The organism is Allohoeflea poritis (genome assembly GCF_027889715.1).
GTDB classification, from domain to species: Bacteria; Pseudomonadota; Alphaproteobacteria; order Rhizobiales; family Rhizobiaceae; genus Hoeflea_A; species Hoeflea_A poritis.
In genome coordinates this window covers 1-56327 of the sequence record NZ_JAPJZH010000005.1, presented here as the reverse complement: position 1 = coordinate 56327, position 56327 = coordinate 1, and the positions used below count along the sequence as shown (strand labels likewise).

The 56327-nt window shown below is 62.1% G+C and carries 54 protein-coding genes (1 of these 54 running past the window's edge); 13 read left to right on the top strand and 41 right to left on the bottom strand.

Features of this window, described 5'->3' with window-relative positions:
* The 6 genes from OOZ53_RS09590 to OOZ53_RS09565 all read right to left on the bottom strand — a co-directional run.
* Positions 1 to 1799: the 5' portion of a BCCT family transporter gene (locus OOZ53_RS09590; protein WP_271089260.1), read on the bottom strand. It extends 40 nt beyond the left edge of the window; only the first 1799 of its 1839 coding nucleotides appear in the window; its start codon is at positions 1797 to 1799; its stop codon lies beyond the left edge, outside the window.
* Between the two features lie 112 nt (positions 1800 to 1911).
* Positions 1912 to 2922 carry an Ldh family oxidoreductase gene (locus OOZ53_RS09585; RefSeq protein WP_271089259.1) on the bottom strand — a complete coding sequence of 337 codons (1011 nt, stop codon included), beginning with the start codon at positions 2920 to 2922 and terminating at the stop codon, positions 1912 to 1914.
* 12 nt (positions 2923 to 2934) lie between these two features.
* Complete coding sequence (locus OOZ53_RS09580) at positions 2935 to 3567, bottom strand: DUF3726 domain-containing protein (RefSeq protein ID WP_271089258.1); 633 nt, start codon at positions 3565 to 3567, stop codon at positions 2935 to 2937.
* Positions 3564 to 5240 (bottom strand): hypothetical protein, encoded by a 1677-nt coding sequence (locus OOZ53_RS09575; protein ID WP_271089257.1) that lies wholly within the window; start codon positions 5238 to 5240, stop codon positions 3564 to 3566. The genes OOZ53_RS09580 and OOZ53_RS09575 overlap by 4 nt, the downstream gene beginning before the upstream one ends.
* Positions 5240 to 6217, bottom strand: a complete 978-nt coding sequence (locus OOZ53_RS09570; protein ID WP_271089256.1) for a membrane dipeptidase — start codon at positions 6215 to 6217, stop codon at positions 5240 to 5242. The genes OOZ53_RS09575 and OOZ53_RS09570 overlap by 1 nt, the downstream gene beginning before the upstream one ends.
* Positions 6217 to 7668, bottom strand: a complete 1452-nt coding sequence (locus tag OOZ53_RS09565; RefSeq protein WP_271089255.1) for an aldehyde dehydrogenase family protein — start codon at positions 7666 to 7668, stop codon at positions 6217 to 6219. Before OOZ53_RS09565 ends, OOZ53_RS09570 begins: the two co-directional genes overlap by 1 nt.
* Before the next feature lie 95 nt (positions 7669 to 7763).
* Between OOZ53_RS09565 and OOZ53_RS09560 the strand changes: the two genes are divergently transcribed.
* Positions 7764 to 8669, top strand: a complete 906-nt coding sequence (locus OOZ53_RS09560; protein WP_271089254.1) for a LysR family transcriptional regulator — start codon at positions 7764 to 7766, stop codon at positions 8667 to 8669.
* A 9-nt stretch (positions 8670 to 8678) separates the two neighbouring features.
* Here OOZ53_RS09560 and OOZ53_RS09555 read toward each other — a convergent pair whose 3' ends face one another.
* The 5 genes from OOZ53_RS09555 to OOZ53_RS09535 all read right to left on the bottom strand — a co-directional run bounded on the left by OOZ53_RS09555 (position 8679) and on the right by OOZ53_RS09535 (position 13729).
* The gene (locus OOZ53_RS09555) at positions 8679 to 9086 is read right to left on the bottom strand and encodes a universal stress protein (RefSeq protein WP_271089253.1); all 408 of its coding nucleotides are present in this window, start codon (positions 9084 to 9086) and stop codon (positions 8679 to 8681) included.
* An 80-nt stretch (positions 9087 to 9166) separates the two neighbouring features.
* Positions 9167 to 10303, bottom strand: coding sequence for an AAA family ATPase (locus OOZ53_RS09550; RefSeq protein ID WP_271089252.1), 1137 nt, complete (start codon positions 10301 to 10303; stop codon positions 9167 to 9169).
* A 53-nt stretch (positions 10304 to 10356) separates the two neighbouring features.
* On the bottom strand, positions 10357 to 12009 hold the full coding sequence (locus OOZ53_RS09545) for a methyl-accepting chemotaxis protein (protein ID WP_271089251.1): 1653 nt from the start codon (positions 12007 to 12009) through the stop codon (positions 10357 to 10359).
* The gene (locus OOZ53_RS09540) at positions 12006 to 12320 is read right to left on the bottom strand and encodes a hypothetical protein (RefSeq protein ID WP_271089250.1); all 315 of its coding nucleotides are present in this window, start codon (positions 12318 to 12320) and stop codon (positions 12006 to 12008) included. The genes OOZ53_RS09545 and OOZ53_RS09540 overlap by 4 nt, the downstream gene beginning before the upstream one ends.
* Positions 12321 to 12820: 500 nt before the next feature.
* Positions 12821 to 13729 carry a GNAT family N-acetyltransferase gene (locus tag OOZ53_RS09535; protein WP_271089249.1) on the bottom strand — a complete coding sequence of 303 codons (909 nt, stop codon included), beginning with the start codon at positions 13727 to 13729 and terminating at the stop codon, positions 12821 to 12823.
* Positions 13730 to 13968: 239 nt separating this feature from the next.
* Here OOZ53_RS09535 and OOZ53_RS09530 point away from each other — a divergent pair, with 239 nt between their 5' ends.
* From OOZ53_RS09530 to OOZ53_RS09520, 3 genes are all read left to right on the top strand, one after another.
* A complete protein-coding gene (locus OOZ53_RS09530) occupies positions 13969 to 14910 on the top strand; it encodes a tyrosine recombinase XerC (protein ID WP_271089247.1) in 942 nt (313 codons plus the stop codon).
* A gap of 111 nt (positions 14911 to 15021) precedes the next feature.
* Positions 15022 to 15819, top strand: coding sequence for a nitroreductase family protein (locus OOZ53_RS09525; RefSeq protein ID WP_271089246.1), 798 nt, complete (start codon positions 15022 to 15024; stop codon positions 15817 to 15819).
* A 172-nt stretch (positions 15820 to 15991) separates the two neighbouring features.
* Positions 15992 to 17074: a TraB/GumN family protein gene (locus tag OOZ53_RS09520; protein WP_271089245.1), complete on the top strand. Its 1083-nt coding sequence runs from the start codon at positions 15992 to 15994 to the stop codon at positions 17072 to 17074.
* Between the two features lie 25 nt (positions 17075 to 17099).
* Here the strand turns inward: OOZ53_RS09520 and lpdA are convergent, their stop codons facing one another.
* The 9 genes from lpdA to OOZ53_RS09475 form a co-directional block, all read right to left on the bottom strand.
* Complete coding sequence (gene lpdA, locus OOZ53_RS09515) at positions 17100 to 18512, bottom strand: dihydrolipoyl dehydrogenase (protein ID WP_271089244.1); 1413 nt, start codon at positions 18510 to 18512, stop codon at positions 17100 to 17102.
* 31 nt (positions 18513 to 18543) lie between these two features.
* Positions 18544 to 19047, bottom strand: a complete 504-nt coding sequence (locus OOZ53_RS09510; protein WP_271089243.1) for a hypothetical protein — start codon at positions 19045 to 19047, stop codon at positions 18544 to 18546.
* 6 nt (positions 19048 to 19053) lie between these two features.
* Entirely contained in the window at positions 19054 to 20283 is a 1230-nt protein-coding gene (odhB, locus tag OOZ53_RS09505; RefSeq protein ID WP_271089242.1) for a 2-oxoglutarate dehydrogenase complex dihydrolipoyllysine-residue succinyltransferase, read from the bottom strand.
* Between the two features lie 50 nt (positions 20284 to 20333).
* A complete protein-coding gene (locus OOZ53_RS09500) occupies positions 20334 to 23315 on the bottom strand; it encodes a 2-oxoglutarate dehydrogenase E1 component (protein ID WP_271089241.1) in 2982 nt (993 codons plus the stop codon).
* Between the two features lie 273 nt (positions 23316 to 23588).
* Complete coding sequence (gene sucD / locus OOZ53_RS09495) at positions 23589 to 24500, bottom strand: succinate--CoA ligase subunit alpha (protein WP_271089240.1); 912 nt, start codon at positions 24498 to 24500, stop codon at positions 23589 to 23591.
* 3 nt (positions 24501 to 24503) lie between these two features.
* Positions 24504 to 25700: an ADP-forming succinate--CoA ligase subunit beta gene (gene sucC, locus OOZ53_RS09490; RefSeq protein WP_271089239.1), complete on the bottom strand. Its 1197-nt coding sequence runs from the start codon at positions 25698 to 25700 to the stop codon at positions 24504 to 24506.
* 23 nt (positions 25701 to 25723) lie between these two features.
* Positions 25724 to 26686, bottom strand: a complete 963-nt coding sequence (mdh, locus tag OOZ53_RS09485; protein ID WP_271089237.1) for a malate dehydrogenase — start codon at positions 26684 to 26686, stop codon at positions 25724 to 25726.
* Positions 26687 to 26882: 196 nt separating this feature from the next.
* Positions 26883 to 28046: a cell division protein ZapE gene (gene zapE, locus OOZ53_RS09480; protein ID WP_271089236.1), complete on the bottom strand. Its 1164-nt coding sequence runs from the start codon at positions 28044 to 28046 to the stop codon at positions 26883 to 26885.
* 37 nt (positions 28047 to 28083) lie between these two features.
* On the bottom strand, positions 28084 to 28593 hold the full coding sequence (locus OOZ53_RS09475; protein WP_271089235.1) for a protease inhibitor Inh/omp19 family protein: 510 nt from the start codon (positions 28591 to 28593) through the stop codon (positions 28084 to 28086).
* A gap of 373 nt (positions 28594 to 28966) precedes the next feature.
* Here OOZ53_RS09475 and OOZ53_RS09470 point away from each other — a divergent pair, with 373 nt between their 5' ends.
* Positions 28967 to 30088 (top strand): YHYH protein, encoded by a 1122-nt coding sequence (locus OOZ53_RS09470; RefSeq protein WP_271089234.1) that lies wholly within the window; start codon positions 28967 to 28969, stop codon positions 30086 to 30088.
* Positions 30089 to 30094: 6 nt separating this feature from the next.
* Here the strand turns inward: OOZ53_RS09470 and msrA are convergent, their stop codons facing one another.
* On the bottom strand, positions 30095 to 30742 hold the full coding sequence (msrA, locus tag OOZ53_RS09465; RefSeq protein ID WP_271089232.1) for a peptide-methionine (S)-S-oxide reductase MsrA: 648 nt from the start codon (positions 30740 to 30742) through the stop codon (positions 30095 to 30097).
* A gap of 199 nt (positions 30743 to 30941) precedes the next feature.
* Here msrA and OOZ53_RS09460 point away from each other — a divergent pair, with 199 nt between their 5' ends.
* Positions 30942 to 32549 carry an APC family permease gene (locus tag OOZ53_RS09460; protein WP_271089231.1) on the top strand — a complete coding sequence of 536 codons (1608 nt, stop codon included), beginning with the start codon at positions 30942 to 30944 and terminating at the stop codon, positions 32547 to 32549.
* 101 nt (positions 32550 to 32650) lie between these two features.
* Positions 32651 to 33331 (top strand): zinc metallopeptidase, encoded by a 681-nt coding sequence (locus tag OOZ53_RS09455; RefSeq protein WP_271089230.1) that lies wholly within the window; start codon positions 32651 to 32653, stop codon positions 33329 to 33331.
* Here OOZ53_RS09455 and OOZ53_RS09450 read toward each other — a convergent pair.
* The 6 genes from OOZ53_RS09450 to OOZ53_RS09425 all read right to left on the bottom strand — a co-directional run bounded on the left by OOZ53_RS09450 (position 33328) and on the right by OOZ53_RS09425 (position 38304).
* Positions 33328 to 34107: a succinate dehydrogenase iron-sulfur subunit gene (locus OOZ53_RS09450; protein ID WP_271089229.1), complete on the bottom strand. Its 780-nt coding sequence runs from the start codon at positions 34105 to 34107 to the stop codon at positions 33328 to 33330. The genes OOZ53_RS09455 and OOZ53_RS09450 overlap by 4 nt on opposite strands.
* A 15-nt stretch (positions 34108 to 34122) precedes the next feature.
* On the bottom strand, positions 34123 to 35943 hold the full coding sequence (gene sdhA, locus OOZ53_RS09445; protein WP_271089228.1) for a succinate dehydrogenase flavoprotein subunit: 1821 nt from the start codon (positions 35941 to 35943) through the stop codon (positions 34123 to 34125).
* Between the two features lie 7 nt (positions 35944 to 35950).
* Positions 35951 to 36331: a succinate dehydrogenase, hydrophobic membrane anchor protein gene (sdhD, locus tag OOZ53_RS09440; protein ID WP_271089227.1), complete on the bottom strand. Its 381-nt coding sequence runs from the start codon at positions 36329 to 36331 to the stop codon at positions 35951 to 35953.
* Positions 36332 to 36344: 13 nt separating this feature from the next.
* Positions 36345 to 36737: a succinate dehydrogenase, cytochrome b556 subunit gene (sdhC, locus tag OOZ53_RS09435; protein WP_271089225.1), complete on the bottom strand. Its 393-nt coding sequence runs from the start codon at positions 36735 to 36737 to the stop codon at positions 36345 to 36347.
* A 241-nt stretch (positions 36738 to 36978) separates the two neighbouring features.
* The gene (locus tag OOZ53_RS09430; protein WP_271089224.1) at positions 36979 to 37437 is read right to left on the bottom strand and encodes a GNAT family N-acetyltransferase; all 459 of its coding nucleotides are present in this window, start codon (positions 37435 to 37437) and stop codon (positions 36979 to 36981) included.
* Positions 37438 to 37644: 207 nt separating this feature from the next.
* Positions 37645 to 38304, bottom strand: coding sequence for a hypothetical protein (locus OOZ53_RS09425; RefSeq protein ID WP_271089223.1), 660 nt, complete (start codon positions 38302 to 38304; stop codon positions 37645 to 37647).
* 517 nt (positions 38305 to 38821) lie between these two features.
* Here OOZ53_RS09425 and OOZ53_RS09420 point away from each other — a divergent pair.
* The gene (locus OOZ53_RS09420) at positions 38822 to 39136 is read left to right on the top strand and encodes a hypothetical protein (RefSeq protein ID WP_271089222.1); all 315 of its coding nucleotides are present in this window, start codon (positions 38822 to 38824) and stop codon (positions 39134 to 39136) included.
* A 27-nt stretch (positions 39137 to 39163) separates the two neighbouring features.
* On the opposite strand, the gene OOZ53_RS09415 is transcribed toward OOZ53_RS09420, so the two are convergent.
* The 5 genes from OOZ53_RS09415 to OOZ53_RS09395 form a co-directional block, all read right to left on the bottom strand.
* Positions 39164 to 40318 (bottom strand): GGDEF domain-containing protein, encoded by a 1155-nt coding sequence (locus tag OOZ53_RS09415; protein ID WP_271089221.1) that lies wholly within the window; start codon positions 40316 to 40318, stop codon positions 39164 to 39166.
* 158 nt (positions 40319 to 40476) lie between these two features.
* Complete coding sequence (leuC, locus tag OOZ53_RS09410; RefSeq protein WP_271089220.1) at positions 40477 to 41883, bottom strand: 3-isopropylmalate dehydratase large subunit; 1407 nt, start codon at positions 41881 to 41883, stop codon at positions 40477 to 40479.
* 52 nt (positions 41884 to 41935) lie between these two features.
* Positions 41936 to 42082: a hypothetical protein gene (locus tag OOZ53_RS09405; protein WP_271089219.1), complete on the bottom strand. Its 147-nt coding sequence runs from the start codon at positions 42080 to 42082 to the stop codon at positions 41936 to 41938.
* A gap of 37 nt (positions 42083 to 42119) precedes the next feature.
* Positions 42120 to 42944, bottom strand: coding sequence for an amino acid ABC transporter permease (locus tag OOZ53_RS09400; RefSeq protein WP_271089217.1), 825 nt, complete (start codon positions 42942 to 42944; stop codon positions 42120 to 42122).
* A gap of 62 nt (positions 42945 to 43006) precedes the next feature.
* Complete coding sequence (locus OOZ53_RS09395) at positions 43007 to 43804, bottom strand: transporter substrate-binding domain-containing protein (RefSeq protein ID WP_271089216.1); 798 nt, start codon at positions 43802 to 43804, stop codon at positions 43007 to 43009.
* Between the two features lie 159 nt (positions 43805 to 43963).
* Here OOZ53_RS09395 and OOZ53_RS09390 point away from each other — a divergent pair, with 159 nt between their 5' ends.
* Positions 43964 to 44938: a magnesium transporter CorA family protein gene (locus OOZ53_RS09390; RefSeq protein ID WP_271089215.1), complete on the top strand. Its 975-nt coding sequence runs from the start codon at positions 43964 to 43966 to the stop codon at positions 44936 to 44938.
* Between the two features lie 6 nt (positions 44939 to 44944).
* On the opposite strand, the gene OOZ53_RS09385 is transcribed toward OOZ53_RS09390, so the two are convergent.
* The 7 genes from OOZ53_RS09385 to ffh all read right to left on the bottom strand — a co-directional run bounded on the left by OOZ53_RS09385 (position 44945) and on the right by ffh (position 50163).
* Complete coding sequence (locus OOZ53_RS09385; protein ID WP_271089214.1) at positions 44945 to 45595, bottom strand: glutathione S-transferase family protein; 651 nt, start codon at positions 45593 to 45595, stop codon at positions 44945 to 44947.
* A gap of 129 nt (positions 45596 to 45724) precedes the next feature.
* Positions 45725 to 46270, bottom strand: coding sequence for a 50S ribosomal protein L19 (gene rplS / locus OOZ53_RS09380; RefSeq protein WP_271089213.1), 546 nt, complete (start codon positions 46268 to 46270; stop codon positions 45725 to 45727).
* Between the two features lie 162 nt (positions 46271 to 46432).
* Positions 46433 to 47137 (bottom strand): tRNA (guanosine(37)-N1)-methyltransferase TrmD, encoded by a 705-nt coding sequence (trmD, locus tag OOZ53_RS09375; RefSeq protein WP_271089211.1) that lies wholly within the window; start codon positions 47135 to 47137, stop codon positions 46433 to 46435.
* Positions 47134 to 47733: a ribosome maturation factor RimM gene (gene rimM / locus OOZ53_RS09370; protein WP_271089210.1), complete on the bottom strand. Its 600-nt coding sequence runs from the start codon at positions 47731 to 47733 to the stop codon at positions 47134 to 47136. Before rimM ends, trmD begins: the two co-directional genes overlap by 4 nt.
* Positions 47734 to 47797: 64 nt before the next feature.
* A complete protein-coding gene (rpsP, locus tag OOZ53_RS09365; protein ID WP_271089209.1) occupies positions 47798 to 48274 on the bottom strand; it encodes a 30S ribosomal protein S16 in 477 nt (158 codons plus the stop codon).
* Between the two features lie 54 nt (positions 48275 to 48328).
* Positions 48329 to 48631 carry a chorismate mutase gene (locus tag OOZ53_RS09360; RefSeq protein WP_271089208.1) on the bottom strand — a complete coding sequence of 101 codons (303 nt, stop codon included), beginning with the start codon at positions 48629 to 48631 and terminating at the stop codon, positions 48329 to 48331.
* A gap of 5 nt (positions 48632 to 48636) precedes the next feature.
* Positions 48637 to 50163: a signal recognition particle protein gene (gene ffh / locus OOZ53_RS09355; protein WP_271089207.1), complete on the bottom strand. Its 1527-nt coding sequence runs from the start codon at positions 50161 to 50163 to the stop codon at positions 48637 to 48639.
* Positions 50164 to 50494: 331 nt separating this feature from the next.
* Here ffh and OOZ53_RS09350 point away from each other — a divergent pair, with 331 nt between their 5' ends.
* Positions 50495 to 52045: an MFS transporter gene (locus OOZ53_RS09350; protein WP_271089206.1), complete on the top strand. Its 1551-nt coding sequence runs from the start codon at positions 50495 to 50497 to the stop codon at positions 52043 to 52045.
* 129 nt (positions 52046 to 52174) lie between these two features.
* Positions 52175 to 53011 carry a class I SAM-dependent methyltransferase gene (locus tag OOZ53_RS09345; protein ID WP_271089205.1) on the top strand — a complete coding sequence of 279 codons (837 nt, stop codon included), beginning with the start codon at positions 52175 to 52177 and terminating at the stop codon, positions 53009 to 53011.
* A gap of 45 nt (positions 53012 to 53056) precedes the next feature.
* On the opposite strand, the gene OOZ53_RS09340 is transcribed toward OOZ53_RS09345, so the two are convergent.
* Entirely contained in the window at positions 53057 to 53758 is a 702-nt protein-coding gene (locus tag OOZ53_RS09340; RefSeq protein WP_271089204.1) for a carboxymuconolactone decarboxylase family protein, read from the bottom strand.
* Positions 53759 to 53910: 152 nt separating this feature from the next.
* Complete coding sequence (locus tag OOZ53_RS09335) at positions 53911 to 54471, bottom strand: TetR/AcrR family transcriptional regulator (protein WP_271089203.1); 561 nt, start codon at positions 54469 to 54471, stop codon at positions 53911 to 53913.
* Between the two features lie 87 nt (positions 54472 to 54558).
* On the opposite strand from OOZ53_RS09335, the gene OOZ53_RS09330 reads away from it, so the two are divergent.
* Together OOZ53_RS09330 and OOZ53_RS09325 are read left to right on the top strand one after the other, a co-directional pair.
* Positions 54559 to 55422 (top strand): ABC transporter six-transmembrane domain-containing protein, encoded by an 864-nt coding sequence (locus OOZ53_RS09330; RefSeq protein WP_271089200.1) that lies wholly within the window; start codon positions 54559 to 54561, stop codon positions 55420 to 55422.
* 93 nt (positions 55423 to 55515) lie between these two features.
* Entirely contained in the window at positions 55516 to 56253 is a 738-nt protein-coding gene (locus OOZ53_RS09325) for an MBL fold metallo-hydrolase (RefSeq protein WP_271089198.1), read from the top strand.
* Positions 56254 to 56327 lie beyond the last annotated feature (74 nt).

The window sequence follows — 56327 nt, the reverse complement described above, 5'->3', positions numbered from 1 at the left end:
TCCCGCATTCCGTCGCGATAGAGCGCCTTGCCGAGCGCAATGCACATCAGGCCCATCACCACCGTGAACGGCAATGCACCGATGATCATCGCACTTCGCAGCGCCTCCATCGGATCGGCGCCGCCATTGGTCTTGCCGGCGATCAGGAGCGTGCCGATCACAGCCGTCAGGATGACGCCCCAGACGACCTTGTGCTTGTTGCCGATATTCTGGTCGCCACCGGACATGATGGTGTTCATCACCAGGATGCCGGAGTCGGCCGAGGTGACCAGGAAGGTCAGGATCAGAACCACGCACATGATGGTGATCAGCGACAGGAACGTACCGGAAAGCATCTCGGCTAGGGTGACGAACAGCTTAGCGGTGTTCGAAGCGCCGATGATCGCGCCTTCGGCGGCGCCGCTCAGCTCCAGGTCGATGGCGGTGCCGCCCAGGATGGTCATCCAGGCAAAGCACACCAGCGCCGGCGCAAAGACGCATCCGATGATGAACTCACGCACCGAACGGCCACGGGAAATGCGCGCAAGGAACAGCCCCACGAACGGCGAGAACGCGATCCACCAGGCCCAGTAGAATGTGGTCCATCCGGCCTGCCAGCCGAACTGACGACCCGGCTCACCCGCTGCATAGGCTGCCTGCAGCACCTGGTCAGACAGGTTGGCTGCTTCCCCCTCGAGGCCGCTCTTGAAGGCATCGAAGGAACCCCATGGGCTGGTCGCGCCCGAACGAAGCGCGTCGGCGAAGGGCGCCGCATCCGGCGGCAGGGCCGCTGCGAATTCGGCCGCCGTCTGCGGACCGTAGGCCCCGAAGCTCAGCGACAGGAAGTGCAGGATGTAGTCGACCATCGCAGAACCGTATGTCGTCATGGCGAAGACGAAGGACCCGAACACCACGAAGGTGAGCAGCAGGATGAGCGAGAGCACCAGGTTCAGGTTGGAGAGATATTTGACGCCGCGTCCGACGCCCGATACCGCCGAGACAATCGACAGGCCCATAATGACCAGCAGACCGGCGATCAGGCCGACCGAGCCCGGCGCGGGCGCTTCACCGCCCAGATCCATCATCCAGCCCATGCCGGTAATCGCATACAGGCCGTCGATGAACTGCGAGACGCCATAGCCGATGGTGACGGAAACGCCGAGGATGGTCGCAACCACGCCGAGGACATCGACGATATGGCCCAGAATGCCGTTCATCAGCTTGCCGAAGAGCGGCGTCAGCGCCGAACGGATGGTCAGCGGCATGTCGCGCGTATAGGCATAATAGGCCAGCGAAAGGCCGGTGACGACGTAGATCGCCCAGGCGTGAAAGCCGTAATGCGCAAAGGTCCAGCGATAGGCCGACTGCAGGGCCTCAGGCGTGTTGCCCTCGACCGCGCCGGAGATAACGACCGGATTCGAACCCCAGAGCCCCAGCGGCTCGGCGGTGGCGAAGACCATCAGCCCGACGCCGAGGCCGGCGCCGAACATCATGGAAAACCAGGAAAAATTGGAAAACTCCGTTCCTTCGCCCGGACGGCCCATGATGCGTTTTCCGGTTTGTGGAAGCGCCGCGATAATGACCAGGAAGAAGATGAACAGCCCCACGATGATGATGTAGAACGCGTTGAAATCTTCGAGCAGTTTCCAGTTCAGGCTGCCGAGCACACCATTGGCGTTTGCCGGCCAGACCAGCGCCCAGATCACCAGCGCGACCATGATGGCCTTGCTGAGCAGGGCAATTTCAAGACTATGCCCTTCATAGAAGCCGCTGGCGGCCTTTCGGACCTCCAGCGCGGTGAAAGGTGGTTTTATAGACATGCGTTTCCTCCCTTGCGCATTCCAACTGTCAATTTTGATCCATTCGCAGACCGTTCGTTTGTGCGGTGTCGCCGCTTTGTGAACGATTTGCGACTAATCCACAGCTCTCCGGCTACCCGGTAAATGCCTCAATACGAGCCAGTGTCGCCGTGCTGACGCGCACGCCGTTCTTTTCGGCATCCGCCCGTTTTGTCCGCCTCCCGTCACCCGGAAGATGAGCGTTTTCCTGATCTCGAATGGCCGCCGCCAGATCGGCGATCCGTTGCGCAAAGCCTTCGCCCGCGCTTGCTTCAGGGTCGATTGCGATAAAGAACTGGCCGGTTTTCGGCGGGCCGCCCGACGTGCCGGAAAAAGGCGAAGCGTGAATTCCAAGCGTCGCACCGGAGAGGGCGGCGGCCATGATTTCCACAAGCAGCGCCACACCGACGCCCTTGTAACCGCCCGACGGCGCCATCGAACCTTTCAGACCGACCGCCGGGTCGGTGGTCGGGTTTCCGTCGGCATCCAGCGCCCAGCCGACCGGGATCGGCTTTTCCTCGCGGGCATGTTTCATGACTTCGCTGCGGGCAATCGCACTGGCGCTCTGGTCGATGTGGATGACAGGCTCGCCGTTTTCGCCGGGTGCGGCAATGGAAAACGGATTGGTGCCGACGACCGGCCTTGAGCCGCCTGACGGTGCGATCGAGGCCGGGGCATTGGTGAAGCCGATGCCGACGAGGCCGGCCTGCGCCAGCCGGCCGGTGTGATAGCCGAGGACACCGCAATTGTAGCTGTTGCGAACGGCGAGGGCCGCGATGCCCTGCGCGCGTGCCATAGGCATCAGGCTCTCGAAGCCGGGATCGATGGCCGGATGCGCGAAACCGGTTGCAGCATCCGCGACTACAAGGGAGGGACGCGGTTGCGTGATCGCGGGAACCGCTGTGCCATCGACCTTGCCGCACTGCACATGCTCGCAATAGATGGGGATATAGGCCAGCCCGTGGCTTGCCACGCCATCGGCTTCGGTCGCTGCGGTTGCGACGGCAAGCGGCCGTGCATTGTCTTCGGTCGTTCCGGCTGCAACGAGCGCGCGAAATGCCAGATCCTCAATCTCGGCAAGGCTCATCGTCTTTGTTTCGATCATCCGGAATTCCTCTCAATCATTGTCCGATAGACCGGCGCCGGCGCCCGAAAGCCGTGACTGTTCCGTCGCGGGCGCAAAGGTCCGGCGCGCAAAACGGTCAAGGATCTGCAACATGTCGGAGCCGGGCGCGGCGCGGCTGCGCCGGGCCGCAGGCGCCGCGATCTCTCCGCCCATATGGATTTCCATGTTTTCGGCGCGTTCCGGAAACACGCCGTCGATAGCGAGCGCGTCGCCGTCGGTCACCGCCCGTGCATTGGGCAACCCAACGGAAACAATCCCCTGCGATTGCGCCGCACAGGATGCGGCAAAGGGCAGAAGCAGGACCGGCGCTAAAGTCGCGCCAAACACGAGAGCACCCACTTGCAAATCACGCGCATGGTCCGAAAGGGCCGCTCCGGCAAGCAATGGGCAAAGATTGCCGCCCGGCGCCTGCCAATGCGAACCTTCGGCAAGCGGCGACCAATCGGCTTCCCGCGCACAATCAAACGCCTGCAGCAGAACCGCCAGGGCCGCACACCCGTCGACATCCCGTTCGCAAAGCCAGCGTGTCGCCTTGCCGGCTTCTTCGGCCAGCCCCCAGGAATAGCCTGCGCCGCGCGCCGCTCTTTTGGCCGTCGCCTCTACCTCGTTCATCGAAAGGGTCATGATCCGGCCTCCGGATAGACCCAGAGATCCGAATTCTTCTCGTTCAACTCCTCGGGAAAAGGCGCGCCGGCATACATGCAGATCCGCACCCAGCGATCCGACCTTGGATCGAAATGGGTCGCACCGAAAAAGGACAGCTTGGCCCTCAGCATGTCGATCGGCAGAACCTGTGCGCCGATCGTGTTGTCACGGATCTCTCCATAGGGCGCGAACCGGCTCATCTGTGCCCGACGCACGGTGTGACGGTGTTCGGGATGTTTCAAAAGGAATCGGGCTACCGGTATATTTTCGTCCCATTGCGCCAGCGCCTCATAAGCCAGGGCGGCATCGCGCGCGGGTGCCAGCGGCTGTTCATAGGCGGCAAGCGGCTCCTCGTGACGCTCGCCAAGGCGGGGCTCCAGCTTTTCCTCCGAAACGTACCACACGCGGGCACAATTCTGTCTTTCCTGCCAGTTTGCATCGAGCGCCCAGCCGAAACTGGATGCGATCAGATCGCGCACCTTTGCGACCGGCATCGAACCGTCGATGCGGAACGTGTCGGTTCTGGTGTCGGCCATGCAATCCGCCAGGCCGTCGACAAGATCGCCATAGGGCTCCAGGATCAGGGACGTTAGCAATTCCTGGCCTTCTTCGTTCAGGGCTTTGCCGGCCCAGTCGATCAGCCGACGCCAGGGATGATCGCCATGCAGGCCGGATACCATGCGGTCCCGGATGGCGTCGAGATCTGCGCGCAGCAGCGCCAGTTTTTCGATCTGGATCGGATGCTCCGATCGCCAGCGCTCGACCGATATTTCGGCTCGCCTCAGGACGTCCCGAAACAGTTCGACCTCCCCATCGTTCGCTTCCGCGAGCGAGCACACCCGGGCAATCGCCTCCTCGCGCGCCATGATCCAGTTGCCGAAGAGGACCGGGTGATTGACGATATAAGGCGCCATGCCGAGGCCGGTGGAATTGCCGATGCCGAGCCGCCTGGCGATCGATGGATCAAGTGCGACGGCATTGCCGCCGCCTCTGGCCCGCGCCATGTGTTCGACAAGGTCCCGCACAAAGGTCCGGATCAGGTAGACGCTCAGCATCTCGACCTGAAACGGCCCGTGCATCTCGGGCCGGTCGGCGATTGTCTCACGGTCGGCCGCACCGAATTTCCCGGAACCGTATACGGCCGTTGTGCGCATCAGGTAGCCCACGGCGTCGATCTGGTCGGAATCGGGCTGGCGCCCCTCAGCAAGCGCCTCGACTACGTGCTTCCACAGCCGCACGGACCGGTTGGCGCGCGACAGCGTCAGTTCGCGTTCGCTGACGCGCCCGGCTTCCTGCAGCGGCACATTCTGCGAAAGGCGTTTGATGTCAGCTTCGTCCGGCACGCCGTCATAAAGGGCGAAGGTCGCGTCCCACGCTTCCGCGATAACCCGGTCCGAGCGCAACGCGTCCGGCAGGTCATGGGCAAAGGCGACGAGCGAATAACTGCGCTCCGGACCATGCGCCGTATAGACCGCCGTGCCGACACCGGCATTGTCAATATCGAACTGCCGTCGCTCGAACCGCCAGCGGTCCCGCGCCATGCGGCGTGTGAGGACACGCATGAAGCTCAGCCGGCACTGGTGCAGCGAACCCAGGCGGGAGAGCCGCATGACGATGGCCGGATCGCGGCGGGCTGTCTTGGCGCCGGACACTAGCGCGTCTCCGCCGTGAAGTTCTCGGCAAAGAAGCGATACCAGTTTTGGCCCATGATCCCGGCGACTTCGTCGGCGTTCATCCCGACCGCGCGCAGACCGTCCGCGATATTGCCGAAATCGCGATTGTCTTGAAACCAGTCCGGCATATCCGGAAATCCGGGGTTGTCGGCCGAACCCTCGCCATAGTCGATTTCCTTCGTCCAGCGCCCGACACGCATCCATTCGACAACGCTGTCCGGCTGGTCCTGGCAAAGATCCGACCCGATCCCGAAATTGCGGACACCGAACGTCTCCGCGGTCCGGGCAATCATCGTGCAAAAACTCTCCAGCGTGCAGACCGATTTGTCTTTCAGATGGTGCGGGTAGACCGAAAACCCGAACATGCCCCCATTCGAGACCACGGCCCGAATGACATCGTCCTTCTTGTTGCGCAGCGCGGGCGCCCATCTGTGCGGATTGGCATGCGTGATGGCGATCGGGCGGGTTGAAATCTCCGCTGCCTCGATTGTCGATCGGTCGGCCGAATGGCTCATGTCGACAACCAGTCCGACGCGGTTCATCTCGCGGATGACCTGGCGTCCCATGCGGGTAATGCCGGTGTCCTGCGCCTCGTAGCATCCCGTCGCCAGCAGCGACTGGTTGTTGTAGGTGAGCTGCATGAACCGGGCGCCCAGCGTATGAACGATTTCCACCAAGCCTATATCGTCCTCGATCGGGCTGGGATTCTGGAACCCGAAGAATATGGCCGTCCGTCCGGTTTCGCGCGCCGTGTCGATGTCGCTCGCCCGGCGGCCCTTCATGATCAGATCGGGATATTGCTCGAACCAGCGGTTCCAGCGTTCGAAATTGGCCACCGTTTCCCGGAAGTTCTCATGGTAGGCGATTGTCACATGCACGGCATCGACGCCGCCTTCGTGCATCTGCCGGAAGATCTTTGGCGACCAGTTGGCATATTGCAGGCCGTCGATCCGCATCAGACGGGCTCCCCGGCACTGATATAGGCGGTCTTGACCGTCGTGTAGAATTCGGCGGCCGCTCGTCCCTGTTCGCGCGGCCCGTAGGAGCTGTCGCCGCGCCCGCCGAACGGTACGTGATAATCGGTCCCGGCTGTCGGCAGGTTGACGGTCACCACGCCGGTGCGGACATTGCGCCGGAAGTGCGTCGCGCGGGCGAGGTCGCGCGTCACGATGCCTGACGTGAGGCCGAAATTGGTGTCGTTGACGGTGGCCAGGGCCTCCTCATATCCGCCGACCCTGATGACCGAGGTGAGCGGCGCGAACATTTCCTCGCGATTGATCCGCATATCGTTGGTCGTGTTTACGAACACGCCGGGCGACATGTAGAAGCCGTCATGCGGCCTGTCGAGCCGGACACCGCCGCAGGCAAGCTCGGCGCGTTCGAACAGGCCGAGATCCACATAGGCGAGGTTTTCGCCGAGCTGTTCTTCGCTGACCACCGGGCCCATCTGCGTTCCCTCCGCAAGCGCGTGCCCGACTTTGAGTTCCTTTGCGGCGGCCACCAGCCGGTCGACGAAGGCATCATGCACCTTTTCGTGCACGATCAGGCGCGAGGATGCGGTGCATTTTTGCCCGGTTCCGCCAAAGGCGCCGCCAAGTGCGACGGCGACGGCAATGTCCAGATCGGCGTCATCCATGACGGCCAGGGCGTTTTTCGAGCCCATCTCCATCTGGACCTTGGTGAGATTGGCGATCGCTGCCGTGGCGATCCCCTTGCCGACGGGCACCGAGCCGGTGAAGGAAATCGCGTTGACGAGAGGGCTTTCGACCAGTCGCTGCCCGATGCTGCGACCCGATCCCATGACCAGTGAAAAGAGCCCCTTGGGGATATCCTGCCTGGCGATGATTTCAGCGAGCGCGACGGCCGAGGCGGGCGTGACATTGGCCGGCTTCCAGACCACGGCATTGCCGTAGCAGAGCGCCGGTGCGATCTTCCATGAGGCGGTGGCGGTGGGAAAGTTCCACGGAGATATGACGGCCACCACCCCCACCGGTTCGCGGCGGACATCGATTTCGATGCCGGGGCGAACGCTATCGGCGTTTTCGCCGATCTGGCGCAGGCATTCGGCGGCATAATAGGTGAAGAACTGACCGGCGCGCGCGATCTCGCCCTGGCCCTCTGCCAGCGGCTTGCCCTCCTCACGGCTCAAAAGCGTGCCGAGTTCCTTCGCCCGCGCGATCAGCTCGTTGCCGATCGCCATCAGCACGGCCTGCTTGCGTTCCAGGCCGTAAGCCGCCCATTCGGCCTGTGCCGCGCGCGCCCGATCCAGCGTCGTCGAAAGCTGATCGCCGCTGGCCTGGGCGAACATGCCCACAAGGTCGGACACATCCGACGGGTTGCGGTTCTCCACCGCGCCCTCACCGGCCATCCATTCCCCGGCAATAAGATTAAGTCCCAGCTCAGACATGCCGCTGCCCCACATTCGCCATTCCGCATCGTGGACAATTTGGGCGATATCAGTCAAACTAAAATAAATTAAACAAACTTCAGAATTCCTGAAATATGGCAATCAAAATAGAGATGTTACGCTGCTTCAGCACCGTTGCGCAGACGGGCAACCTGGCGGATGCGGCCATTCGGCTCGGCCGCACGCAATCGGCGCTGTCCATGACCCTCAAGCAGCTCGAGGAGCATCTCGGCCAGCGCCTGTTCGAAGGCGAACGAAAGAGCCAATTGACGCCGATGGGCGAGGAGATATTCCAACTCGCCCGTCAGCAGTTGCGGCGCTTCGATGAAACGGTCGACGCCATCGAGACCACCGCCGCAGCACCGCTCGGCCTGCTGCGCATCGCATCGGTGCCATCGGTGGCCTGCCTGGTCTTTCCCTCTGCGATCGAGGAGCTGGTCCGGCTCCACCCGGGTGTAAAGGTCGAGCTGCGGGACGCCGATACCGAACGTGTCATCGACGCACTGCTCAGAGGGCAGGTCGATCTTGGCGTGGCCTCCGGGCATCACGCGCTGAGCGGCATCCGTCAGGAAGTGCTGTTTGACGATACATTCGGCCTGCTTTGCGCACCCGACCATCCGCTGGCGCTGACCGGGGACCCGCCGACCGTCGCGGACGTCGTCGCATCCGGTTTCGTCAACAACAATCTGTGCAACCTGATCCAATCGCAGGAAGTCCGCGCCGAGCTCTCGGCGGCCAACGTAACGGTGCACAACACCCTCTCGCTGATCAGCATGGTGCGCAGCGGCAAATGGGTCACCATCCTGCCGGAGGCCGTGGTTCGGATCATGACCGATCAGCTGGCCTTTCGAGGCATCAGGGAACTGACGGCACGCCGGTCCGTGACACTTTTGGCGCGGGAACGTTCAAGGCAGCGGCACCTGATCGACGACCTGCGCGGCATCGTCCGGCGCTTCGAATTCGACAAGGTGATCACGGTCCCGGGCGCGATGCCCGATTGATCAGCCGCTTTAGCGGATGACGTGCACCGCGCACTGGGCGTGACGGACCACCCGCGCCGCGGTCGAGCCGAGGAAATAATCCTCGATGCCGGGCCTGTGCGAGGCGATGATGATGCAGTCGACACGGTTTTCCCCGGCATAGTCGACAATGAAACGTCCGGCATGGCCGACCGCCAGGTGTGTCGAGGCGCCTTCGAGGGCAGCCGCGGACTGTTTCAGGGCCTTCTCGGCCTGGTCGTGCGAGTTGTCCAGAGCATCCTTGGGCAATTGCGTTGCAACGAAGCTCGGAATGGCTTCCATCACGTGCAGCACGGTGAATTTGGCATCCGCATCAGCCAGCGTGCGCGCGGCAAGATAGGATGCCTGCGTATCGTGCTCGTCATCGAGAAGAATGGGCACAAGAATGTTTTTGTACATGGCACTGTCTCCAACAGGCGGGCAATGCGCACCCGCCGGATTGTTCTGCCACAAAAGGCCCCGCGCCGCATTGACCTGGCTCAATCCTCCTCGTCGTCCATCCGCCCGGTCAGCGACATGCCTTCGATCCACGTGGCGCCGTCGCGGCGGATCACGGTTTTCGGCCGCACGCCGCAGCGCTCCGAGATCGCATCCGCCAATATCTGCGAGTGTGTCACGACCCAGACCTGGCTGTCTGCCGAAGCACTGGCGATCATGCCGGCGAGCGCCGGCAGCATGTCCGGATGCAGGCTCGCCTCCGGCTCATTGAGCGCGATGAAGGGCGGGCGCCGGTAGGACATCAGCGCCGCCGCCAGCGCCAGGAAACGGATCTGCCCGTCGGACAGTTCGCGCGGCTGGAAAATACGTTCCGGAAAATCCGGGAACACGAGACCGAAACTGGCATATTCCTCCGGCACCGGAACCGACAGCGCCGCGCCGGAAAAAGCGTCGTAGACCGACCGGTCGAGATCGATCGTGTCCTGGCGCGTATGCGCGATGGTCGCGAAGACGGCGGCGATGTTGGCGCCGTCCTCTTCCAGCATCGGCGCGGTGATGGCCAGACATGGCTGGCGCAGGGGCGAGCCGGCATCGGAGCGGAAGCCGTGATAGAACCGCCACTGGCCGATAATGTGCCGCAAGGTACTGATCTCGGGATAGCGGCCCGCATCGCCGAGCATGAACAGCGCCGTCTCCGAGGTCAGGGCCTGCTCCGGATAGTCTTCCATCCGGCCGCTTTCGCCGCGCGCCGAGACATGGGCGCCCTCGCGCCGCATGGTAACGACCGGCCGGCGGCCCGTATCGACCGTCAGTTCCTCGGCCTTGATCTGTGCCTCGTGGAAAAAACCCGCCGACGGCTCCGCCTGTTTGAAGCCCGTTTCGATACTGTATCGGTAGACGATGCCGGTCGCTTCATCGACAATCTCCGCCGAAAGCTTGATGCGTGCCTTCTCGTGCTTGCGTGTACCGCCGCTCCAGAAGGCTGAGTAGATACCGCCCTCTTCGGCGATCAGGTGCGACAGACGCCCCTCGGCAGCCGCCTTGATAAGCTGCAGGGCCCGGTAAAGATTGGATTTGCCGACGCCATTGGCGCCGACAAAGAGATTCACCGATCCCAGATCCATGCGGATCGAACGCAGGGACCGGTAGTTCTCGGCGGACATGGAGCGCAAATACATGCGCCGAAACTAGACCGCTTTTAACTCGGACTGAACCACCCGATTATGGAAAATCAGGCAGCGGTCTCCTGCCGATAGGCCTGATCCTCGTCGAGCGCGTCCACCTGTTCGGCCCCATCCTGCTCGTCCTCACCGCACAAGACGGCGCTGCCCAGTTCGAAGCGGGCAATCTGGCCGGAAAGACCCTCGAGTTCGGCGGCAAGGCTGTGCGTCGAGGCGGTGGTCTCTTCAACCATAGCCGCGTTCTGCTGGGTAAACTGGTCCATCTGGCTCACGGCAACATTGATTTGCTGCAAACCTGCGGACTGCTCGCGCGAGGAACTCGCGATGGCATCGATGTGGCGGTCGATATCCACGACCTTGCCCGCGATCGAATTGAGCACCGTTCCCGTCCTGTTGACGAGTTCGACGCTCGACGTGACATGGCCGTCGCTGGCTTCGATCAGCGTGGTGATCTCCTTGGCCGCATTGGAGGCGCGCTGCGCGAGTTCCCGCACCTCCTGGGCGACGACGGCAAATCCCTTGCCGGCTTCGCCCGCCCGCGCCGCCTCGACGCCGGCGTTGAGCGCCAGCAGGTTGGTCTGGAACGCGATGTCCTCGATCACTCCGATGATCTGGCCGATCTTTTTGGAGGATTCCTCCATCTCGTCCATCGCCTTGATCACCTTCTCGACGACTTCTCCCGATTCATCGGCATCGACCTTCGCTTCGGATACCATCTTGCGCGCCTCGTCCGCGCGCTCGACTGCGCTCTGCACGGTCGTGGTGATCTCGCCGAGCGCGGCGGCCGTTTCCTCCAGCGAGGCGGCCTGCTGCTCCGTGCGGCGCGACAGATCGTCGGTCGCATTGCGGATTTCCGCCGAACCGGCATTGATATTTCCGGCGCTGACATTGATGTCGCGCAGCGCAGACTGAAGCTGCCCGACGGCACGGTTGAAATCCGTCCGCACCTGATCGAGATCGCCGGAAAACGCCGTATCGATGCCGGTGGAGAAGTCGCGATTCGCGAGCCGGCCGAGCCCCGCGGCGATATGCTCGATGGCGGTATGCAGTTCCTGCTCGGCCTGTTCCTTTTCCGCATCGCGCTGTGCGCGCTCCTCGTCCGATTGCTGGTGCAGCTCTTCCGCCTTGGCGGATTCGGCCGCCAGCGCTTCCTGCGCGGACTGCGCTTCGTTCGTTGCCGACTCGGCCGCGATCAACGACCGCTCGACCGACCAGGACATGATGAGAAGGACACCGGCCTGCAGGACGAGGACGACGGCATGCAGCGCCACCCGCGCAAGTTCGGATTCACCGGGGAACACGGCCAGCGGAAGCGCGAAGAAAAGGATGAGATGGTGCAAGGCTGTCGCGCCCGCGAAGGCGATGATGGCGCGCCAGTCGATCCATGCCGCGCAGACTGCCAGCGAGGCGAAGAAATACATGTGCATGTCGATCTGCAGGGGCGAGCCGGTAAAGCCGTAGACAAGCAGCGAGACGAGCGCGAACTGGGCGATCGAAGTGACAATGCGCGTCACGGGTCCGGTACGGTCGAAATACCAGGTCACCGTCGCCGCAGCCGTAATGGCGAAGCCGCCGCCAAGCAGCACCGGCAACGAGGCTTCGGTCCCGAACGCGGCCCGCGCCGCGAGCAGAGCGAGATTGATCCACAACAGGGCCATGACCCCGATGGAGACCCTGGAACGGAGCGCTTCGAGTGCATTCATTGAGTAGTCCTCCTGAGGCATCCGGCCGCCAGCGCGTGGTCCATGACCAAAAGCGCACCGCGCTTCATGAGCCGGGATGCAAATTCCGATTGTTCCGAGTGGGCGATGGCGATCCAGTCGTAACGGCCGTTTTCGACAATCGTTCCGCCGGCGTCGGCGATGATGTGCAGGGCCGGGCGGTCAGCATGCCATGGAGGAGCGACCACGATCAGATAGGGGCTGCGCGGCACGGCAAATGCCAGCAGCAGGACCACGGCCACGAGCGACGCATTGGCCGCAATGACGATCCAGCCTTTTCTTGTGACGGACAATCCCACACCACCGCATGAGGCCTCGCAGATTGCGACGGACCTTGGCTACACGCATCGCTCCGGATGAGCCAGTTTGGCGGCGGCTTCATGCCTCAAGAAACGCGAAGAGGCGGTCTTTCAAATACGTTGCCGCTCTGCGCCGCTAGCGCCGGGCACCACTTTAGCGCGCAATGCTTTCGGCATGGTAAACAGCCCATTGCCATGAATTGCAGTTGAAAAGAATTAGGCTGTGGTGACCCTTTAACCTATGCGCCGGCGTGGCACATTTCGTTCCTGGCAAGGCGCGAAATGCGCCGCAGTGTGCGCCACTTCAAGCATTGCGCAACGACGTCCAGGGGCGAAATGTGCCTCGTCCCGTAGGGATTTTCCCGGATTTGCCCACGATCGGCCCATTCGTCGTCGAATATGCAACAGCATGTCCTTCCTCCTCATAAACCGATCCTGAACAAATCTGGACAAACCGGCACAAAGGTTAAAGGGTCACCACAGCCTAGCGGTTATCAGCCGTTATTGACGAATTCGCGGTCCGGATCGTCGGCAAGCTCGCAAACGCAATGATGTTCGAGCGACCGGGTGATGGCGGCAACATCGCCCTCAAGGCGCTCCGGCTGGATCAGGTGCCCGATATTGAACTCGAACGTCTTGCGCTTCTTGTTGAGCACCTCGTGGAAAACGGTCATGTCGCGCAGTTCCGTCGAATATTTCGACAGCCAGTAGAACAGGCCCGAGTTGCGGGCCGACATGTGAACCGGCAGGACCGGCAAATTGTAGCGCCGCGCCAGGCCGACCGCCGACTGCTTCCACGGGCGTTCATTGAGCTTTCCGTTGGCCCAGTAGGCGATGCGCCCGGACGGGAAGAGCACTGTCGCCTTGCCCTCTTCGACGGCTCTGTTGGTCAGCCGCAATGTCTCGCGCGCCTTCAGATTGCTCTTGTGTTCCTCGCGCCATTCGACCGGGATGATGACTTCCGCGTAGCGCGGATTGACACGCAGCGCATCCCTGTTGGCGAAGATCATCATGTCCGGCCGCCGGCCTTTGAGCAGGTCGAACACGGCGACACCGTCGGCTATGCCGGTCGGGTGATTGCAGACAAGCACGAAACCGCCGCTTTCGGGGATACGATTCCCGTTGCGCACCTTGAGCTCGAGATTCAGCAGATTGCTGGCATATTCCATGGCATCGTAGCCTGGAAGATTGGCAATCGCGTCGGCAAAGGCGATCGCCTGGCGGTAATGCAGCACCGAGTGCAGCAGCGGACGCATGACGGGCCAAAGCGGATTCTTGACGATTTTCTGCCCACGCTCGGCGATCAGCTCATCGACGACATGCCCGGGCTGCCCGTAGGAAACGAGCGCAATCCGATCAGCCAGATCATCGAGATTCATCAGCTGGAAGCGCTTTTGGGCCATAAACAATCCCCGCGACGGTGTAGTGCCTCTATTGCAGTCAAATGTGTACTCACAATGACACGGGCCGCCCCACCTCCATTGCTCAGTCGAGTTAACAGTAGCATAACCGAGGTGCGCGACAATGCTACCGCAATCAACTGCTGGTCACGTAATGCTTTTGGCCGGTTCCTTCAAGCGGCGATTTGGCGTCGGCGGCTACGCAAAGCCGCAAACGCCCGGAAAACGGTTCACGGCTGATTATGGCGGAAGAGGGATTTTTGATCGCAGCGCGGCCGGATCTGGCCAACCAGCTGCAAGCCTGGGCGGGAAATCTCAGGCAGGAGCGGCGCCTGTCGCCGCACACGCTTGACGCCTATCTGCGCGATGTCCGCCAGTTCCTGACCTTCCTGACCGGTCATCTGGCCGGCGCGCCCGGCCTGTCGGACATCGACAATCTGCGGCCTGCGGATCTGCGCGCCTTCCTTGCCCACCGCCGCCGCGACGGCGCCGGTGCGCGCACGCTTGGGCGCAGCCTGGCCGGAATCCGCTCCCTTTTGCGTTTCCTGGAGAAACGCGGGCTCGCGAACGCCGCCGGAATCCACGCCATGCGGGCGCCTAAACAACCGAAATCATTGCCGAAACCGCTGACGGACAGGCAAGCGGTCGCCGTCACGCGCAGTGGCGAGCAACTGGCCGAAGAACCCTGGGTCGCAGCAAGAAACGCCGCCGTCTTGTCCCTGCTTTATGGCTGTGGCCTGCGTATCTCCGAAGCGCTGGCGCTTTGTCCACAGGATTTCGCCGGAAATCCGGCAGCGCTGCACATCGCCGGCAAGGGCGGCAAGATGCGCATGGTGCCGCTCATCCCCGTGGCTTCGGCGGCCGTCCACCACTATCGCGATCTGTGTCCCTGGCACCTTGAAGCAGGTGAGCCGCTGTTTCGGGGCGTGCGCGGCGGCACGTTGCAGCCCGCGATAATCCAGAAGGAAATGCGCCGGCTGCGGTCTGCGCTCGGCCTTCCGGACACGGCGACACCGCACGCGCTGCGCCATTCCTTCGCAACCCATCTGCTGGCCGGTGGCGGCGATTTGCGCTCGATCCAGGAGTTGCTCGGCCACGCCAGCCTCTCGACCACGCAGATCTATACCGGTGTGGACACGGCACGCCTCCTGGAAGCCTACCAGAAGGCCCATCCGCGGGTGTGAGCGGCTTTCTCACTCCCGGCCAAGGCCATATACTGACCGCTCCTTCAGGAAACCCCTGGCGGGATCACGCTTCCGGATTCGCGCCGCGGCAGCGCCAATGGAGAAAGAGCCATGTCAGAAAATACCGCCCCCGCAGTCGATCTTGAGCAAGCCGAGGCGGAGGTCGACCTGCCGCAGATCGGCGCGCGCGATCGTTACGACGCATTGATGCAGGTGGTGCGCAACCGCGTGACCGTGCGCAAATTCGATGCTGAATTCGCCGTTCCCGACGAGCATTACGATCTGATCCTCGAGGCCGCCCGCCACGGACCGTCCGGCGCCAACGCGCAACCATGGCATTTCGTCATCGTGCGCGATCAGGCCGTCAAGAACGCGATCACCGACTATTTCGTGACCGAGCAGCGCTTTCGGGCCAAGGCGAAAATGAAGTTTCCGACACCGGACTATCGCGGCCTCGCGACGGCACCGGGTTTCGTCGTGGTCTGCTCCGATATGCGCTGGGTCAACGCTTTTCCGGTTCTCAATGACGGCAGCGATCTCGACCGCATGTACAAGGAGAACGCCGAACGCATCCTGCTGCAGTCCGTCGCGGCGGCGACCATGTCGGCCCATCTGGCGGCGGCGGCGCTTGGCTACAATGTCTGGTGGGTAACGGCAATCGGCCAGGAAAATGCCCAGAAGGCGATGAAGCCGCTGCTCGGCATACCCGACGAGCTGTCGGTGCTCGACATCTTCCTGTTCGGCCCGCCGGCGCAGAAACCCTACAAGCGCTGGCGCAAGCCGCTGGAGGAGATCACCAATCGCGACCGTTTCGAGGCCGGCCATTTCATGACCGACGAGGAACTGGACGACTGGATCCGCAACCGCCGGCACCGGGTCATGTACAAGGACGCGTCAAAGATCGATTAGACCGGTCGTCTAGCGCATATCCCTTTGCCTGCGCCGTCGGCGGAAACGCACTGGACAACAAGGTTTCGTTAACCAGCGCGGTCGATCGGCTTTGGCGCAAGGCGCCGTTAACCGTTTGGCACGCACTGCGCGGCTATTCTAAGCGCGAACTTTTCGTCACACGGAAACAGTCATGACATTCATTTCGCCGCCACTTGAGCGCATTCAGGCGGTCCGCATCAACTGGGGTCTTGCCGCGGCGGTCGTGCTGCATCTGATCTTCCTATTGTCCTTTGTCGCCGCGCTGCTGCTGGCCACACAGCGCGCAAACGCGCAGGACGTCGCATGCCGCGGCGAGAACCTCGTGGAAATCATGGCGCGCGACAACCCTGATCGGTTGGCTGAAATCCGTCAAAAGGCGGCGGCGACGCCCAATGGCGACAGCCTGCTTTGGCGCATCGAGCACGCCGGAGCCGAGCCGTCCTGGCTTTACGGAACCATGCATGCCACCGACCCGCGTGTGCTGGAGATGTCCGACGCCGCCCGGTCCGCCTTCGACGGCGCGCAGACCATTGTTGTGGAATCGTCCGAGATCACGAATCTCGAGGGTGCCATGGCCTCGCTGATGACGGATCCGAGCCTGACCATGCTAGGTGCGGGCGAAACGCTTCAGAGCCTTCTGGAGGAGGCCGATCTGGCCGAGGTGGAGACCGTGCTCAAACAGCGCGGCGTTCCGATCACCTTCGTTTCCAGAATGCAGCCATGGATGGTCTTTAGCCTGATTTCGGTTCCCGAATGCGAACTGGTGCGGCGCGGCAAGGGCATCTCCTTCCTCGACAAGAAGCTGGCGGATGATGCGCTGGAGCAGGGAAAAAGCCTCAAGGGCCTCGAAACGCTGAAGGAGCAGCTATCCGTGCTGTCCGGGTTGCCGCTCGACGTTCAGGCCCGGCTTCTGGTCGACACGGCGACGCTGGGCGATCTGCTGGAGGACGTGACGGCAACGATGACGGAGCTTTATCTCGACGGCCAGGTCGGCATGATCATGCCGCTTGTCGAAGCAACGACGATCGAGACAGACACCGCCGACACCGGCGCCTATGCCGAGTTCGAGAAGAACCTCGTCCTGAAACGCAACCACACCATGGCCGAGCGCGTGCTGCCGATCCTTGATGAAGGCAACGCCTTCGTCGCCGTCGGCGCACTGCACCTGCCAGGCGAGGAAGGCCTCGTCGCGCTGTTGCGTGACCGCGGCTACACCGTCACGGCTGTGCGGTAAACCGGGCTGCCCCTACATGTTGCCCCTACATGTGGATGGGCTTGTCATAGGCGGCAAGCGCCGCCTCCTTGACCGCCTCGGACATGGTCGGATGCGCATGGCACGTGCGGCCGAGATCCTCGGCGCTGCCGCCGAATTCCATCAGGACCGCCGCCTCGTGGATCATCTCGCCGGCACCGAAGCCGACGATATGCACGCCGAGTACCCGGTCATTCGCCTTGTCTGACAGCACCTTGACGAAGCCGTCCGACTGCAGCATGGCGCGGGCGCGGCCATTGGCCGAGAAGGGGAACTTGCCGACCTTGTAGTCGGCGCCTTCCGCCTTCAGTTCGTCTTCCGTCTTGCCGACCGAGGCGACCTCGGGCTGCGTGTAGACAACGCCCGGAATGACGCCGTAATTCACGTGACCCGCCTGCCCCGCGATGATCTCGGCAACGGCAACGCCTTCATCCTCGGCCTTGTGGGCCAGCATCGGCCCGACGACAACGTCGCCGATTGCGTAGATACCGGAAATGTTCGTGCGGAAATGATCGTCGATGTGAACGCGGCCGGCGTCGTCGACGATCACGCCTGCCTTTTCAAGGCCAAGGCCTTCCGTATAGGGCTTGCGGCCTGTTGCCACCAGCACGACATCGGCGCTGAGGGTCTCGGCGTCTCCGCCCTTCACCGGCTCGAACGTCACCTTGGCGGACCGGCTGGTCGCAGCAACATCGGTCACCTTGCAGCCAAGCTTGAAGGTCAGCCCCTGCTTGCCGAGCATGCGCTGGAACTGCTTGGAAACCTCGCCATCCATCGGACCGAGGATCTTGTCGAGGAATTCGACCACCGTGACCTCGGCGCCGAGCCGCGCCCAGACCGAACCGAGCTCGAGCCCGATAACACCGCCGCCGACGACGACCATGTGTTTCGGCACTTTCGGAAGCTCAAGGGCGCCCGTGGAGGATACGACGACCTTCTCGTCGAACTTCACATTCACGCCGGGAATGCCGGCAACATCGGAACCGGTGGCGATGACGATGTTCCTGGTGTCGAGTTCGACGCTGTCGCCCTTGCCGTCGGTCACGGAGACCTTGCCCTTGCCGACAATCGTGCCGGTCCCGGTATGGACGTCAATCTTGTTCTTCTTCATCAGGAAGGCGATGCCGTCGACATTCGACTTCACCGTCGCATCCTTGTGCGCCATCATCTTTTCCAGGTTCAGCTTCGGCTTTCCGGTATCGATGCCGAGATCCGGAAAGGCGTGCTCGGCCTCCGAGAACATCTCCGAGGCATGAAGCAGCGCCTTGGACGGGATGCAGCCGATATTCAGGCAGGTTCCGCCCAGCGTCTCGCGCTTTTCGACCACGGCGGTCTTCAATCCGAGCTGCGCCGCCTTGATCGCGCACACATAGCCGCCCGGTCCGGTCCCGATCACGATGACGTCGTAGGGTTCAGCCATCAGAATTTCCTTTTCATCCTCGTTCGGCCGCCTATTCGAGGCAGGCCAGCAGCGTTAGTCTATCGATTTCCTTGGCCGGCAGCCCGTCCGTCAGGTCGGGCGCCCGTTCATCAAGCGCAGCGGCAAGGCCTTCAAGTTGCAAATAACCCGCAGCCGTCCCATTGGACGCCGGCAGGTTGCCGGCATTGCCATTTGCATCGACCGTTCGGACCGGGCCCTGCCAGACCGTGCATGCTTCGAGTTCCGCACCCGTGACATCGCCGTCGGGACAGTCGTCCAGAATGACGCCGGCCATGCCGCCTTCCTCCTCGGAAGGAAAAACGAACCCGTCAAAACGTCCGTCCCTGCCCTCGAGAATTACGCTGAAGCTCAGATCCGCAGATCCGGCGAACTCGAGCAGAACGCGCCGGTCCGTCGTCCCGTATCCGGCGAGCGCCTGCGGGCAGTTGCGTCCGCTTGTCCCTTCCGTCCAGCCCGGCGCCGCGGCCATAACGGCCGCCGCAAGGACCATCGGATGGAGGAACGGAACGTTCATGCTTCCTTATAGATCCAGGACAAGCCGTTCCGGATCTTCCAGGCTTTCCTTGACCCGCACGAGGAACGTCACCGCCTCCTTGCCGTCGACGATGCGGTGGTCGTAGGAGAGCGCCAGATACATCATCGGCCGGATAACCACCTGACCGCCGAGCGCCACCGGCCGTTCCTGGATCTTGTGCATACCCAGAATACCCGATTGCGGGGCGTTGAGGATCGGCGACGACATCAGCGAGCCGTAGACCCCGCCATTGGAGATGGTGAAGGTGCCGCCCTGCATGTCGGCCATGTTGAGCTCGCCATTGCGGGCGGCAAGCCCGAGCCGGCCGATTTCCTGTTCGATGCCGGCGATGGAACGCCGGTCGGCATCGCGGACGACCGGAACCACAAGCCCCTTGTCCGTGCCGACCGCAACGCCGACATGGCAGAAATTCTTGTAGATGATGTCGGTGCCGTCGATTTCCGCATTGACCGCCGGGATCTCCTTCAGCGCATGGCAGACGGCCTTGGTGAAGAAGCCCATGAAACCGAGCTTGACACCGTGTTTCTTCTCGAACAGCTCCTTGTACTTCTTGCGCAGCTCCATCACCGCGGTCATGTCGACCTCGTTATAGGTGGTCAGCATGGCCGCCGTGTTCTGCGCATCTTTCAGACGGCGGGCGATCGTCTGACGCAGCCGGGTCATCTTGACCCGCTCCTCGCGCGCCTCATCCTCGCTGCTCGACGGCGCCCGGGCGGCTGCCGGCGCTGCCGGGGCGGGCTCTGCGATGCCCTTGGCAAGAGCGTCGATCACATCGCCTTTCAGCACCTGGCCGCGCTTGCCGCTGCCGGCAACCTGGTCGGCTGAAACATTGTTCTCCGCCATCATCTTTGCGGCCGATGGCGCCGGTGGCATGTCGGAACCGGGCTGCGCGGCGGCAGGCGCGGCGGTATCGGCGTTCGCTTCGGCGGGTTTGCTTTCAACCGGCGCCTCCGTGGCCGCTGGCGCGGCGGCGGCCGCGCCCTCGGCGATCTGGCCGAGCAGCGCGTCGACCTCGACCGTATCGCCCTCATTGGCGACGATCTCGGAAAGCGTTCCGGCAGCGGGGGCCGGCACTTCGATCGTCACCTTGTCGGTTTCCAGTTCGACCAGCGGCTCATCGGTGGCGATCGCGTCGCCCACTTTCTTGAACCAGGTTCCGATGGTCGCCTCGGTTACGGATTCTCCGAGAGTGGGAACGCGTATTTCTGTGGCCATTTTATTCAGTTTCCGTTTGTCAGTTCAGGACAGATTAGCAAAAGCGGTCGTCAGCCGAGCGCATCTTCGAGGAAGGCCTCCAACTGCGCCTTGTGCTTTGACAGGAGACCCGTCGCCGGCGAGGCGGCGGCCGGCCGGCCCGTGTAACGCACACGCTGGTACTTGGCGTCGATATGTGCGAGCACCCACTCCAGATACGGGTCGATAAAGGCCCAGGCGCCCATGTTCTTCGGCTCCTCCTGGCACCAGACCATCTCCGCATCGCGGAAGCGCGACAATTCGTGGATCAGCGCCTTGGCCGGGAACGGATAAAGCTGCTCGAGACGCAGCAGGTAGACATCGTCGATGCCGCGCTGCTCACGCTCTTCGTAAAGATCGTAGTAGACCTTGCCGCTGCACATGACGACGCGGCGGATCTTGTTGTCCTTCTGCAGCTTGATGGCCTGATCCTTGCGCACTTCGGCATCATCCCACAACAGACGGTGGAAGGAGCTGTCACCGGCCATTTCCGACAGCTGCGAAATCGCGCGTTTGTGGCGCAGCAGCGATTTCGGCGTCATCAGGATCAGCGGCTTCCTGAAGTTGCGCTTCATTTGCCGGCGCAGGACATGGAAATAGTTTGCCGGTGTCGTGCAGTTCGCCACCTGCATATTGTCTTCCGCGCACAGTTGCAGAAAGCGCTCCAGGCGGGCCGAGGAGTGCTCCGGTCCCTGGCCCTCATAGCCGTGGGGAAGCAGGCACACGAGGCCCGACATGCGCAGCCATTTGCGCTCGCCCGAGGAGATGAACTGGTCGAAGACGACCTGCGCGCCATTGGCGAAATCCCCGAACTGCGCTTCCCAAAGGGTGAGCGCGTTGGGTTCGGCCAGCGAATAGCCATATTCGAACCCGAGCACCGCCTCTTCGGACAGCATCGAGTTGATGACCTCGTAAAGCGCCTGGCCCTTGCCGAGATTGTTCAGCGGAATATAGCGCTCCTCGTCTGCCTGGCTGTAGAGCACCGAATGGCGCTGCGAGAAGGTTCCGCGCTCGCAGTCCTGCCCAGACAGGCGCACGGCATGCCCTTCCAGGAGCAGCGATCCGAAGGCCAGCGCCTCCCCGGTCGCCCAGTCGATCCCGTCGCCGGTATCGATCATCTTGGAACGGTGGTCCATGAACCGCTGGATCGTCCGGTGAACGGCAAATCCATCCGGAACGGTGGAGAGTTTGCGGCCCATGTCTTTCAGGTTCTTGACCGTCAGGGCCGTCTTGCCGCGGCGCTGTTCGTCCTGATTGTCCGCGACGCGCATGCCCGACCAAACGCCGTCCAGCCAGTCGGCCTTGTTCGGCTTGTAGGAATTGCCGGCCTCGAACTCCTGCTCCAGGAAGGCGCGCCAGTCGGCCTTCATCTTCTCGACATCGCCCTGGCCGAGCAGGCCCTCGCTGACGAGCTTCTGACCGTAGATCTGCAGGGTTGTCTCGTGTGAGCGGATCTTCTTGTACATGATCGGCTGGGTAAATGCCGGCTCATCGCCCTCATTGTGACCGAAGCGGCGATAGCAGAAAATGTCAAGCACCACAGGCTTGTGGAAGGTCATGCGGAACTCGGTCGCCACCTTCGCGGCATAGACGACCGCTTCGGGATCGTCGCCATTGACGTGGAAGATCGGCGCTTCGATCATCTTGGCAACGTCCGAGGGATAGGGCGAGGAACGCGAGAAACGCGGATTGGTGGTAAAGCCGATCTGGTTGTTGATGATCACGTGGATCGTACCGGCGACCCGGTGACCGCGCAGTCCCGACAGGCCGAGACATTCGGCAACGACACCCTGCCCCGCAAAGGCCGCGTCGCCATGCAGCAGCAGCGGCAGCACCTTGACCCGCTCGGCCAGCGGTACGACTTCGCCGCGAGGGTGACCGGCCAGCAGGTCCTGCTTGGCGCGGGCCTTGCCCATGACCACCGGATTGACGATTTCAAGATGCGACGGGTTCGCCGTCAGCGACAGGTGCACGGAATTGCCGTCGAACTCGCGGTCGGAGGAGGTGCCCAGATGATATTTGACGTCGCCGGAGCCCTCGACATCGTCGGGTGTGAAAGAGCCGCCCTTGAATTCGTTGAAAATGGCGCGGTGGGACTTGCCCATCACCTGTGAAAGCACGTTCAGCCGGCCGCGATGCGCCATGCCGAGGACGATTTCCTTCAGGCCCATCTGCCCGCCGCGCTTGATGATCTGCTCGAGCGCCGGGATAAGCGCCTCGCCGCCATCCAGGCCGAAACGCTTCGTACCCTTGTATTTGACGTCGATGAACTGCTCGAAGCCTTCCGCCTCGATCAGTTTCTGCAGGATCGCGGTCTTGCCGCGCGGCGTGAACTCGACGCCCTTGTCCGGACCCTCGATGCGCTTCTGGATCCAAGCCTTTTCTTCCGGATTGGAGATGTGCATGAACTCCACGCCGATCGTCGAGCAATAGGTGCGCTTGAGGATGTCGAGCATCTCATTGATGGTCGCGTATTTCAGGCCAAGCACATTGTCGAGGAAGATGCGCCGGTCGAAATCGGCTTCCGTGAAGCCGTAATTTTCCGGAGAAAGCTCGTTATAGTCTTCCTTCTCCTCGGCGATGCCGAGCGGATCGAGCTTGGCGTGCAGATGGCCGCGCATGCGGTAGGCGCGGATCATCATGATGGCGCGCACGGAATCGCGCGTCGCCTGCTGTACCTCATCATCCGACAGGACGGCGGCGCCGTTTGCGGATTCGTCCTTTATCCGGGTCTTGAAATGGTCCTCGACCGCGCCCCAGTCGCCGTCAAGGGCCGAGATCAACTCGCCATTTGCGGCGACCGGCCAGTTGTCACGCTTCCACGACGCGCCCTGTGCGGCCTTGCGCACATCGTCGGCATCATCCTTCAGGGCCGAGAAGAAGCTCTGCCACTCGGGCGGAACCGATGACGGATCGTCCTCATAGCGTGCGTAAAGTTCCTCGATATAGGATGCGTTGCTGCCATATAGAAATGAAGTTGCCTGGAAGGTTTCGTTGGCTTCCTGTCTTGCCATCTGCCCTTTGCGGGAAGTCCCCGCCTCCTTGGTACGTTGCGGCGCTGCCGCTCAGCATTGTGTACCCCTCACGGGTACGGCACGTTTCCACCCAAAGACCAAATATGCGGTGCGGGCCGTTCTCTTTGTAGCCCTGTCTCGCATATTCGCCGGCGCTCGCCGCTCCTGCGGTTCTGTAACGCCGGAATTGCGCCTGTTGCGGCGCCCTCCTGGTCGGACACATTTGCGTGTGCCCGACGGCAAGGGCGGCACCTGGGTGCCGCCCCGCATCTCTCAGCCTTTCAGCAATTCGACCAGTGTCTTGCCGAGCTGCGCCGGCGACGGAGACACGCGGATGCCCGCCTCCTCCATCGCTGCAATCTTGTCCTCCGCGCCGCCCTTGCCGCCGGAAATCACCGCGCCGGCATGGCCCATGGTGCGTCCGGGCGGTGCCGTGCGGCCGGCGATGAAGCCGACGGTCGGCTTGGACCGGCCTTTCTTCGCCTCATCGGCGAGGAACTGGGCGGCGTCTTCTTCGGCCGAGCCGCCGATCTCCCCGATCATGATGATCGACTTGGTCTCGTCATCGGCCAGGAACATCTCGAGCACATCGATGAACTCGGTGCCCTTGACCGGATCGCCGCCGATGCCGACGGCCGTCGTCTGCCCGAGGCCCTCATTGGTGGTCTGGAACACCGCCTCATAGGTCAGCGTGCCCGACCGGGACACGACGCCGACGGACCCCTTCTTGAAGATATTGCCCGGCATGATGCCGATCTTGCATTCTTCCGGCGTCAGCACGCCCGGACAGTTCGGGCCGAGCAGCCGCGACGAGGATTTCTCCAGCCGCCGCTTGACCTTCACCATGTCGGAGACGGGAATGCCTTCGGTGATGCAGACGATCAGCGGTATCTCCGCATCGATCGCCTCGATGATCGCCGCCCCGGCGCCCGCCGGCGGAACATAGACGACCGACGCGTCGGCGCCGGTCCGTTCCTTGCCCTCCGCGACGGAAGCGAAGATCGGAAGATCGGCCGTGCCGTCGCCGACATTGCCGGTCCAGACCTGCCCGCCCTTCTTGGGGTGGATGCCGCCGACCATCTTGGTGCCGTAATAGGCCAGCGCCTGCTCGGTATGGAAGGTGCCGGTCTTGCCGGTGAGGCCCTGGACAAGGACCCTGGTGTCTTTATTGACGAGAATCGACATGGATCAGGCCCCTTTCACCGCTTTGACGATTTTCTGTGCGGCGTCATCCAGATCGTCCGCGGCAATAACGTTGAGGCCGCTTTCATTGATGATCCGTTTGCCCTTCTCCACATTCGTGCCTTCCAGGCGCACCACCAGGGGAACCTTCAGGCCGACTTCCTTGACCGCAGCGACAACGCCCTCGGCGATCGTGTCGCAGCGCATGATGCCGCCGAAGATGTTGACCAGGATACCTTCGACAGCCGGGTCGGCGGTGATGATCTTGAACGCGGCGGTGACCTTTTCCTTGGACGCGCCGCCGCCGACATCGAGAAAGTTCGCCGGCTCCGCGCCGTAGAGCTTGATGATGTCCATCGTCGCCATGGCAAGGCCGGCCCCGTTGACCATGCAGCCGATATTGCCGTCGAGCGCCACATAGGCGAGATCGAACTTGGAGGCCTCGATTTCCTTCTCGTCTTCCTCGGTCGTATCGCGCAGGGCCACGACGTCGTCCTGCCTGAACAGCGCATTGCCGTCGAAGGAGACCTTGGCGTCGAGCACGCGCAACCGGCCGTTCTCCATGACGATCAGCGGATTGACCTCGAGCAGGCTCATGTCCTTTTCGACGAAGGCCTTGTAGAGGATCGGAAACAGCGTCATGCCGTCGCTGCGCGCCTCGCCTTCGAGCTTCAGCGCATCGCACAACTGCGCGGCATCGGCATCGGTCACACCCGTGTCCGGGTCGATCGGCAGGGTCAGGATCTTCTCGGGCGTTTCCTCGGCGACCGCCTCGATATCCATACCGCCTTCCGTCGAGACGACGAAGGCCGGCCGGCCGACGGTGCGGTCAACGAGAATGGAAAGATAGAGTTCGCGGTCGATATCCGCGCCATCCTCGATGTAGAGCCGGTTCACCTGCTTGCCGTGCTCGCCGGTCTGCTTGGTGACCAGCGTGTTGCCGAGCATCTCCGAGGCGTGCGAGACGACCTCGTCGACCGAACTGGCAAGCCGCACGCCGCCCTTGGCTTCGGCCGGCAATTCCTTGAACTTGCCCTTGCCGCGACCGCCGGCATGGATCTGGCTCTTGACCACGTAAAGCGGTCCGGGGAGTTTGGCCGCGGCGCCTGCGGCCTCGTCGGCGGAGAAGATCGGCACGCCCTCGGCGACCGGTGCACCAAAGCTCTTCAACAGGGCCTTGGCCTGGTATTCATGAATATTCATGGATGGAAATCCCGTGTTTCCGGCTATTTCAGGTTGGGCGCGATGGCGATGCAGGCCTCGCACAATCCGGCAACGGCTCCGACGGATTTGTCGAAGGCGTCCTTTTCGGACTTGTTGAGGTCGATTTCGATAACGCGTTCGACACCGCCGCCGCCGATCACCGTCGGTACGCCCACATACATGTCCTTGACGCCATACTGGCCGGAAAGATGGGCTGCGCAGGGAAGCACCCGCTTCTTGTCTTTCAGGAAGGCCTCGGCCATGGAGATAGCCGAAGCGGCCGGCGCGTAGTAGGCCGAACCGGATTTCAGCAGGCCGACGATCTCGGCACCGCCGTCACGGGTGCGCTGGATGATCTCCTCGAGCCGGCCCTTGGAAACCCAGCCCATCTTGACCAGATCCGGCAACGGAATGCCGGCAACCGTCGAATAGCGCGCCAGCGGCACCATGGAGTCGCCGTGACCGCCGAGCACGAAGGCGGTGACGTCCTCGACCGAAACGTCGAACTCGTCGGCCAGGAAATGGCGGAAGCGCGAACTGTCGAGGACACCGGCCATGCCGACGACCATGTTCTTCGGCAGCCCGGAAAATTTCTGCAGCGCCCAGACCATCGCGTCGAGCGGGTTGGTGATGCAGATGACGAAGGCATTCGGCGCGTATTTCTTGATGCCGGCACCGACCTGTTCCATCACTTTCAGGTTGATGCCAAGCAGGTCGTCGCGGCTCATTCCCGGCTTGCGCGGAACGCCGGCCGTGACGATGCACACATTGGCGCCCTCGATGGCCGCGTAGTCATTGGCGCCTGTCAGCTCGACATCGAAGCCGTCCACGGGCGCGGATTGGGCAATGTCCAGCGCCTTGCCCTGCGGTATGCCCTCCGCGATATCGAACAGGACGACATCGCCCAGTTCCTTCAACGCCGCCAGATGGGCGAGCGTCCCGCCGATCATGCCTGAGCCGATTAATGCGATTTTGTTTCGCGCCATAAAATGACACCTCCGAGATCCGATTGTCCCCGCGGCAGGCTGCGTCAGCATGCCGCAAACCGGAAAGTTGATTAGACTCCCGGAGCGATTTTGGCAACTCAAACTTTCGATATTAAAAAATTCAAACGGTTAGATGCACAAGCTCTTACGTAAACGTAAGAATTCAGGGCGTGCGATCACAAATGCCTGTTTGAATTCAGGCACTTTCCGCGTCGCTGGCGGCGCGGCTGGCGGCAAGATAATCCGCACTCTGCATTTCGAAGAGCCGCGAGGCGGTTCTGGCAAATTCGAAACGCTCGGTGCCCCGCTTGCCCGCATACAGATCCTCCGGCACGGCGGCGGCGGAAACGATCAGCCTTGTCCCGGCATCGTAAAGCATATCGACGAGGTTGATGAAGCGCTTGGCCTCGTTGCGCCGATCCTCATCCATGATCGGGATATTTTCGACAAACACGGTGTGATAGCGGTGCGCGATGATGTGGTAGTCGCTGGCCGCCAGGGGCCGCGCGCACAATTCGTCGAAGGTGAAGCGGGCAATGCCGCCGGCCTCCAGCGGCACCTCGATCTCGCGTCCCTTGACGCTGATCATATGCGGATGGGCGATATGCCCGACCGTCATCTCCCGCCAGGCTTTCGCCATGGCGATCTTCGTCTCATTGTTGATCGGTGTCAGATAGACCGGCAATTGTTTCAGCTTCTCGAGGCGGTAGTCGGTCCGCGCATCGAGGCTGAAGACATCGACCCGGGACTTGAGCAGATCGATGAAGGGCAGGAACAGCTGCCGGTTCAACCCGTTGTGATAGAGATCGTCCGGCTCCACATTGGAGGTCGCGACAAGCACACAGCCGCGCTGGAAGAGCTGCTCGAACAGCCGCGACAGGATCATCGCATCGGCGATGTCGGTGACCGAGAATTCGTCGAAACACAGCACCCATGCCTCGCCGATCAGCTGTGCCGCGACGGGCGGGATCGGATCTTCCTGTTTCGTCTCGCCGCGCTTGAGCGCCTGACGCTGCGCATAGATCCGCTCATGCACATCGGCCATGAAGTCGTGGAAATGCACCCGTCTTTTCCGCTGCGCGACAATCAGCTCGTAGAAAAGGTCCATGAGCATTGTCTTGCCGCGGCCCACGGCGCCGTGGATATAGAGCCCTCGGATGGCCGGAAGCTTTTTCTGCCGGCGTGCGAAGAGCCAGCCCAGATGGCTGGACTTGTTGGTCAGGCGCCGCTCGCCGATTTCCGCAAGAACCCGGTCAAGCGCCTTCGCCAGCATCACCTGCGCATCGTCGCTCTCGATCTCACCGCATTCAACCAGCGCATTGTAGCGCTCTAAGACCGTGATCCGGTCGGCAATGCTCATAGGAGGGTGTCCACGCGCACGATGCGGTTTTCGCAGCTTACCTGTTGAGGCTGATCGGTTGGCCCACCGCCGTCGTTCCGTCGAACCGCTGTTCGCCGGACTTGTAGAGCGCCGCGAACTGGTTTCCGGAAGAATCGTTTAGGATCACCTGCTTGCCCTGCACGTCCCAGGCCGAGATCAGCGCTGCCTGATCGTTGCAGCCGCGCGAGGCGGCCCGGTATCCGCCCGTCCATTTTGTCAGTGCGAGGAAGACATCGCAGCTATTGCCGCCCGTCGAGATCGTCCATCGCCCGACCATGGAGTCGCGCGTGACCTCGGGCGCATTGGCGGCGACCGTCTGCAGTTCCTGTTCGCTCGGGCCCTGCGTTGTCGGCGCATCCGGGAAATCGCTTTGCCCGGCCGGCGGCAACTGCCCGCTCTGAATGTCACCGACCGGCGCCGGAGACAGCGGCGCGGGCTGCCCGAATCCGCCGCCGAAACCGGTCCTCTGGCATCCCGCCAAAGCGACCGCCGCACACAGCGCGATCACGACTATTCCATTCCGCATCAATTCATCCCCATATGCATTTTCGGGAACCATCCCTGCCCCGACAGTCAACACCTATATCGGGTTGAAGGGATTCAATACACAAAGATGGCAAAATTTGTATTAAATTTGCACAACTCTTACTACGCTGCAAAGTCCGCCACGGATCAGCGGGCGCGCCATCGACCGCGTCCGCAACGCAACCGCGCGTCGAAACTGCTGTCCTTGCGCCTCTTTTTCCGTGAACCCGGGTCGGGACGATAGCGCATTAAGAATTGTTAACTTGCCATCGCCCGGGCAAGGTTCACTATAGACTGGCAATGCGGATCAACCCTATTGCGGGGGAAAAATGCCGGGACAGGGACGTTTCAGACCGTTGGCGAACGGCCGTATCTTGAGCTCCGCGACCGCTGCCCTCGTACTGGCCGGGGGGCAGGCAGCGCTTTTGGCCGGGGGCTTGCAGGCATCTGCGCATGACCTGCCGCTGGGCGACGACAAGATCTCGGATGCGCCCAGGGCCGGCTACGTCTTTTCGTGCCAGCAGCGTTTCAACAAGAACACGCCCGGCGCCCACGCATCAGGCGACTGGCTGGGAACAGCCACATGGGATCCGGACAGGAAACCGCACGTCCAGGGGTCCGTGACATGGCCGGCGGAAATTTCCATCCAGCGCGAAGGCGAAAGGCGCGTCATCCGCGCCAACAATCTGCCCACCCATCCGACCGGCACTTTTCCGATCCAGCGCAGCGATCCGGCCTACCAGTATGACCGGAACAATGGTCGCATCACCGCGCAGGACATACTGCTCGAAATGCCGGCCGTACCGGAAATCGCCGCGAGCCCGAGCTGCGTGCCGATGGGTATGATCGGTTTCACTTTGACCAATGCGGCCCAGTACAATGCGCTCGACGGGCGCGGCGACGATGCGCCCGCACATGAAATGCAGGACAAATGCGGCGGCCATCCGCAGCAGACCGGCCAGTATCACTATCACAACATGACGCCGTGCATCGACGACACGCGGTCCCAGCCCGGCGGCCACTCCGACCTCATCGGCTACGCCATTGACGGCTTCGGCTTGTTCGGAAAATACGGCGAGGGCGGCAGGAAACTGACCAATCAAGACCTCGATGCCTGCCACGGCCATTCCCACGCCATCAACTGGGACGGTGAGGCGCGGACCCTTTACCACTATCACATGACCGACGAGTATCCCTATTCGATCGGCTGCTTCATGGGAACGCCGGCCAATCTGCCCGGATCGATGGGCGGCGCGCCGCAGGGACCAGACGATGGCCCGCGCCAGGGCAGGGGCGGTCCGGAAAACCGGCCCGGCGGACCGGGCGGGCCCCAACAGGTCCTGGCAAACGCCGCGGCGCAACTCGGCGTTTCGGCTGATGCGCTCAGACGGGCTGTTGGCCCGCCGCCGCCTGATTTTCAGCGCGCGTCGCGTATGCTTGGAATTCCGGCGGACGAGATCCGGCGGGCGCTGGACGCTGCCCGAAGCGGCCGCTGATCGGGTTTACTTGACGATGCCGCGATGGGCCTCGTCGCCCCACAGGGCCTCGATCTGCGCGTCGCGTCGGCAGCCAAGCCGATAAAACCGGTAGCGGACCGGGTTCTTCAGATAGTAGTCCTGGTGATATTGCTCCGCCGGATAGAACATCGCCGCCGGTTCGATCCGCGTGGCGATCGTCTTGCCCAGCGTCTCCATGGCATCGGTGCTTGCTGTCTCCGCCTGGACCTTCTGTTCATCGTCAAGGGTGAAGATGGCGGTTGTATAACTCTCGCCCCGGTCGCAGAACTGCCCGCTTGCATCGGTGGGATCGACACTGCGGAAGAACACATCCAGCAACTGCTCGTAGGTGACCTTCTTGGGATCGTAGGTGATTTTCACCGCCTCGCGGTGGCCGGTCGTCTCCGACACGACATCCCGGTAGGTGGGATCGTCCAGATGACCGCCCGTATATCCGGAAATGGTCTCGATCACACCGGGAACGTGGTCGAAATCCGATTCGACGCACCAGAAACATCCGCCGGCGAAAATCGCGACTTCCACGTCTTCCGGCTGTTCGCCCTGTGCCTGAACCTGTGCCATCGGCGCGTAGCCCGCGACTGCGGCAACGCCGGCGCTTGCGGCAAGGGCGGCAACGATCAGGACTTTGCGCATGTTTTCAAGCTCCGGTCTGTCCTATTGCGGTTTCCGTCACGATAGACGCAGAACCCGGCGCTGGAAACAAGTCAATCCCGGTCACGAGGACGTGACATTGATGCACCGTTTCCCTTGTCCGGACAAAAGACGCCCCTGTCCAAGCCGGGTAATTGAATGCATAGTCAACGCACGACTCTGGCGGGAGGTCCTGATACCCATGCAGGAACGCAGACTGAAACGCGAAATCGGACCGATCGGCCTCATCGCCCTGGCCGTCAGCGGCATCATCGGATCGGGCTGGCTCTTCGCGCCGATGCTTTCGGCACAGCTTGCCGGGCCCGCCGCAATCGTCGCCTGGGTTATCGGCTCCTTCGCGATGCTGCTTCTCGCACTGACCTTCGCCGAGATATCGGCAATGTTCCCGCTTCCGGGCGGCATCGCCAGCATCCCTCAGGTCACCCACGGCAATGTCGTATCCATCGCCATGGGCTGGACGGCATGGCTCGGCTACCTGCTGACGGCGCCGGTCGAGGTGGAGGCGACATTGCGCTATCTCGGCCGCTATGCGCCCTTCATGTTCGAAGGATCGACCTACGAGAACCTGTCGTTCTCCGGATCGCTCGCCACCTTGGCCCTGATGGCCATTTTCGTCGTGCTCAACGCCTTTGGCGTCAAGGTCTTCACCGCCATCAACAATTCGGTAACCTGGATCAAGGTCATCGTCCCCATTGTCATCGCCATGATGTTTGTCGGATCCGCTTTCGAGCCGGCCAATTTCACCGCCGGCGGCGGCTTTGCGCCGGACGGTGCGCGCGGCATCCTTTCGGCGGTGTCTTCCGGCGGCGTGATCCTTTCGATGATCGGCTTCCGCCACGCTATCGACATGGCCGGCGAGGTGCGCAACCCGGGCCGCAACGTCCCGCTGGCGCTGATCGTCGCCATGCTGATCTGCCTGGTCATCTATCTCGGTTTGCAGGTCGCCTTTATCGGCGCCCTGCAACCCGGCGACCTGACCGATGGCTGGAAGGGCCTTCATTTCAACCATCCGGGCGGGCCGCTCGCATCGATCGCGACCGCCCTGGGCCTTTTGTGGCTGGTCAGCCTGATGAACACCACGGCGGTGATTTCGCCCTTCGGCTCGGCCCTGGTCGCCGTCGGCGCCAATGCGCGCCTTGTCATGGCGCTCACCGGCTCCGGTTTCATGCCGGCGGTCTTTGCGAAATTGTCCCGCTTCGGCGTGCCGTTCAACGCGCTGTTGCTGAATCTCGCCGTCGGCTGGGTGGCCGTACTGTTTCTTGACTTCACGGAGCTGGTCGCCGCTCACAGTTCGCTTGTGGTGCTGTCCTTTGTCGTCGGACCCGTCGCGGTCGTGGCGCTGCGTTCGCTCGCCGCCGACTACAAGCGCCCGTTCCGCCTGCCCGCCGCCAAGGCCGTCGGCTACGCGACCTTCATCCTCGCCACCCTCATTGTCTACTGGAGCGGCTGGCAGACCATCAAGGTGCTGGGCATCGCGATGCTGGTCGGCGCCGTCCTGTTTGCCATTCGCCTGCGCACCATGGACCGGAGCGATCTCGACCTGCGTCAGGCGGCCTGGCTCCTGCCCTATGGTCTGGGCATCGGCCTTATCTCGTGGCTCGGCAGCTTCGGCGGCATCGGGTTCATACCGGAAGGCTACGATATCCTGGTTTGCGCGGTCTTCTGCGCCGTCATGTACGGGTTCGCGTTGCGCTCGGCGCTGAGCCAGAACCGGTTCGACGAGCAGACCGATTCGATCCTGGCGCGGATCGGCTATGACGAGGCGGTGCTGCGCGACCTAGAGGTGTGAGGCAGAGCTGCGGGCTGGAACCGCGCCGGTCGCCGCATTATCTACGGATTGGCGCCTGAACCGGGCGCAAATTTTATGTGCGGCTGCACGGAACCGTTTCGATGCTTTGGATTGCGGCACTTGTTCTGTTGATGGGACTGGCTTTCGGGCCGACCCTTTGGGTGCGGCACGTGATGCGCACCCATGCCGCCGATCGTCCCGATTATCCGGGCACGGGCGGTGAGTTCGCGCGCCATCTTCTCGATCATCATGGTCTCAATGACGTCCCGGTCGATATCACCGAGGAGGGCGACCATTACGATCCCAGGGACAAGGCCGTGCGCCTGTCACGCGCGCTTTACGAGGGCCGCTCCGTCACCGCTGTCGCCGTCGCTGCGCACGAGGTCGGGCACGCGCTGCAGGACCGCGATGCCTATCGGCCCCTTAGATGGTGTCACCGGCTGGTATCGACCGCCAATCTCACCGACCGGATCGGCACGATTGTCATTTTCGGTCTCTCGGCGCTTGGCGGCGCGGCACTGTCGCCGCGCTTCTTCCTGTTCGGCGTGGCGGCGGTCGTTCTGATCGGTCTGATCCGTGTCGCCGCCCATCTGGTCATGTTGCCGGTTGAGTTCGACGCAAGTTTCCGGCGCGCCATGCCGATCATCGACCAAGGCCGTTATCTGCCGCCTGAGGACATGCCCGCTGCGCACGCGGTCCTCAAGGCCGCCGCATATACCTATGTCGCGGCCTCGCTGTTCCAGGTCCTCAATCTCTTCCGGATTCTCAGGGCGTTTCGCTAGACCCTGCGCTCGACCATCATCTTCTTGATTTCGGCAATCGCCTTGGCCGGGTTGAGCCCTTTCGGGCAGGTCTGCGCACAGTTCATGATCGTGTGGCACCGATAGAGCCGGAACGGATCTTCCAGCTCGTCGAGCCGCTCGCCCGTCGCCTCGTCGCGGCTGTCGATCAGCCAGCGATAGGCCTGCAGCAGCACGGCCGGACCCAGATAACGGTCGCCGTTCCACCAGTAGCTCGGGCACGAGGTCGAGCAGCAGGCGCAAAGGATGCACTCGTAAAGACCGTCCAGCTTGAGGCGGTCTTCATGCGACTGCAGCCACTCGGTTTCCGGCGCCGGTGTTGTCGTCTTCAGCCACGGCTCGATGGAACGGTGCTGTGCGTAGAAATTATTGAGATCCGGAACCAGATCCTTGACCACCGGCAGGTGCGGCAGCGGGTAGATTTTCACCGTGCCGTCGATCTCGTCCATGCCCTTCGTACAGGCCAGCGTATTGGTGCCGTCGATATTCATGGCGCAGGAACCGCAGATACCCTCGCGGCACGAGCGGCGCAGGGTCAGCGTCGGATCCACCTTGTTCTTGATCCACAAGAGCCCGTCGAGAACCATGGGCCCGCAATCGTCGAGATCGACATGGTAGGTGTCGATGGACGGGTTCTTGCCGTCGTCGGGCGACCAGCGGTAGATCCGGAATTCGCGCAGATTGGTCGCGCCCTCCGGCTTGGGCCAGGTCTTGCCGCCGGTGATCTGCGAGTTCTTGGGAAGCGCAAGTTCAACCATTTCGCCGATTTCTCCTCAGTACACGCGCTTCTTCGGCGCGATCCTGGCAAGCGCGATGCCGCCTTCTTCTTCGCTCGTCAGGGTCTCGGTATGCACCGGCCGGTATTCGAGCCGGACCTTGCCATCCTCGATCCAGCCGAGCGTGTGGACGCGCCAGTTCTTGTCGTCCCGGTCCGGGAAATCCTCGTGGGCATGGGCGCCGCGGCTTTCCTTGCGCGCCTCCGCGCCATAGACCGTCAGCAGCGCGCAGTCGGCCAGATTGTCGAGTTCCAGGGTCTCGACCAGATCCGAGTTCCAGATCAGCGACCGATCGGTTACATGCACATCGGCGAGCTGCTTGTAGATCTCGTCGAGGCGCTGACAGCCCTGTTTCAGTGTTTCCTCGGTGCGGAAGACGGCGGCGTCCTCCTGCATGGCGTGTTGCATCCGGTCGCGCAGCTCGGCGGTGGGAACCGACCCGTTGGCATGCCGCCTTCCGTCGAAGCGGTCCATGATCTTCTCAAGGCAGGCCTGCGGCACATGCGGGACTTCCGCATCCCTGTCGACCACTTCGCCGGCCTTGATCGCCGCGGCCCGACCGAAGACGACGAGGTCGATCAGCGAGTTCGAACCGAGCCGGTTGGCGCCGTGAACCGAGGCGCAGCCGGCTTCGCCGACGGCCATCAGGCCGGGCTGGATCCGGTCGGGATCGTCCTTTGTCGGATTGAGCGCCTCGCCGTGATAGTTGGTCGGTATGCCGCCCATATTGTAATGGACCGTCGGCAGCACCGGGATCGGATCGCGGGTCACGTCGACACCGGCGAAGATCTTGGCCGATTCGGAGATGCCGGGCAGCCGTTCGGCCAGCACCGCGGGATCGAGGTGGTCCAGATGCAGGAAGATATGGTCCTTCTTCTTGCCGACGCCGCGCCCCTCGCGGATTTCCATCGTCATGCAGCGCGAGACGACATCCCGGGACGCCAGGTCCTTCGCCGACGGCGCGTAGCGCTCCATGAAGCGTTCGCCCTCGGAATTGACGAGATAACCGCCCTCGCCCCGAGCGCCCTCGGTGATCAGCGTTCCGGCGCCATAGATCCCCGTCGGGTGGAACTGCACGAATTCCATGTCCTGCAGCGGAAGCCCGGCGCGGATGACCATGCCGTTTCCGTCGCCGGTGCAGGTATGCGCGGATGTCGCTGAGAAATAGGAGCGGCCATAGCCGCCGGTCGCCAGCACCACCATCTTGGCGCGGAAAATGTGGATCATGCCGTCATCGAGGTTCCACGCAACGACGCCCGTGCACACGCCGTCATCGCTCATCAGCAGATCGATGGCGAAATATTCGATGAAGAACTGCGCATTGTGACGCAGCGACTGACCGTAAAGCGTGTGCAGGATGGCATGGCCCGTACGGTCGGCAGCCGCGCAGGTGCGCTGCACGGGCGGGCCCTCGCCGAATTCCTGCATGTGCCCGCCGAAGGGCCGCTGATAGATCTTGCCTTCCTCGGTCCGCGAGAACGGCACGCCGTAATGTTCCAGCTCATAGACGGCCGCCGGCGCCTGGCGGGCCAGATATTCCATGGCGTCATTGTCGCCCAGCCAGTCCGAGCCCTTGATGGTGTCGTACATGTGCCACTGCCAGTGGTCCGGCGTCATGTTCTGCAGGCTCGCGGCAATGCCGCCCTGCGCCGCCACCGTGTGGGAACGGGTCGGAAAGACCTTGGTGATGCAGGCGGTGCGCAGACCCTGCTCCGCCATGCCGAGCGTGGCGCGCAGGCCGGCGCCGCCCGCACCGACGACGACCACGTCGAAACTGTGTTCGGTAAACTGATAAGCCGGTTGCGTATTGTTCGCCATCGCGGGATCAGCCTCCAAATCCGAGTTTCAGGATCGCGAACAGCGACAGCGCGCCGACAATGATCGTGAAAAAGCTGTTGAGCATCAAAAGGACGATTTTCGCACCCTCGCCATGCACATAATCCTCGATAATGACCTGCATGCCGAGACGCATATGGATCAGTCCCGACAGGACCGCCAGCCCCATCAGCACCGCAACCAGCGGATTGCCGAGGGCACCCGCGACGGTCTCGTAGGATTCGCCCTGATAGATCAGGATAAACAGGACAAAGAAGAGGATGAGCGGAATATTGGCGACGGATGTCAGACGCTGGCGCCAGAAGTGATCCGTGCCCTCTTTGGCCGAGCCCAGTCCGCGAACCCTGGAGAGCGGTGTGCGCAAATCCATGACGAGGCTCCCGTTAAGCGATGATGAGGGCGATGGCCCACAATATGATGGTCAGGGAAACGGACAGGACGAGCGTCGCCCAGGCCATTTTGGTTGTGACATGCTTGTCCAGCGCCCGCCCGGTGTCCCAGATCAGGTGGCGAATGCCGCCCAGCATGTGGTGGATCAGGGCCCAGGTATAGCCGAACAGGATAAGACGCCCGATGATCGATCCGAATATGGCGTTGGTGAATTCGAAATATTCCGGGCCGGCGGCTGTAGCAATCAGCCACCAGGCGACCAGGACCGTGCCGAAATAGAGCGCCGCGCCCGTTATGCGGTGCACGATCGACATCACCATGGTGGGGATCGGCCGATAAATGCTCAGATGGGGGGAGAGGGGTCTGTTCTGCGAGGCGTTGGCCATGGGGCCTCCGAAGTGCTGTCGTATCCAGAGCGGTTCTGCGGCCGAAAAGCCGAACCGATAAGGCATGTTAATAGTGTCTTTGCAGCGGTGCGTCAAAGCGTGGCAGCGGCCCCTGCAAGGCCCGAATTCCGGCTAAATGATTTTAGAACGCTTCCAAATCGATTGAAAGCAGCCAATAGTTTAAAAACCGCCCGGAAAGCGCCGCCAAAAAATTTTTGCGGTGCGGTAGACGTCGCGCGTCTCAGCGATCGAAATGAATGACGAATGCGGCCCAATCACCGGTCGCGGCAATGCCCTCATAGAGCTTTTTGCCTTCCTCCGGCTGGCGCGGCGCATTCAGGACAAGCTTGCTCCAGCCGCGCGACTCGCCGTCCTCGGACAGCACGTCGATCATCGCCTTTGCTATGCCCTTTCGGCGCTGTTCATGGTGCACATAGAGATGATCCACCTGGCCGAAACGCATGCCGGTGACGGGATCCGGCAGGTCGTAAAAGACGATGAAGCCGACGAGCACGCCGTCGAGGCGCGCGCCGAGCAATTGTGCGACGCGGTCCTGCAGCAGCGCTTCGGCGTAGAATTCGTCAGGCCGTCTGGGCGCACCGCGCTTTAGTGACTGACCATAGGCGGCGATAAGCGGCGCCAATTCACGCGCATCCTTCAGCCGCAGCAGGTCAATCTCGATCTTCGGTTCGCCGGTCATGGTGCCCACTCTTATATCGCGCGTATGTTATATCACCGACGCATGTGGCCGGGAGTCAGCGAACGTTCCTCGACAACAGTCGCATTTGTCAAGTGTACCGAGCCCGGAAGCAAGCCATCAACGAAAATGTGTCGGGTGACGCCATGAAGGCGGAGCAGCAGTTAAACTCCTGCACCTTTGATTGAAGGGTTGGTAGGGCGACTAAACTTAGCCCTTGCCGCAAAATGCCGTAAAGTCCGCTGTGCGCTTCCTCGAATTTACGCCATTCAGAACCAACTCGCACTGAACACCATTGTGATTGAAGGGAACAGAACCACCGAAATTCACTTCAATCTCGTTTCCATTGAAGGACAACGTGGCAAAGCCTCGCCAACTCCAATGCTTGAACGCAATCCGATTTCGACCACCAAAAAGGAAAACAGCACGCCCGGCCGGAAGCTCAAACTGCTGACTGACAATATTATCTCTTTTCAAAGGTGTTTTCTTGGCAAGCTGTATTACTTCGTCCATCAATGACTGTGCAGCAGGAGGTGTAATTAAAATTTGTCCATCGCGAACAAGACTCTCTAGGACACTAGCCAGTTCTAAGGCTACTTGCCGTTGGGCAGAATTTTCGATTTCTCCCAGTTTCTCGTCAACTATCAAATTTAGCTCACCGATGGTGATGTTGTTGCTGTTTACGTCACCGTTCGAATCGCCTCCAATAAATATGTTGTTGTTTCCTGTCTGGTTTTTTTGAGCAAGAGCAACTTCGTCAGTGAGCAACTGGTGGCCGAATATTATACCAGTTAGGGGCACGATAATAATCCCAGCCCAGTAGCTGGTAACCTTAAGCCGTCTAATTTTTTTGTGCCTGTTGCTAAACATTTATTGCCTCCGAATTTCACAACAGAGACCGACGCATCAAGAAACTATAGACTGGTTCGTATATCTTAGCAAAACTACTTGTGCATATTAATAGTCGAAGAAATCCATACCTGAACAACCACCAGATGCGTTGAAACCGGAGATCGGATCTAACTGTAGTGCCCCAGCAGTGAATTCACCCGACCGCTCAGAGCAATAACACCATTTGGTCGGCATCTCACACCCTGCAAAGGTAGCGAACATTCTCCCTTTTGGCAGACTGACATATTCAGCATCAGAAACTAGCCATTTCAGCTCCGACCCGGGACAGAGGTTTCTAAGCGGCTAACGGCTAGTGGCCTCAGATATGCGTTACCCGCCCCATTTGACTCTGTTGTTAACCTTAACAAAAGGTTTATACCCGGCATTATGGTAAACGGAATATGAAAACTCTAGATTAAACAGCGGGATGTCCGTGACCGGTTGAATGAGTCGGCCGGGTGGGTGATCCCGATTCGTTAACGAAGCGAGCACTGTTATGCCAAACCGTGTCATCAAGTACCTGGCAATCGCCGCAATGACTGCGCCGATATTCGCCGCTCCGGCCATTGCCGATGACGGACTGCCGACCCGCGTCAAGGGCGTGGGAACCTATTCCGGCGCCATCTCGGCCCGCCAATTCAAGGGCAACGGCATCTATTTCTACGTCGATAACGGCCGCCAGTATTACGCCCCGCAAGAGCCCAAGAAGAAGGCACTGCCGCGTCCGGGCGCCAAGATCATCGATGTCGGCGAAGAGCAGGCGGCGATGGATTGCGACGAAAAAACCAACATCTGCATTATCCGCCCCTGATGCGCACGCGCCGGGCGGGCGGTTCGTCTATCCGGCCGGTCGCGGGCTGAAGCTGATACCGGAAAGTTCAGCGGCCTCTCCGACGGAGCGGACGCAGTTCCTGCCCTCGCGCTTTGCCCTGTAGAGGGCTTTGTCGGCGCGCATATAGGCAGCCTCGATCGATTCGTCGCTATCGACCTGCGTGACACCGAAACTCGCCGTGAAACGGGTGTTCCCGTCGATCTCGGGATAGCTCGTCGACGAAAACGCCACCCGCAGCCACTCCGCGAAAAGGCGCGCCGAGCGGGCATCTGAATTGTGCAGATAGACGCAGAATTCCTCGCCGCCGACACGACCGCAGATATCGCCGTCGCGCGCGCCGGCCCGCACCAGCCTGCCGAAGGCGGCGATCACCCGGTCGCCGGCATAATGGCCATGTTCGTCATTGATCGACTTGAAGTGATCGAGATCGCAGATGATGAGCGACGCCGGATTGACGCTTTGCGAGAGCTTCCGCGCACCGTTGACCGCGACCTGGAAGCCGTGGCGGTTGAACAGGCCGGAAAGGCTGTCGGTTTCCGACTGCCCTTTCATGTCCTTCAGGAGCCGTGTCGCCAGGCGCAGCATGAGCAGATTCGCCAGGGCGATCATCACCAGCGTGTTGTTGACATGCATGGCGATGGCGCCCCCCTGGGGCGCAAAAGCTTCGATAAAAGGCCTTGAAGCGAAATTCAGCGTCGAAAGCACAAGAATGGTGGCAAAAACGCGATCGCGGCGGCCCCGTTTGGTGCCCAGCAGAATGGCAATGCCCGACGCCTGCGCGCCGGCCAGCAACAAGGCCGCGGTGGACGACGCCACCATGCTCTGCGGAAAGGTCATTCCGGCGACGAAATTGACCACCACCGCGATGACGAGAACGACATCGATGAGCCGCCAGGGCACACGGCTCCCGAAATACTGGGCGATGCCGACATTCAGGCAGCTGATGGCCATGATGCTGAAAGCAAAGGCTATGAACCCCGACACGGGTTCCGTAAAGACCAGCGGAGCGGCAACGGACGCGACGCTGTGCAGCATCAGAGCGACGAAGGTGAGCATCCACCAGAAAGCGGCCTTCAGGCTGCGATCATAGAGATACTCCGCCGCGATTCCGCAAATGACAGCGGCCGCAAGTCCGATATTGACTGCATGAATGTAAGTCACGCCTACCCGGTCCCCCTTCGTCGAGGAAGTAGCAGACAGGACCTAATTTGTCGTAAACAGGTGGATACGTGCGGATCGCGCGCAGGCGTGAAAACCATTGAAAAACGGGCGAAAATAGCTTCGCCCGCTGTTTATTCGATGGTGTGGTTTACGAATTGTTACCAGTCGCGAATATCGACAAAACGGCCCGCGACGGCGGCCGCCGCGGCCATCGCCGGCGACACGAGATGGGTCCTGCCACGGTAGCCCTGCCGGCCTTCGAAATTGCGGTTCGAGGTCGACGCGCAGCGCTCTCCGGGTTTCAGCCGGTCGTCATTCATGGCAAGGCACATGGAGCAGCCGGGCTCACGCCATTCGAAACCGGCGTCGATGAAGACCTTGTCCAGGCCTTCCTGTTCCGCCTGGGATTTGACCAGGCCGGAGCCCGGCACCACCATGGCGTTGACGCGGTCGCTGACCCTGTGACCGCGCAGCATCGCCGCGGCGGCGCGCAGGTCCTCGATGCGTCCGTTGGTGCACGAGCCGATGAAGACCCGATCGATTTCGATGTCGGTGATCTTCGTTCCGGCATCGAGACCCATATAGTCGAGCGCCCGCCATTTCGAGGCGCGTTTGTTCTCGTCCTGGATTTCATCCGGATTCGGCACATGGCCGGTGACCGAAACGACATCTTCCGGTGACGAGCCCCAGGAAACGATCGGCGGCAGGTGCTGCGCGTCGAGCACCACGGTGCGGTCGAATTGCGCGCCCTCATCCGTGCGCAGCGAGCGCCAGTGCTCGACCGCCTGGTCCCAGTGGTCGCCCTTCGGCGCCATCGGCCGGTCCTTCAGATAATCGAAAGCCTTGTCGTCCGGTGCGATCAGGCCGGCACGCGCGCCGCCCTCGATGGTCATGTTGCAGACCGTCATGCGCCCTTCCATCGTCAGATCGGTGATCGCCTGGCCGGCATATTCGATCACGTGGCCGGTGCCGCCGGCCGTGCCGATTTCACCGATGATGGCAAGGATGATGTCCTTGGCGGTCACGCCATCCGGCGCCGCGTTGTCGACGCGCACCAGCATGTTCTTCGCCTTCTTCTGGATCAGCGTCTGCGTGGCAAGCACATGTTCCACTTCCGACGTGCCGATCCCGTGGGCCAGCGCCCCGAAAGCGCCGTGCGTCGAGGTGTGGCTATCGCCGCACACGATGGTCGTGCCCGGCAGCGTGAAGCCCTGTTCCGGCCCGACAATATGCACGATGCCCTGGCGGATATCGGCCTCGTGGAAATATTCGACGCCGAAATCGGCGGCGTTTTTGGCCAGCGCCTCGACCTGGATACGGCTTTCCTCGTTCTTGATGCCTTCCTTGCGGTCCGGCGTCGTCGGCACGTTGTGGTCGACCACCGCCAGCGTGCGGTGCGGATGGCGCACGCCGCGCCCGGCGTCGCGCAGGCCCTCGAAAGCCTGCGGGCTGGTCACTTCATGGACGAGGTGGCGGTCGATATAGAGCAGGCAGGTTCCGTCCTCCTGCTCGTTGACGACGTGCTCGTCCCAGATTTTGTCATAGAGTGTTCTTGGCTCAGTCATGATTCCTGTCCGAATGAAAACGGGTATGTCGTAGTGCAGGCGAGGGCGCTTGTCAGAGACAGCCATCCGAATGCCGCAGGCGCGCGAAGAACCGTCCCGGCAGCCGCTTGTGATCGTGCACGGGCAGATAGGCCGTCGACGTCCGGTGGCGGACGCGGCCGATATAATTCATGCCGGCGATGATCATGTTTTCCGTCATTGGAACCGTTCTTATCAAGCTTTTCGCCACGCGGCAATCAGGCGGGTTCATCAACATTCCCGGCCTGCCGCAGGCGCCGCTCGAGCGCCCGCAGCGCCAGCGAGAGCCCCACGGTCAAAAGCAGATAAAGATAGGCGACGATGGAATAGGTCTCGAAGAAGCGGAACGAGCCGGACGCATAGACCTTGCCCATCTGTGTCAGGTCGGCGACGCCGAGCACGGAAACAAGCGAGGAGTCCTTGACCATGGCGACGAAGTCATTGCCGAGCGGCGGCAATATGGTGCGCAGCGCCTGCGGCATGATGATCAGCCGGAAGCGCTGCCAGCGGCTCAGGCCAAGCGCTTGCGCCGCCTCGATCTGACCCTCGTCCACCGCCAGAATTCCGGCCCGGAAGACCTCCGCGATGAAAGCCGAATAGCCGATGGTCAGCGAGATGATCGCCCGCCACATCAGGGAGATGTCGCGCACCCTGAGCTCTGACAGCAGACCCGCCTCCTGCAGCGGCGATGTCAGGAAATTCCACGCATGCACGAACCCCGGCGCGCCGACAAAGGCGATGTAGAAAAGCAGCACCAGGATCGGCACGCCGCGGATGATCTCGACATAGAAGCGGGCGATCTGCCGAAGCACCAGCGATTGCGACAGGCCCATCACGGCGATCAGCAGGCCGAGCGCCGAAGCCAGCGTAAAGCCGACAAGCGTCACGAAGATGGTGATCCAGACACCCTTCGAAACGATGTTGAGAACTTCGAGATAAAGGTCGTTCGTGACAATGACGACCGCAATGATGACGGCGATCGTCCCCGCGGCGACGAGCCAGTAGGGAAAATCCTTGTCGCTGGAGGTCCTGCCTGTCGCCATGGGAGCCGGTCAAGTCGCGGGCGGGGCCGAGGCTCCGCCCGCATGAATGGTTGGAGCCAAGTCTATTTGCCGAGCTCGTATTCGAGGAACCACTTCGTGTTCAGGGCATCGATTGTGCCATCGGCCTTCATGTCGGCAATGGCCGCGTTGATCGGCCCGACGAGATCGGACCCCTTCGGGAAGATGAAGCCGAAATCCTCGGTGCCGAGCGGGTCGCCAACCAGTTTCAGCGCGCCGTTCGAGGCCTTGACGTAGCCCTTGCCCGCCGTGCCGTCGGTCAGCACCAGATCGACATCGCCGGCCCGCAAGGCCTGGACCTGCGCCCCGAAGGTCTCGAACAGCTTGATACGCGGGTTCTGCTCATTGCCGTCCAGCACGTCATAGACCGCGACATAAAATGGCGTGGTTCCCGATTGCGCGCCGACAAGCCCGTCCGCGAATGCCGCAAAACTCTGGGCATCGCTGAAGCGGTCCTCATCGCCGCGCACCAGCATGAACATCTCCGAGCGCATGTATGGCTCCGAAAAGTCGACCTTTTCCTTGCGCTCTTCCTTGATCGTGATGCCGGTCATGCCGACATCGTACTGGGCATCGGAAACCGCCTGGATCATCGCGTCCCAGCTGGTGTTCTGGTATTCCACCTTCATGTTGAGCCGCTTGGCGATCTCGTCCATCGCATCATATTCCCAGCCGATCTGGTTGCCGTTTTTCGGATCGATGAACTGCAGCGGCGGATAGGCGTTTTCGGTAACGACGGTAACGGATTTTCCGCCGAGGTCGGGCAGATCGGCCGCAGCAGCGGCGAAGGGTGCGATCGCGACGGTCAGCGCCGCGGCGATAAGCGATTTGACTGATGACATGGTTAGCTCCCTGTTTTTGCCCGGCTTGGTTCTGGCTGCGCCGGCGAAAGGGGGAGAATGTCACAGTTGAGCCGGCCAAGACAAGACGCGCCATGGCGGTTGCCGCGGTTTTGCCGCAGCCGCTATTGTTGCCGCGACAAAACCGCAACGGGGGCTGCCATGCTGACGGCATACAGGATTGAAGACGGACGGACGATCACCTCATCGGACCTTGCCGAAACGGGCACAAAGGGCGGCCCGTTCTGGATCGATCTGTGCGACCCGAGCGCCGCGGAAAGAGAACTTGTCGAGAAGGTCACCGGCCTTGAAATCCCGACACGCGAGGAAATGGTCGAGATCGAATCCTCCAGCCGCGTCTACCAGCAGGACAACACGCTTTTCATGACGGCGACCCTGCCCTATGCCGGATCGAAATCCACGCCCGAAGCCACCGCCGTCACATTTGCCGTCAATGCGGAGCAATTGATCACGGTGCGGCACGGGGAGCCGCTGTCCATCGAGCTGTTCCGCCAACGCCTGTTGAAGGATCCGGCGATCGGTTCATCGCCCGCGCAGGCGCTGATGACGCTGCTCGATGTCATTGTCGACAGGCTGGCGGACCTTGTCGAACTTTCCGCCGGCGAAGTGGACACGATGTCGACGGCCATTTTCCACGAGGGCATCAGCGCCCGCAAAAGCGGCGACTACAAGAACGCCATCAGGAAGGTGGGCAGCACCGGCATGATGATCGCCAAGGTGCATGAGAGCAACGCGACGCTGACACGGCTGGTCTATTTCCTGAGCCAGGGCGCCACCGTCGCCGGGCTGAGCAAGGAACAGCGCGCCCAGCTCAAGGGCCTTGCGCGTGACCTGCGCTCGATCCGCGAGCATGGCGCGGCGATCGACAACAAGCTCAATTTCCTGCTCGATGCAACAGTCGGTCTCGTCAATCTCGAACAGAACCAGATCATCAAGATCTTCTCGGTCGTCGCCGTCGTCTTCATGCCGCCGACGCTGATCGCCTCGGTCTACGGCATGAATTTCGCCGACATGCCGGAGCTGAGCTGGGCGCTCGGCTACGAGTTTTCCGTCATCCTGATGCTTGCCTCGGCGCTGGCGACCTGGGGCTTCTTCCGCATCAAGAAACTGCTTTAGAAAAAATCACTCTTCGTCGGCCCATTTCCGGTCCAGCCAGTGGTCGAAATTCTTTCGCCAAACGGGCGCCACCACCGGATGGCGGGCGACACGCTCGGTGAGCCGCGTGCACAACGGCAGGTCCTGCCGCTTCCTGTGCCACGAAAAGAGCATCGCGCAATAGACATCCGCCGGCGACAGCCGGTCGCCGCACAGATATTGCGTTTCGTTGAGCCGGTCCTCGATGAGCTTGAACGCTTCATGGATGCGCCCGCCCGCCGCTTTGCGCAGCGCGCCAACCGCGTCGGAGTCGGGGCCGAGATAGCGGTCCGGATAGACCATGCGCAGAAAGCCCTCATAGACATTCACCGACAGAAAGACCGGCCAGCGGTAAAAGGCCGCCCTGTCCTCGACGAAAAGATGCGGCCCGTCGCGCAGGCTGGCGTGTTTTTCGTCAAGATAAAAAAGGATCGCCGCGGTCTCCGTGACGATCTTGCCGTCCGGGCACTCCAGGACCGGCACCTGCCGCCAGGGATTGAGCGAAGCCGCTCCGCCGGGAAGGTCGGACCCAGGCGCGGAATCGATCAGGTCCAGCCGGTAGGAAAGCTCCGCGAGTTCCAGCACCGCCTCAATGGCGAAGCCGCCTGATCCAAGCCTGTTGTGCAGCACATATGACATCGTTTCCCATCCTCCGGTACCGGGTTCCCGCACCCTTGTCTCTCATACTGTCCTGATTGAACGCGCAACGAAAAACGCGCGCCGTCAAGCGCGCGTTTCCGATTGTGATCGAATGCTTGCGGGTAAGACCTATTCGGCCTTGTCCTCCGCCGGTGCTTCCGTTGCTTCCGCAGCCTCGGCAGCCGCCTTTGCCGCTGCTTCCTCCGCCGCCTTTTCGGCAGCCAGCGCCTCGGCGGCGGCAACCTTCTCGGCCTCGATGCGGGCTTTCTCGGCAGCCAGCGCCTGGCGCTCGGCCTCGTTCAGCTTGCGGGCACGGACATTGGTGTTTTCGGTGATGCGGGCCGACTTGCCGCGGCGCTCACGCAGATAATAGAGCTTGGCGCGGCGCACCTTGCCGCGGCGCACGACTTCGACCGCCTCGACCATCGGCGAATAGATCGGAAAGACACGCTCGACGCCTTCGCCATAGGAAATCTTGCGGACGGTGAAATTCTCGTTGATGCCGCCGCCCGAGCGGGCAATGCACACGCCCTCATAGGCCTGTACGCGGGTGCGGCTGCCTTCCGTGACGCGCACCATGACGCGCACCGTGTCGCCCGGCGAGAATTCGGGCAGCTTGCGCTTGGCTTCGATTTTCGCGGCCTGTTCGGCCTCAAGTTCACGGATGATATCCATGGGTCCTGAACCTTTCTTTGTTCTTTGACGGCCAGAGCGCTTGAGAACCCGTCGGTGGTTGCCTCGGGGCCTGCCGTTTCGGCTGAGCGTGTTCACCATTCTTTGCTTGGCGGTGTCGGATAAACCGGCTGGCGGGGCACATACACCAACAGCGCCCGATTGTCATCCCTGCGGCGGCTTTTTTTTGGCCTGGAGAAGATCAGGACGCTGCTGCCGGGTCAGTTCTTCCGATTGCGCGCGCCGCCACGCCTCGATCTTCGCGTGGTTGCCGGAAAGCAGCACATCCGGAATTGCCCGCTCTTCCCAGTCCTGTGGCCGCGTATAGTGCGGATGCTCGAGCAGACCCGTCTCGAAACTCTCGAATTCGCCGGATGCCGCATTGCCCATGACACCGGGCAACAGCCGCACGACCGCATCGAGCAGTGTCAGCGCCGCCGGCTCGCCGCCGGACAGCACATAGTCGCCCACGGACACCTCCTCTAGCGCTCGCGCGTCGATGACCCGCTGATCGATGCCCTCGAAACGGCCGCAGACGATCACCGCGCCGGGACCGCGTGCAAGTTCACGCACGCGTTCCTGCGTCAGCGGCCGGCCGCGCGGGCTCATCAGCAGCCGTGGGCGCTCGTCGCCTTGCGGGCTGGCATGATCGATCGCGGCGGCAAGCACATCCGGACGCAGCACCATGCCGGCGCCGCCGCCAGCCGGCGTGTCGTCGACGCTTCTGTGCCGGTCGGTCGCAAAGTCCCGGATCTGGACCGTATCGAGTTCCCAGTCGCCGCGCTCCAGGGCGCGTCCGGCAAGGGATTCGCCGAGATGGCCTGGAAACATCTGCGGGTAAAGGCTGAGGATACTGGCGCGGAAACTCATTGCCGCTCTCCGCCTGTCTTGCCCGCAGCCTTGTTCGCGGGACGCCGGCGGCGGCTGCCCGGGCCCTGGCTTTCCTGCGGATCGTCAAGGCCCGCCGCCAGGGGATCGACCGTGAGCACACCCGTTTCGAAATCGATATCCGGTACGGCTGCCTCGGAGAACGGGATCATGGACGCCCTGCCCTTGGACAGCCTTATTTCCAGGATGTCGCCGGCGCCGAAATTATGCATGGCAATGACCGTGCCATAATCTGTTCCGCCGGCATCGCGCACGGCAAGACCGACCAGATCGCTCTGGAAGAACTCTTCGTCGTCCAGCGTTCCGTCTTCCAGACGGCTGCGCGGAATGTGCAACTGCAAACCCTTCAAAGCCTCGGCCGCCTCCCGGCTGCCGACCCCTTCGAGCCGCAGGATGACGACGTTCTTGGTCGGACGCACGGAAAGGACGGTGAAGACACGGCCATTCGCATCGACCAGCGACCCGTAGTCGCCGATCGCCAGCGGATCCGCGGTAAAGGCCCTGGCGCGCAATTCGCCGCGCACGCCATGCGGCGCGCCGATTTCGGCCATCACGATGAGATCGTCGGTTTGTGCCATATCCGCCTGCAAACAAAAACGGGCAGCAAGAATGCCGCCCGCTCATCATAATGCGAAAACCGGCCTATTCGGCGGTTTCTTTTACTTCCTCTTCCGCCGGCGCTTCTTCCGCCGGAGTTTCTTCGGCGGGCGCTTCCTCAGCCGGTGCCTCTTCGGCAGGCGCTTCGGCTGCTGCGGCTTCCGCCTCGGCGGCCTCGGCTGCGGCCTCTTCTTCCTTGGCCTTCAGCTCGTCGAGACGCTCCTGGGCTTTCTTGCCGAGCTTCGCCTTGTTCGGATTGTTGCGGGCCGGACGCTTTGCAAGACCTGCGGCATCGAGGAAACGCAGGACGCGGTCCGTCGGCTGCGCGCCGTGATCCAGCCAATGCTTGATGCGCTCCTCATTGAGCTCGACGCGGGCGCCGTCCTTGGGCAGCATCGGATCCCACTTGCCTACCCTCTCGATGAAGCGGCCGTCGCGCGGTGAGCGCACATCGGCGATGACGACGTGATAATAGGGGCGCTTTTTCGACCCGCCACGGGCCAGACGAATTTTCAATGCCATTTTCTGTTCCTTTGAAGTGCTGTTTTTTCGGTGTTTCGGGTTCGCCTCAAGGGTTCATTCGCCGTCCGCGCGGTGCCGGAGGGCTTCATGGTGGCGAATGACTTCCTTGATGATGAAATTGAGGACGGCCTCTGCGAAATCGGAATCGAGATCGGCCTCCTCGGCGAGTTTGCGCAGGCGTTCGACCTGCCGCTTTTCACGCGCCGGATCGGCGGGCGGCATGTCGAATTCGGCCTTGAGCTTGCCGACTGCCTGCGTGCAGCGGAAGCGTTCAGCCAGAATGTGGATCAGCGCGGCATCGAAATTGTCGATCGAGCGGCGCAGTTCGTTGAGGCGGGCTTGCGGATCGGTCGTCATCGTCGTCACTTCTTTTTGGGCAGGCCCGGCAGGCCGGGAAGTTTCGGGCCGCCAAGGCCGGGCAGGGCAGTGCCGCCGCCAAGACCGGGCAGACCGCCGGAATTGCCGAGGCCCGCCGCATCCGCCTGCTTCTTCAGAGCCTCGAGCTGTTTAGGATCGGGCATGCCGCCCATGCCGCCCATGCCGCCGGTCAGGCCGCCCATCATCTTGCCGAGCATGCCTGCCTTTTTGCCCTTGCCGCCCATCGCTTTCATCATGTCGGCCATCTGGCGGTGCATTTTCAGAAGCTTGTTGATCTCGGCGGCATTGGTGCCGGAACCGGCGGCGATGCGCTTCTTGCGCGAATGTTTCAGAATGTCGGGATTGGCCCGCTCCTTTTTCGTCATCGACGAGATGATGGCGAGCTGACGGCGGAAGACCGTATCGTCGAGTCCGGCGGCGGCGATCTGGTCCTTCATCTTGCCCATGCCGGGCATCAGGCCCATGAAACCGGACATGCCGCCCATCTTCTGCATCTGCCTGAGCTGATCCGACAGATCGTTGAGGTCGAACTTGCCGGCCTTCATGCGGTCGGCCATGACCTGCGCTTTTTCCGCGTCGATCGTCTCGGCCGCTTTCTCGACAAGCGAAACGATGTCGCCCATGCCGAGGATGCGGTCGGCGATGCGCCGCGGATGAAACTCTTCCAGCGCATCCATCTTCTCGCCCGTGCCGATCAGCTTGATCGGCTTGCCGGTAACCGCGCGCATCGAAAGGGCCGCGCCGCCGCGGCCGTCGCCATCCATACGGGTCAGCACGAGGCCGGTGATGCCCACGCGCTCGTCGAAATTGCGGGCAAGGTTCACCGCGTCCTGGCCGGTCAGCGCGTCGGCGACGAGCAGGATCTCGTGCGGGCTCGACTTGGCCTTGATGTCGGCCATCTCGACCATCAGCGGCTCGTCGATATGGGTTCGGCCTGCCGTGTCGAGAATGACGATGTCATGGCCGCCGAGCCTGGCGGCCTGAACGGCGCGCTCGGCGATCTGCGTCGGTGACTGGCCGGCGACGATGGGCAGCGTGTCGACCCCGGTCTGCTCGCCGAGCTGGCGTAGCTGTTCCTGGGCGGCGGGACGGCGCGTGTCGAGCGACGCCATCAGCGCCTTTTTCTTGTCGCGCGAGGCAAGCCGCGCGGCGATCTTGCCGGTGGTTGTCGTCTTGCCCGACCCCTGCAGACCGACCATCATCACGACGAGCGGCGCCGGCGCGTTGAGGTCGATTGCAACGCCCTCTTCGCCGAGCATGGCGACCAGCTCGTCATGAACGATCTTGACCACCATCTGGCCGGGCTTGATGGATTTCAGAACGTCCGCGCCGACGGCCTTCTCGCGCACCTTGTCGGTGAAGGAGCGCACCACTTCGAGCGCCACATCGGCCTCGAGCAGCGCCCGGCGCACCTCGCGCAGTGCCGCCGAAACATCCTTTTCGGACAGCGCGCCACGGCCGGTCAGCCCGTTGAGGATAGAACCCAGGCGATCTTGAAGGCTTTCAAACATCCATCATTTCCTTGCTCTCGGAGCCTGTCCCCGAAAGATCGTTATCCGGTGCCGAAATGACAAGCCCAAAGCACAAACGCACCCGGGGGCGCATCGCGCTGCCGGGTGTTGGCTTCCGGGATCTCTTTATACCTTCGCGGGTCCCGGTCAGCGGCTCGGAGTTGTCAACTCGTCGCGGAATGGCGCGGATAAACAGGATTGCCGGGCAATTGTCAAGGCGGATGTGGCGTGGACAGACGCGTCAAACACCGGATACGCTGTCGTCCGGACAAGCAAACAGCGGTGAATACACCGGCCCGCCGATCAGCGGGACCGAAATATGGGGGATGCCATGTCATCGCAAGAGCAATCGGGTCCTGTCGGCGGCCACACGGTGCTGGGCATCGCCACGCTGATGATCACCGCCTTCACGATCGGCACCGACTTTACCGGCGCGCTGCTTCTCGTGCCCGCCATCGAAGCCGATCTGTCCGCCGACATCACCACGACCCAGTGGGTTCTCAATATCTACGCTCTGACATTCGCCATGTTCATGGTGACCGGCGGGCGCCTCGGCGACACCCGCGACCGGCGAAGCGTTCTGCTGATCGGCCTCGCACTGTTTGTCCTCGCCTCGATCGGCTGCCTGCTGGCCCCCGACATCTACTTCCTGATTGCCGCCCGCGCGGTTCAAGGGTTCGGAGCCGCGCTTGTCTGGCCAAGCATCATCGCTTTCGGCGCGACGAATGCGACCGAGGATCAGCGCGGCCTTGTCATGGGTCTTATCCTGGCCGGCGTGACCAGCGGCAATGTGATCGGACCGCTGATCGGCGGCGTTGCATCCGATTTCGGCGACTGGCGGCTGTTCTTCCTGGTCAACGCGGTCCTCGGCGGCATCGCTGCCCTGCTGGTTTTTCGCCTGCTTTCCAGCCAGCCGCCGCAGGCCGAAAACGAGAAGGTCGATTTTGCCGGCATCGCCGTCATGTCGTCGGCCATATTGGCGCTCTTGTTCGCGCTCGATGTCGGCGCCGACTGGGGCTGGGGGTCCATTGCGGTCATCGGTCTTTTGTGCGCGAGCGTGTTCCTGTTTCTCATATTCCCGCTGGTTGAGCGCCGGGTCGCCGATCCGCTGCTGCCGCCGCAGATGATGCGCAACCGCGAATTCGTGCTGACATTGTGGCTCAACGCATTGATGGTTCCCGCATTCTTCGTCGCATTCCTGTATTTTCCGCAATTCATGCAGAAAACGCTCGGATGGTCGGTCCTGACCGCCTCCTTCGGCATGATCCCGCTGATGTTGCCTCTTGCGGTCGGATCGATCGTCGCGGGCAATTTCTATCAGCCTTTCGGGCCCAAGCGGCTATTGTTTGCCGGCTACATTCTGGTTGCCCTAGGCTGCGCGACCGTCATTATCCTGCCCGCCAGCTGGGGCTACTACGCCATTCTGCCCGCCATGCTGCTGATCGGCTTCGGTGCACCGCTGGGTGTGGGCACGTCCGGCACCGCCGTTGTCAGCGCGGTCAAGGCGTCGCGGGCCGGTCTCGCCGGCGGCCTGTCCTTCATGCTGCACCTGGCCTATGGCGCGATCGGCGTGGCGGTGGCGACGGCCATCATGTACGGGTCCGGCACGGGCCGTATCCAGGCGGCGCTCAAACAGGCCGGCATCTCGCTGCCCGCTGCGGATCTGTCGGCTTTGAGCGGCGGTTCGACCTCTACTGCCGCGGTCGCCGACGTGCTTTCCCGTTACAGCCCGCAGGACGCCGAAAAGATCCGTTCAATCCTCAGCGACTCATTCGCCGCCGGCATGAGCCTTGCCTACTGGCCCGTTTTGTTGTCGGCGGTTGTCGGCCTTTTCGTCATCGCCGCCATCGACGAGAGCAAGCTTCACGCCATTGACGAATGACCCGCGAAGCGCCGGGACCGGATTTGCCGCCTTGAGGCCACCTTCGACTGTAAAATGGCAAGGAGGATCAAGCGGCGAGCGGGTGGATGGTACAATATCCGCAGGACGCCGATGACAGGGAGCCGGATAATGTCGAAAGAACTCGAAAGGGCTGTTGCCGCCCATTACAGCCGCCCCAACCTTGAAGACGCGATTATCGACGGGCTGAAGCGCAGCGGCACGCCGCTCGACCGGATCAACCCGCAGGACGTCGCGCCCGTCGACGAGTTTCATACGGCCGGCCGGCTTGCCACGATGAAGGCATTGAAGCTCTTCCCGCTCGAGAAAGACATGCACGTGCTGGACGCCGGTTCGGGCATCGGCGGAACGGCCAGGGTGCTGGCGGCCGAGTGCGAGTGTCGGGTGACCGGCCTGGATCTGACGCCGGACTATGTGGAAACGGCGCGGCGGCTGACGGAGCGCATGGGTCTTTCGGACCGGTGCCGCTTCGAAACGGGCAGCGTGGTCGACATGCCGTTCGGCGATGCGGAATTCGATGCCGCGCTCACCTTCCACGTGGCGATGAACATAGCCGACCGATCCGCATTCTATGGCGAACTGGCCCGGACAATGCGCCCGGGCGCGCCGCTATGCATCTTCGATGTCATGGACGGGCCCGGCGCGGGCATGCGCTATCCGGTTCCGTGGGCGGAAACACACGAAACGAGCTTCCTGAAATCCCGCGACGAAACCGTTTCCCTGCTGGAAGCGGCGGGCTTCACGCTCGTCGAAGAGGAGAATTTGAGGGAATTCGCGATCGGCTTCTTCCAGGACGTTTTCGCGCGCGCCGCCGAGGCCGACGGCCCGCCGCCGCTCGGTCTGCATCTGCTGACCGGCGGAAACGCGCCCGAGAAATTCTCCAACTACGCCAAGGCGCTCGACGACCACCAGATCGAACCGGTCATCCTGGTCGCGCGCCGGAGCTAGAGCGCACAATGGTCGGCGCGTCGCCTGCAAGGCGTCTGTAGTCTCCTACTCCGCAGCCTCGGCCGGCCGTTCCGCTGCCTCCGCGGCCTGCCTGTTGAGGCTGTCGAAATCGGCATGCGGCCAGAAGCCGGCCATCCAGGACACGTAGTCCTTGACCTTCGCCGGATCGAGATTGAGCGATGGTTTGATCAGGTCGATCTCGGCCTGTTCCTCGATCGGCACGCCCAGGCTGTCGGTCAGCCGGTTGATCATGTTGAACATGGCGCAGACCATGCTGATCTCGACGATCTCGCCGTCCGGGAAATGCTCCTTGAGTTCGGCGAACAGCGCATCGTCCTTGCCGGCGGTGTTGCGGGTCATTGCCTCGGCCCAGCGGACGGCCGCCTTTTCGGCGTCCGACAATGTCGCGGATTTCAGATATTCGTCCGAACTGAGCGCGATGACTTCATCTTCGGTAATGCCGGCTGCCGCGCCAAGCGCCGTATTGTGGGCATAGCAGTATTCACAACCATTGACGTGGCTGGTCTTGATGACGACGAGTTCCTTCACGCGTCCGGAGATGCGCGTGCCCGGCCACTGGCGCTGGGCGGTGGCGTTGATGGGCAAGAAACACATGGCAAGCCACGGAGCGCTGGAAATCGTTCGGTAAAAGCGCGGAACGCGGCCAAGCAAGGCTGCAACGGAATCGTAGAAGACGGCAAGATCTCCGGAGATATTCTCCCGCTCGATCATCGGCATCCGCTGCATAATATCACCTCCCTGTTCTTCGGCGGCCATCAGACCAGCCGTTTGCCGCACTCTATGTGAGAGGATTTTGTGCGAGAAATCGTGATTGATGATTCGGGTCATCAGTGCCGATTATGGCCAGGGCTGCCAGCGCCCGATCGGATACGACCGGTCTATTTCCCGCACCCTGCGAGGAAGGAACGCTTGACGAAGGCGGCGGCTTCAGCCGACGTCGCCGAGCCCGCTTCGACCAGTGTCCAGCCGGCCATAAGCGTGCTGTCGAAGAACGCCGCCATCCAGGACGCCGGCAGATCGGCACGGAAGTCGCCGGCCGCGATCCCCTGCTGAAACATGTCGAGCATCTCGTCGCGCATCCGTGCTTCGATCCGCGCCACCTGCGCGTCGCCCTCCACAAGTGACCACAGGCTGACCAGGAACCTGAAACGGTCCGTCATCGGCATCAGCACGTCGATAATTGCCTCGACCGCCGCCCGGCCGGACAGATCCTCATGGGGTTGCAGGGCTGCCTGCGTCTCTTCCATGCAGGTGAGTGCCAACTTGCGGACCAGCGCCTCGCGCGAGTCGAAATGCCGGTAAAGCGTCGCCCGGCCTATGCCGGCCGCATCTGCGATTTCGGACATGCCGGCAGACGGATTGCGCAGAAGCGTGGCGATCCCGGCTTCGATGATTGCCTGCTGCGAGCGGGCGAACCGCCGGTCGTGTTTCTGAGACATGCTTGTATCACATCTTGATATTCGTTACAAGACACATATGTCTCATAAGTTGACGCCTTTCCGCAACCCCTGCGATCGGAATCCGAAATGATACTCAAGGACGAGCCGCTGACGGTCGCGACACTGATCCGGAAATTCCTGCGGCAGATCAGCCTGACCTGGCTGCTGACCCTGTGCGAGACGACGCTGACGGCGCTGATACCGCTATTCATGGGATTTGCAATTGACGGCCTGCTCAAGGGCGACATGGACGCGCTGATCAGGCTGGCGGCGATCCTGGCCGGCCTCATCGTGATCGGAGTCGCTCGGCGCGTCTACGATACGCGCGCCTACGGCACCATCCGTGTCGCGCTCGGAACCGAGCTGATCGGCCGATCTGGCAATGCCCCGGTCTCGCGCCAGAACGCCCGCCTGGGCATGGGCCGCGAACTGGTGGACTTTCTCGAGACCGAAATGCCGGCGGTCATGAATTCCGTCGTTCAACTGACCATAGCGCTGGTCATCCTGTTCACCTTCCACCCGTATCTGTCCTATGCCGCAATGGCGAGCGCAGTGCTGATGATCCTCATCTACTGGGCATTCCACGGACGCTTCTTCCGCCTGAACGGCGACCACAATCACCAGACGGAAAAGCAGGTGAAGATCCTCGAATCACGCGCGCCGGCGCGCCTCCTGTCGCACCTTGACCGCCTGCGCCGCATCGAGATCAGGCTTTCCGACACCGAGGCCTTTGTCTATGGCGCGATCTTCCTCGTGCTGCTCGCCTTCATCGTCTTCAATCTGTGGTTCGCGGCGACGCACCTCGCGGCCAGCGTCGGCACCATCTTTTCGATCATCAGCTATTCCTGGGAATTCGTCGAATCCGCCCTCGTCCTGCCGATGACCCTGCAGGGCTGGTCGCGCCTGACGGAGATCATGCAGCGCATCAACCGGCCACAGGAAACGGCCTGACGCGCATTTCGGCAGTGCGAGTTGGAGCGTGATGATTGGCAAGCTATATTGCGCCGCGGGATCGCACCACACAGCGGTCCACGGGAGAGCAGGATGACGAAAAGGCGACCCTTCCCGCCGGCCGGTGCCCATGGCGATCTTGTCGAAGTGTTTGCGGGCATTCACTTCGTTACCGGATCGATGACCATTAGCGGGCCATTGCCCGTCCGCTTCAGCCGGAACATGACCATCGTGGCCGAGGATGGCGAGGTCACGCTGATCAACTCGGTCCGTCTGAATGAGGCAGGTCTGAAGGCGGTGGAAGCGCTTGGCAATGTCAGCAACATCATCCGCATCGCCGGATTTCACGGCAGAGACGATCCCTTCTACAAGGACCGCTACGGCGCTACGGTCTGGTCGGTCGATGCTCCCTATGTCCCCGGTTTCGACAGCAAGGCCGAGCCCTATTTTTCACCGGATATTGTCATTGACCGCGACACCGGCCTTCCGTTGAAGAATGCACGGCTGGCTTTGTTCGAATCGACCGCCACCGCCGAGGGCCTGTTGTTGCTGGAACGCGATGGCGGCATCGTCGTCTCCGGCGACTGCCTGCAGAACTGGGCAACGACCAACCGCTATTTCAACCTGCCGGCGCGCCTGATGATGCGCATGATGGGCTTCATCAAGCCGCACAATATCGGCCCCGGCTGGCGGAAGGTCGCCAAGCCCGATCCGGACGAGATCCGCAGCATCCTGGCCGGGATGGAATTCGATCATGTCCTGCCGGCCCATGGCGATCCGGTGAAGGGCAACGCCAGGCAGCTCTATGCGCCGGCGGTCGCGGCGCTCTAGGCTGAATCGACATTCATCGCATCCATAGGATTGCGGCGGCGATATGTATGAAGCTGAGGAAATGGCTTGCGCGT

Coding starts and splice junctions, on each gene's coding strand:
- OOZ53_RS09475 (WP_271089235.1), bottom strand. CDS start 28,593: ATGCGGAATGGAATAGTCGTGATCGCGCTGTGTGCGGCGGTCGCTTTG.
- OOZ53_RS09585 (WP_271089259.1), bottom strand. CDS start 2,922: ATGATCGAAACAAAGACGATGAGCCTTGCCGAGATTGAGGATCTGGCA.
- OOZ53_RS09430 (WP_271089224.1), bottom strand. CDS start 37,437: ATGACCGGCGAACCGAAGATCGAGATTGACCTGCTGCGGCTGAAGGAT.
- trmD (WP_271089211.1), bottom strand. CDS start 47,137: ATGAGTTTCCGCGCCAGTATCCTCAGCCTTTACCCGCAGATGTTTCCA.
- OOZ53_RS09385 (WP_271089214.1), bottom strand. CDS start 45,595: ATGTCATATGTGCTGCACAACAGGCTTGGATCAGGCGGCTTCGCCATT.
- msrA (WP_271089232.1), bottom strand. CDS start 30,742: ATGCGCAAAGTCCTGATCGTTGCCGCCCTTGCCGCAAGCGCCGGCGTT.
- OOZ53_RS09390 (WP_271089215.1), top strand. CDS start 43,964: ATGCTGACGGCATACAGGATTGAAGACGGACGGACGATCACCTCATCG.
- OOZ53_RS09530 (WP_271089247.1), top strand. CDS start 13,969: ATGGCGGAAGAGGGATTTTTGATCGCAGCGCGGCCGGATCTGGCCAAC.
- sdhD (WP_271089227.1), bottom strand. CDS start 36,331: ATGGATTTGCGCACACCGCTCTCCAGGGTTCGCGGACTGGGCTCGGCC.
- OOZ53_RS09580 (WP_271089258.1), bottom strand. CDS start 3,567: ATGACCCTTTCGATGAACGAGGTAGAGGCGACGGCCAAAAGAGCGGCG.
- OOZ53_RS09460 (WP_271089231.1), top strand. CDS start 30,942: ATGCAGGAACGCAGACTGAAACGCGAAATCGGACCGATCGGCCTCATC.
- zapE (WP_271089236.1), bottom strand. CDS start 28,046: ATGAGCATTGCCGACCGGATCACGGTCTTAGAGCGCTACAATGCGCTG.
- sdhA (WP_271089228.1), bottom strand. CDS start 35,943: ATGGCGAACAATACGCAACCGGCTTATCAGTTTACCGAACACAGTTTC.
- OOZ53_RS09570 (WP_271089256.1), bottom strand. CDS start 6,217: ATGCGGATCGACGGCCTGCAATATGCCAACTGGTCGCCAAAGATCTTC.
- sucD (WP_271089240.1), bottom strand. CDS start 24,500: ATGTCGATTCTCGTCAATAAAGACACCAGGGTCCTTGTCCAGGGCCTC.
- OOZ53_RS09425 (WP_271089223.1), bottom strand. CDS start 38,304: ATGTTTAGCAACAGGCACAAAAAAATTAGACGGCTTAAGGTTACCAGC.
- OOZ53_RS09330 (WP_271089200.1), top strand. CDS start 54,559: ATGATACTCAAGGACGAGCCGCTGACGGTCGCGACACTGATCCGGAAA.
- mdh (WP_271089237.1), bottom strand. CDS start 26,686: ATGGCGCGAAACAAAATCGCATTAATCGGCTCAGGCATGATCGGCGGG.
- sdhC (WP_271089225.1), bottom strand. CDS start 36,737: ATGGCCAACGCCTCGCAGAACAGACCCCTCTCCCCCCATCTGAGCATT.
- OOZ53_RS09400 (WP_271089217.1), bottom strand. CDS start 42,944: ATGGCGACAGGCAGGACCTCCAGCGACAAGGATTTTCCCTACTGGCTC.
- OOZ53_RS09550 (WP_271089252.1), bottom strand. CDS start 10,303: ATGTATTTGCGCTCCATGTCCGCCGAGAACTACCGGTCCCTGCGTTCG.
- OOZ53_RS09340 (WP_271089204.1), bottom strand. CDS start 53,758: ATGCAGCGGATGCCGATGATCGAGCGGGAGAATATCTCCGGAGATCTT.
- OOZ53_RS09335 (WP_271089203.1), bottom strand. CDS start 54,471: ATGTCTCAGAAACACGACCGGCGGTTCGCCCGCTCGCAGCAGGCAATC.
- OOZ53_RS09525 (WP_271089246.1), top strand. CDS start 15,022: ATGTCAGAAAATACCGCCCCCGCAGTCGATCTTGAGCAAGCCGAGGCG.
- OOZ53_RS09325 (WP_271089198.1), top strand. CDS start 55,516: ATGACGAAAAGGCGACCCTTCCCGCCGGCCGGTGCCCATGGCGATCTT.
- OOZ53_RS09520 (WP_271089245.1), top strand. CDS start 15,992: ATGACATTCATTTCGCCGCCACTTGAGCGCATTCAGGCGGTCCGCATC.
- OOZ53_RS09405 (WP_271089219.1), bottom strand. CDS start 42,082: ATGACGGAAAACATGATCATCGCCGGCATGAATTATATCGGCCGCGTC.
- OOZ53_RS09420 (WP_271089222.1), top strand. CDS start 38,822: ATGCCAAACCGTGTCATCAAGTACCTGGCAATCGCCGCAATGACTGCG.
- ffh (WP_271089207.1), bottom strand. CDS start 50,163: ATGTTTGAAAGCCTTCAAGATCGCCTGGGTTCTATCCTCAACGGGCTG.
- OOZ53_RS09565 (WP_271089255.1), bottom strand. CDS start 7,668: ATGTCTGAGCTGGGACTTAATCTTATTGCCGGGGAATGGATGGCCGGT.
- rpsP (WP_271089209.1), bottom strand. CDS start 48,274: ATGGCATTGAAAATTCGTCTGGCCCGTGGCGGGTCGAAAAAGCGCCCC.
- OOZ53_RS09360 (WP_271089208.1), bottom strand. CDS start 48,631: ATGACGACCGATCCGCAAGCCCGCCTCAACGAACTGCGCCGCTCGATC.
- OOZ53_RS09395 (WP_271089216.1), bottom strand. CDS start 43,804: ATGTCATCAGTCAAATCGCTTATCGCCGCGGCGCTGACCGTCGCGATC.
- OOZ53_RS09455 (WP_271089230.1), top strand. CDS start 32,651: ATGCTTTGGATTGCGGCACTTGTTCTGTTGATGGGACTGGCTTTCGGG.
- odhB (WP_271089242.1), bottom strand. CDS start 20,283: ATGGCCACAGAAATACGCGTTCCCACTCTCGGAGAATCCGTAACCGAG.
- sucC (WP_271089239.1), bottom strand. CDS start 25,700: ATGAATATTCATGAATACCAGGCCAAGGCCCTGTTGAAGAGCTTTGGT.
- OOZ53_RS09345 (WP_271089205.1), top strand. CDS start 52,175: ATGTCGAAAGAACTCGAAAGGGCTGTTGCCGCCCATTACAGCCGCCCC.
- leuC (WP_271089220.1), bottom strand. CDS start 41,883: ATGACTGAGCCAAGAACACTCTATGACAAAATCTGGGACGAGCACGTC.
- OOZ53_RS09560 (WP_271089254.1), top strand. CDS start 7,764: ATGGCAATCAAAATAGAGATGTTACGCTGCTTCAGCACCGTTGCGCAG.
- rplS (WP_271089213.1), bottom strand. CDS start 46,270: ATGGATATCATCCGTGAACTTGAGGCCGAACAGGCCGCGAAAATCGAA.
- OOZ53_RS09450 (WP_271089229.1), bottom strand. CDS start 34,107: ATGGTTGAACTTGCGCTTCCCAAGAACTCGCAGATCACCGGCGGCAAG.
- OOZ53_RS09350 (WP_271089206.1), top strand. CDS start 50,495: ATGTCATCGCAAGAGCAATCGGGTCCTGTCGGCGGCCACACGGTGCTG.
- OOZ53_RS09545 (WP_271089251.1), bottom strand. CDS start 12,009: ATGAATGCACTCGAAGCGCTCCGTTCCAGGGTCTCCATCGGGGTCATG.
- OOZ53_RS09555 (WP_271089253.1), bottom strand. CDS start 9,086: ATGTACAAAAACATTCTTGTGCCCATTCTTCTCGATGACGAGCACGAT.
- OOZ53_RS09500 (WP_271089241.1), bottom strand. CDS start 23,315: ATGGCAAGACAGGAAGCCAACGAAACCTTCCAGGCAACTTCATTTCTA.
- OOZ53_RS09535 (WP_271089249.1), bottom strand. CDS start 13,729: ATGGCCCAAAAGCGCTTCCAGCTGATGAATCTCGATGATCTGGCTGAT.
- rimM (WP_271089210.1), bottom strand. CDS start 47,733: ATGGCACAAACCGACGATCTCATCGTGATGGCCGAAATCGGCGCGCCG.
- OOZ53_RS09510 (WP_271089243.1), bottom strand. CDS start 19,047: ATGAACGTTCCGTTCCTCCATCCGATGGTCCTTGCGGCGGCCGTTATG.
- lpdA (WP_271089244.1), bottom strand. CDS start 18,512: ATGGCTGAACCCTACGACGTCATCGTGATCGGGACCGGACCGGGCGGC.